Genomic DNA, 57349 nt, shown 5'->3' with positions numbered 1-57349 from the left:
CCCGCATCCATCACCGTCATGTAGTAGCTAGGCGCAAGGCCTGCGGCCTGAAACGCGTCATCCTGCACCTGGCGGCCGGTTGCGCCACTCTCGTAGCTGAGGATGGGGTACTGGCAGAGCTGCTCCAGGGTCGGCTTCTTCACCCTGGCCAGCGGATGATCCTGCGGTACCACCAGGGAGAGGGTCCAGAGGTAGGCCGGCAGGGCGATGAGCTCCTTGTCGAAGCCAATCTCGTGAGCCACGATGGAAAAATCCGAATACCCCTTGCTGATCTGCTCCTTGCTGGCCGACATCACGGGATGGAGGTGGAACGAGATCTTGGGGTACTTCTTGGTGAAATAGGTGACCGACTTGGGCAACAGGTAGCGGGCAATGGTGTGGGTGGTGTGAATATTGAGGGTGCCCACGGTCGGATCCAGATACTCCCGGGAGATCGCCTTGATCTTGCTCTCTATGTTGAGCATCGCCTCGGCACACTTGATGATCTCCTCCCCGACCGGGGTGATACGGTGCAGGTGCTTGCCACGGCGCTCGAAGATCCGCACGCCCAGCTCGCTCTCCAGCAGGCCGATCTGCTTGCTGACCCCGGGCTGGCTGGTATAGAGCGCATCCGACGCCACCGAGACATTGAGGTTATGGTCCCGAATCGCGATCAAGTACTTCAATTGCTGTAGTTTCAAGGCTTCACCCTCTCAGGCTGGCGCGGCGTTCAAGCCAGACAAACTGGCCGCCACAAAGGGCGGCCAGTGTATCATTCATGGCCGACATCGCAGCGCTTGATCCTTCATTTTGCTACAAAATCTAGCACTCCAAGGGGGTGGCTGACAAACCGGCCTCAGGCTTCGCCAGGCTGCACCGGCAAGATCCCCAGAAACTGCAACAACCACTGCATCATGGTGGCGGAATCCACTTCCCCCTCCAGCGAGGAGAGGCTGCGTTGATAGCGTTCATCGGGCAGCAAACCGCGCCGGCGCTCGATCAGCGCCCGGTTGTACTCCACCGAAAATTCCGGATGCCCCTGGATGGCGACGATATGATCACCCTGCAAAAACATGAAATTGGGACAAAAGTCGTTGCCCGCCAGCCGGGTGGCTCCGGGGGGCAGCAGCGCGACCTGATCCTGGTGGCTAGCCAGGATGCGGATCTGCTCGCGCGCCGGCGCCATCCAGGGCGCATCGGCCAGCATGGGATGGACCGAGACCCCCAGCCCCCACCCCTTGGTAGACTTCACCACTTCCCCCCCCAACGCCTGGGCGATCACCTGATGGCCGAAACAAACGCCGGCCAATTTGACGTCGGCGTCGTGAGCACGACGGATCCAGTCGCGTAGTGCCTGGATCCAGGGAACATCGCTGTAAGCATCGTGGCGGGATCCCGTGATGAGCCAGGCATCGCACTCGCGCAGATCCTCCGGCAATTCGCCGTCGAGGGCCGACCAGACCCGAAATTCCAGTTCAGGCGCCAGCGGCTGGAATCCTTTGATAAACATCTCGGAGTAAACGGGGCCAAAACGATCCACCAGATCGGGATCCAGCCGGTCACAATCAAGAATACCCAATCGCATCTGTTATTCCTTTACAAAGTTGCCCCCGCAGATCCATGACCTGCGGGGGCAAAGAGTGAGTCCATGGCCGTGGGGCAGAAAGTCACTTCATGGTCGGCATGGAGAATTCGGCGCCGCTGCGCAGACTCTGGGGCCAGCGTGCCGTCACCGTCTTCATCCGGGTATAGAAGCGCACCCCATCCGGTCCGTGCATGTTGAGCGGTCCGAAGATGGACCGCTTCCAGCCGCCAAAGCTGTGAAATGCCATGGGCACGGGGATGGGAACGTTCACCCCTACCATACCGACCTGCACCCGCGCCGTGAAGTCCCGCGCCGTATCGCCGTCACAAGTGAAGATGGCGGTGCCATTGCCGTACTCGTGCTCGTTGATGAGCTTGAGCGCCGTCTCGTAATCGGGAACCCGCACGATGGAGAGCACGGGGCCGAAAATCTCCTCCCGATAGATGCGCATCTCCGGGCTCACCCGATCGAACAGGCAGCCACCGATGAAGTAGCCCTCTTCATGTTGCAAGCCACGACCATCGACCCGCAGTTGAGCCCCTTCGGCCACCCCCTGATCCACATAACCGCGCACCTTGGCCAGATGCTCGCGGCTGATGAGGGGGCCCATTTCGTTCTCTTGTGCCTGCCCCAGCCCCGGGCCGACCCGCAGTTTCTCCACCAGCGGCGCGAGGCGTGCCACCAGCGCATCGGCGGTTTCATCCCCTACCACCACGGCTACCGAGATGGCCATACAGCGCTCCCCGGCCGCCCCGTAGGCTGCCCCCATCAGGGCGGAAACTGCCTGCTCGAGGTCTGCATCCGGCATCACCACCATGTGGTTCTTGGCGCCGCCCAGCGCCTGCACCCGCTTGCCGTGGGCCGAAGCGGTCGAGTAGATGTACTCGGCGATGGGGGTGGAGCCGACAAACGACACGGCGCCGACTCTCGGATCGGTCAGCAGCACGTCCACCACCTCCTTGTCGCCGTTCACCACGTTGACCACGCCATCCGGCAGGCCGGCCTCCTTGAGCAACTCGGCCATGCGCAGGGAGAGGGACGGATCCTTCTCGGACGGTTTGAGGATAAAGGTATTGCCGCAGGCAATGGCCACCGGGAACATCCACAGCGGCACCATGGCCGGGAAGTTGAACGGCGTGATGCCGGCGCACACCCCGACCGGTTGCATCATGGAGTAGCTGTCCACTCCGCGCCCCACGTTGAGGGAGTGCTCCCCCTTGAGCAGATGGGGAATGCCGCAGGCGAACTCCACTACCTCCAGTCCCCGGGTCAGCTCGCCCTGAGCATCGGAGAAGACCTTGCCGTGCTCGCGGCTGATGAGCTCCGCCAGCTCGTCCCTGTGTTGCTCCATCAGCTCCTTGAAGCGAAACAGCACCCGCGCCCGCACCAGCGGCGGGGTCTGCGACCAGTCAGAAAAGGCCTGCTGGGCCACAGCGATGGCCTCCTGGCACTCCGCCGCGTTCGACAGCCCCACGCTTCCCTGCTGCTTGCCACAGGCCGGATTGAAGATGGCCCCCTGGCGTTCGCTGCGACTCTCCTGACGTACGCCGTTGATAAAATTGCTGACCCTGTATGTCATGTATCCTCCGTGATGGGTAATGGCTGGGTGCACCCGACCTGCTCAAGGCCCCGCCGAAGCGGGGCCATTGGCTGGATCAGGGCTGGGCCTGCAGGACATCCTGCAGCAGGGTAAAGAGATCGTCGATCTGGCTGCGCTCTATGATGAGGGGCGGCGACAGGGCGATGATGTCGCCGGTGACCCGGATCAGGGCCCCCTTCTCGAAGCAGCGCACAAACACCTCGTAGGCACGCTTGCCCGGCGCATCGGGCATGGATTCGAGCTCGATACCCGCCACCAGACCATAGTTGCGCACATCCTTCACGTGCTTGCAGCCCTTGAGCGAATGAGCCGCCTCCTCCCAGTAGCCCGCCAGATCGGCGGCGCGGCTGAGCAGGTTTTCGTTGCGATAGATCTCGAGGGTCGCCAGGCCCGCGGCCGCAGCCACCGGATGACCCGAGTAGGTATAGCCGTGGAACAGCTCGATGGCCCCCTTGCCCGCCGCCATCATGTCGTCATAGATGTGGCTCTGTACCAGCACGGCCCCCATGGGGATGGCGCCGTTGGTGAGCCCCTTGGCACAGGTGATCATGTCGGGGATAACGTCGAACTCCTGGGCGGCAAACGGGGAGCCGAGACGACCGAAGCCAGTGATCACCTCGTCGAAGATCAGCAGGATGCCGTGTTTGGTGCAGATCTCCCGCAGCCGCTTGAGGTAGCCCTTGGGCGGCATGATGACCCCTGTACTGCCGGCGATGGGCTCGACGATCACCGCCGCTATATTGCTGGCGTCATGCAAAAAGACGATCTTCTCCAACTCGTCGGCCAAGGTGACATCCTCGTCAGGCAGTCCCTTGGTGAAGGCGTTTTGGGCGATGTTGAGGGTGTGGGGCAGATGATCCACCCCGGTCAGCAGGGAGCCGAACCATTTGCGGTTGCCGGGAATGCCGCCCACCGAGATGCCGCCAAAGCCGACGCCATGGTAGCCACGCTCGCGGCCGATGAGCCGGGTGCGGGTCCCCTGACCCCGGGCACGCTGCCAGGCCAGCGCGATTTTCAGCGCCGTATCGACGGATTCGGACCCCGAGTTGGTATAGAAGACGTGACCGAATCCCTTGGGGGCTATCTCCACCAGCCGGTTGGCCAGCTCGAACGGCAGGGGGTGGCCCATCTGGAACGTGGGAGCAAAATCGAGGTGGGAAATCTGCTGGGAGACCGCCTCGGCGATCTCGCGGCGACCATGACCCGCGTTGCAACACCAGAGCCCGGCCGTGCCATCCAGTATCTTGCGGCCATCCTCTGAGTGATAATACATCCCCTCTGCCGACTTCAGAATGCGCGGCGCCGCCTTGAACTGCTGGTTGGCGGTGAACGGCATCCAGAAGGCGGACATGTCGGAGGGGGTATTGATGTCGCTGATCGGTTTCATGGTCACCTCATCCTTAAGGTGTTTAGCAACTATCGGCTATCGCCTATTAAATTAAACACCTGAATTCCTAAAAAAGGGCTCATTATTGCCCTGTCCGGTGTCACCCCGGCTAGATGGCATGAGCAGGGTGGTATAAGATATTTAACACAAATTTAATAATAGTAAACAGCAAGGAGTGTCTATCGATGGATATCGGTCACCGTCTCAAGGCGGTTCGCACCAAGGCCGCCCTCTCCCAGCGGGAGCTGGCCAAACGTTCGGGCGTGACCAACGGCTTCATCTCCCAGATCGAGAAGAATCAGGTAAGTCCCTCCGTCGCCTCCCTGCGCAAGGTGCTGGAAGGCATTCCCATGTCCCTGGCCAGCTTCTTCACCGACGAGACAGAAATGGACTCCGAGGTGGTCTTTCGCGCCGATGAGATGCCGGATCTCGGCACTCATCCCATCAGCTACCGCCTGGTGGGCCACAGCCGTGCCAACCGCGCCATCGGCATGCTGCAGGAGATACTGCCGCCGGGCGCCGACACCGGTGACGACATGCTGAGCCACGAAGGGGAAGAGTGCGGCATCATCATCCGCGGCGAAGTCGAGGTCACGGTGGGCGAGCAGATCTACCTGCTGGCGGCCGGGGATGGCTACTACTTCGATAGCCGCACCCCGCACCGGTTTCGCAACGTGGGCGAACAGGAGTGCGTGCTGATCTCGGCCAACACCCCCGCCAGCTTCTAAACGACGGTACCCCCTCGGCAGGGAACAGTGTTTAAGGAATTGTTACAAGATTGATTTACAAGTGGCGGGTTGTTTAGCATATTGATACGCGGGAACTGACTTAAGACCGGTTCAAGGAGTGAACATGAGTGACCTGACCCTGGCCCAGTGGCAACACAAGGCCGCCCACCTGACCCTGCCCTCGCAAGCCTTCATCGACGGCAGCTACCGGGACGCCATCAATGGCGCCACCTTTGACTGCATCAATCCGGCCAACGGCCAGCTGCTGACCAAGGTTGCAGCCTGCGACGCCGCCGACGCCGAACTGGCGGTGCAGGCTGCCCGCACCGCCTTCAATGATAAGCGCTGGAGCGGCCTGTCACCGAAACAGCGCAAGCAGATCCTGCAGCGTTTCGCCGAGCTGATGCGCCTCAATCTGGTGGAACTGGCCCTGCTGGAGTCGCTGGACATGGGCAAGCCCATCGGTGATGCCATGGGTTACGACGCCCCTGCCGCCGCCAACTGCATCGCCTGGAACGCCGAGGCCATCGACAAGATCTACGATCAGGTCGCCCCGGTGGAGGAGTCCGCGCTGGCACTGGTGACCCGCGAGGCCCTCGGCGTCGTGGCCGCCATCGTGCCCTGGAACTTCCCGCTGGTGATGGCCTGCTGGAAGCTGGGTCCGGCGCTGGCTACCGGCAACTCGGTGATCCTGAAACCCTCCGAAAAATCCCCCCTCACCGCCCTGCGCATCGCGGGTATTGCCAAAGAGGCGGGCATTCCGGACGGGGTCTTCAACGTACTGCCGGGCTTTGGCCACACGGTAGGCGAGGCGCTGGCCATGCACATGGACGTGGACTGCATAACCTTCACCGGCTCCACCAAAATCGGCAAGCATCTGGTGGAGTGTTCCGGCAAGTCCAACCTCAAGCGCGCCTTTATGGAGTGCGGCGGCAAGAGCCCCAACATCATACTGGCGGACGCGCCGGATCTGGACGCCGCCGCCCGAAGCGCCGCCGGCGCCATCTTCTACAACCAGGGCGAGGTGTGCACCGCCGCCTCCCGCCTGCTGGTGCAAAACAGCATCAAGCCGCAATTCATGGAGCGACTGCTGGCCCACGCCCGGGAGTGGATCTCCGCCAACCCCCTCGACCCCACCACCCGCATCGGTGCCATGGTGGACGACATCCAGATGGCGCAGGTGCTGCGCTATATCGATATCGGCCAGCAAGAGGGGGCCAAACTACTGCTGGGAGGCAAGCGCACCAACGAGGAGAGCGGCGGCTTCTACATCGAGCCCACCATCTTCGACGAGGTGACCCCAGAGATGCGCATCTTCCGCGAGGAGATCTTCGGCCCTGTGCTGGCGGTGACCGGCTTCGATACCCTGGAGGAGGCGATCGCCCTTGGCAACGACACCGACTACGGCCTGGCCGCGGCGATCTGGACGGCGGATCTCAACAAGGCGGTCAAGGGCTCCCGCGCCCTGCGCGCAGGCACTGTGTTCGTCAACAACTGGGATGGCGGCGACATGACAATGCCGTTTGGCGGCTTCAAGCAGTCCGGCAACGGGCGCGACAAGTCATTGCATGCGCTGGAGAAATATACCGAGCTGAAAAGTACCTGGATCCAGCTGGAATAATCGCAGAAACAGCTTCCATCTTCGCAAAAGGGGGTTAAAACCCCCTTTTTCATTTTTCCCCTTTCATCGCACGTCTCAATCGATATAATTATCAAACAGGCAAGTCGTTAAATATTAAGATAAAAATGTTATTTTTTCTGGGAAGTGTACTGTTTCTGGTGATCGGCCTACCCCTGCTGTTTTTCGCACTGGGGCATGGTGAAGCCTACGTGACCTGGGGCCCCTGGATCTCGGCCATCGCCCTGATGCTGTGGCTGCTGCGGGACGTCGACAAGATCCGGCGCGGTGGCCGCTAGACGGTAAAACATATCGTCACCATCCATCTTTCCCCATTTATTCGCTTCTGTCCCTCCTAAAGGATCGCTACACTGGTTTTTTGCGATGCGTTCTCGCATCCGACTCTCCAGTGAAGGTTATCCGCATGCAGCAACAAATTCAGCGCCAAGGCGTCATCTACGCCTTGTGCGCCTACACCCTTTGGGGCCTGGCCCCCATCTACTTCAAGACGATTTCGGCCGTACCGGCCGCCGAGATCCTGACCCACCGCATGATCTGGTCCTGCGCCCTGCTGCTGGTGCTGACCCTGCTCGGCCGCCAGTGGCACAAGGTACAGGCAGTGCTGCGCCAGCCCAAAGTGTTGCTCACCCTGGCCTTCACCTCGGTGACCGTTGGCGGCAACTGGCTGCTGTTCATCTGGGCCATCAACAACGGCCACATGCTGGATGCCAGCCTCGGCTACTACATCAACCCCTTGTTCAACGTGCTGCTCGGCATGCTGTTCCTGAGCGAGAGGCTGCGTCGCCTGCAGTGGTGGGCGGTCGGGCTAGCGGCGATCGGCGTCGCCATCCAGATCATCGCGTTCGGCTCCCTGCCCTGGATCGCCCTGGTGCTGGCGGCGAGCTTCGCCATCTACGGCCTCATTCGCAAGAAACTGGCCCTCGACGCCCTCACCGGCCTCTTGATCGAGACCCTGATCATGCTGCCCCCGGCCGCCTTCTATCTGTGGGGTATTGCCGACAGCCCCACCAGCCATATGACCGAAAACAGCTGGCACCTGAATCTGCTGCTGATCGCCGCCGGCGTAGTCACCACGGCCCCCCTGCTCTGCTTCACCGCCGCCGCGACCCGGCTCAAGCTCTCCACCCTGGGCTTCTTCCAGTACATAGGGCCGAGCCTGATGTTCATCCTGGCGGTCACCCTGTACGGCGAGGCGCTGGCGCTGGACAAGATGGTCACCTTCGCCTTCATCTGGAGCGCCCTGGTGCTGTTCAGTCTGGACGGGCTGCGCAGCGGCAGCCGCCGGCCGGTGACACAGCAGGATTGACGGTATGGCTCGTCGCGCTGCAATAATCTACAAGCCTTGAGCCGGCTTTCAGGTTATCAATAGACGATGAGCACACCCCACTCCCGCATCCACTACTGGCAATCCCGGCTGCTGCCGGGGGTTGAACTCTCCCACTCCCACCACAGGGAGTTCAGCTATGGCCGCCATGTTCACCTCGACTATCACATCGGTCTGGTGCAGCAGGGCGGCCAGAAATTCATCCACAAGGGCAGCAGCCACAACCTGGTGCGCGGCGAGCTCTCCACCGTCAATCCGGACGAGATGCACGACGGCCTGAGCCTGCTGCCGGAAGGGTACGAGGTGCGGGTGTTCGCCATCGCCCCCGAACAACTGGCCATCTGGCTGCCGGACAGCCCTGAACCCTTCTTCGACAAGGGACTGCAGAGCCGCCCCGACCTCTATCTGGGTTTCGCCCGCCTGCACATGTATCTGGGCGAGGCTCCCGAACCTGACGGTCTGCTGGCGGAGAGCCAGCTGCTGGCCCTGCTCGGCGAGCTGCTGCATCTCGCCCCCGAACGCCACGCCCTGGCCGATACCCAGCTCAGATACCTGCGCGACCATCTGCTGGCCCAGCTCGACGAGCGCCACAGCCTGGAGGATCTGGCCGCCCTGTTCGGGCTGGATCGCTTCGCCTTCCTGCGCCAGTTCAAGAAGAAGACTGGCATGACCCCCTACGCCTGGCTCAAGCGACTGCGGCTGGAGCGAAGCAAGCGCCTGCTCGGCAGCGGCCTGCCGGTGAGCGAGGTGGCGCTCGCGGTCGGCTTCTTCGATCAGAGCCACTTTCACCACGGGTTCCGGCAGGCCTTCGGCCTCACCCCCGCCGAATATCGCCAGCAGATGCGCCCCGTCTCAGTCGTACCGGACTGATGACGGCCACTGGCACGGACTGATCCGCGGCGATCGGTGCAATCTTTTACAATCAAACCGGCCTCGCCTCCTTCATCCTGTGACCTCATCATGCCGTTGAGGTTATGCCCATGTTTACCAGCCTGTTTCTGACCATAGGTCTCATCCATCTCGTTGCCCTGGCGAGCCCGGGCCCCGACTTCGCGCTGATCCTGCGCACCAGCCTGCACAGGCCCACCGCCCTTGGCGCGGCGCTGGGCATCGCGCTCGCCATCTTGCTGCACGCCACCCTGAGCCTGACCGGCATCAGCTTGCTGATCGCCGAACATCACTGGTTGTTCATGGCAGTGAAGATGGTCGGCGCCCTCTATCTGGGTTGGCTCGGCTGGGGGGCGCTGATGGCCGCCTGGCAAGGGTCAGGTGAGCAGGCTTTCAAGGCCGGTGGCGAGCGCGCCGGCTGGCGCAAGGGGGTGCAGAGCGGCCTGGCCACCAACTTGCTCAATCCCAAGGCGCTGTTGTTCTTCATGGGGCTACTGGCGGCCATGGTGACGCCCCAGGTGGATGGCCTGACCCGGGGACTGCTGGTGCTGGAGCTGTTCCTGCTCTCCCTGGTCTGGTTTGGGGTGCTGGCCTGGAGCCTCTCCACCGAGCGGGCCCAGCGCCTGCTCGGCCGGGTTCAGCGCCCCCTCAACCTGGTGACCGGCCTGCTGTTTGGCGCCGTCAGCCTCTCCATCCTGGGTGGCATGCTGGGCGAACTCTCCCGCGCCTTCTCCTGATCAGTGAAGCGTCGCCCCCTGTCGTGCTGGCCCCTGTTGTGCACCATGTCGGCAGACTAGCCCCACTCTGCTGTTCACCCTGTGAGCAAGCCGCACAGTAAATTGATCTGGATGGGGTTTTCATTTCACTTTCGACGCGAAGAGCCAATCAGAGCTGGTCCCGTTTGTCGTGGAGGAATAGGATGCTCGGCTATCTTCCATGACACACAGGAAACAACATCATGAATCGAAAATGGTCGCTCCCCATCGTGGCAATCGCGGGGGGAGCGTTACTCTGGCTAGGCAACACCTTTGGTATGAAATGGGCTCTGATGGCCCTGATTGGATTCGGTTTCGGCTTTACTCTCTCCTTCAGCCGCTTCGGCATCGTCTTCGGTTGGCGTGAAATGCTGACCAAACGCAACAGCTACTATGTGCGGGTTCACCTGCTCACCATCGCCATCGAAATTCTGCTGTTCACCTGCTTCCTCTCCTTTAGTCACGCCCTGTTTGGCGATGCCATGGTGGGCAACGTGATGGCCATCGGCATTCCCTTCATCGTCGGCGCCTTCCTGTTCGGCATCGGCATGCAGCTGGCGGGCGTCTGCGCCACCGGCACCCTTTACTGCTGCGGCGAGGGGCAACCCCGCTTCTGGCTGGTGCTGCTCTGCTACGGCATCGGCACCCTCATCAGCAACCAGTTCCGCCCCGAGCTGGAGGCCACCTTCTCCAGTCAGGTCGTGTTGGCCAAGGATCTGACCGGCAACCTCTGGAGCGGCATGCTGCTCAACCTGGCGCTGGTCGCCGTGCTGTTCCTGCTGTTTCGCAAGAGCGAGCAGAAGCACACCGGCGAGATCAAGCCCATCTTCAGCGGCGGCAACCTGTTCTGGCGTGACGGTCGTTTCACCGTGCTGACCGGCGGCATCCTCATCGCCCTGCTCAACTCCAGCGTGGTCGCCCTGCATGGCTCGGCCTGGACCATCACCGGTGCCGTCTATGACATGGCGCTGCGCGGCGCCTCCCTGTTCGGCCTGTTCGAGGGGAACCCGAAACTGGCCCAGCCGCTGTTTCTCAACCCCATGGTCGGCATGTTCTGGCTCGGGATCCTGGGGGCCATGTTGGCGCGCTGCATCAGCGGTGGCGGCAACTTCGCCCCGATCCGCCTCGGCAACAGCATGGCGGCCATTCTCGGCGGCCTGCTGATGGGCATGGGGGCCATGTACAGCGCCTGCAACCTGGGCGGCTTCTTCGATGGCACCGCCTCCGGCAGCCTGCACGGCTGGGTCTGGATGCTGATGGCCCTCGCCGGCAGCCTGATCGGCATCCGCCTGCGGCCGCTGTTCGGGCTCTGATCTGCCACACGAAACACCATAAAAAAACGGGAGGCCAGGCCTCCCGTTGTCATCTCTGCGGCGGTTACTGTGCCGGCTGGGAGACCCCTTCCAGATGGATTTCTACCCGGCGATCCGGCGCCAGACAGGCGATCAGCTGCTGCCGGGACTGGCTGGCACAGCTGTCACCGGTCACCGGATTGGCCTTGCCACGCCCCTCGACCCGCACCTTGTCGGCATACAGACCCTTGCTGACCAGATAGTTGGCCACGCTTCTTGCGCGCTGTTCGGAGAGAGAGAGGTTGTAGGTGTCGGAACCGATGCGATCCGTATAGCCCACCACGGTGGCCTCCCCGTCTTTGGGATTGGCCGCCACTATCTGGCTGAACAGGTTGTCCAGTGCCTGGTTGGCTTCCGGCTTCAGGGTTGCCTTGTTGAACTCGAACAATACGTCAGAGCTCAGGCTGAAGGTCTTGGGCGCCACCACGGGCACGGGTTCGGCAACCACGGGGGCCGGTGCCGGCGCGGCGACCGTATCGCCGACCTGACCGAAGCGATAGAGCATGCCGACGGAGAGCAGGCCGTTGTCCAGCTCGATGCCGGACTCATCCAGCGAGGTCTTGCCAAGCGGCGTGGTGTACTGGTACTCGAGGCGGGCGGCCCAATCCTTGTCGATGGCGTATTCGATACCCAGCGCCCCGACAAAGGCGGCACCGTGATACTTGTTACCCTTGCTCGAACCGGAAACTGAATTGCTCCCATCGCTGATCCAGGCATCGAGTGAACTCTCGGTCCAGGCATAGGCGCCCCCCAGACGGCCATAGATATCCAGCGCCGAGGTGGCCGGGAAGCCAATCTTCATGGTGGCCTGCAGCATCTGGGCCTTGGCTTCACCTTCCAGTCCGGCATTGATGCCATTGCCAGAGTAGTGCTGATCCACCTTGTACTTGCCAAGCCAGTCGTAGCCAAATTCGAACGCCACATTCTGGTTCAGCTGATAGCCGGCAAAGGCGCCAAGGCCAAGTTCGTTCCCCTTCTCGTTGGCATCCACCGCATCCAGTACATCCTTGACCTGCTGGTCATAATCCACACCATAGAAATTGGACCAACCGGCCTTGCCACCGACATACCAGGTGTTGTCCTGAGCGGCAGCCTGTACCGCCCCCGTTGCCAGCAAACCACTGACCAGAACGGCAAGCATCGATTTTTTCATTTTTAGCCTCTGCAATAAGTCGTTATGGGCGCCTGAGTGCGCACTCTCCCTGTGTGAAGCCGTCAGGCGGCCTCGCCGCCACTCAGGGTATCCCATCCCGAAGAAGCCTCAAATGACCAGCAAGTCAGGAGTGTGAACTTGGCTGCATTATCGCCGCATCGTCAACCAAAATGGCCTGTGCCAGCGCACGAGCCTGCTCCAGCGCCGGCGGCTGCTGATAGCTGTGCGCCATCACTATGGCCCCCTCCAGCAGCAGGCAAAGCCCGGTGGCCTGCGCCAGATTGCAGTCGAGCCGGTGCATCACCCAGTTCAGCAGCGCCTGCTTGTGGGCCACCACCAGCTTGCGCACCGGATGGCGCGGGTCGGCAAACTCGGCGCTGGCGTTGATGAAGTTGCAGCCATAGAAATCGCTGCGGCCGAACCACTCCCCGAAGCCGTCGAACAGCGCCTGCAAGCGAGCCTCGCGCCCCGTTAGCCCGGCCAGCCTCTGGTCGAGCAGGGCGAAGAACTCCCGGTCACGGGAGATCAGCACCTCCTCGATCAGCGCGTCCTTGGTGGGAAAGTGGCGATAGAGGGTGCGCTTGGTGCTGCCTGCTTCGGCCCAGATGCGATCCACACCGGTGGCATGAAAGCCATGGCGGTTGAACAGGCGATAGGCCGTCTCCACCAGTTGCTGACGCTTTTCACTCATGATTGCCTCTTGAAGTACACCGATCTGTCTACCTAATGTGCCTAATCACGACTGACAAACCAAGAGGGAACTGCAATGACAAGATGGTATGGCTCGCTATGGGCGGGAAGCGGGGCGGCGTTGGCGATCGGCCTGTTGGGCTGGATGAACCTCAGCTGGCATGCGGCGCTGGTGATGGCGCCTTTCGGGGCAAGCTGCGTGCTGCTGTTTTCACTGCCCCACAGCCCTCTCGCTCGCCCGAAGAACGTGCTGGGTGGCCACCTGCTGGCGGCTTGTGTCGGCCTGGCCGTCTCCTGGCTGCCGTTGCCGGTGGAGCTGCAGATGGCATTGGGGGTGGGGCTGGCCATCGCCCTGATGCAACAACTGGATATCATCCACCCTCCGGCGGGCGCCAACCCCCTGCTGATCCTGATGACGGGACTGGACCTGCCCTTCCTGTGGCAGACTGTGCTGCCCGGCACCCTGCTGCTGATGGCGCTGGCCTACGGTTTTCAGTGGCTCAGGCGGCCTGGCCCGCAAACATCCTGAATGAAAAAGGGAGGCTGACGCCTCCCTCTGTTTTGCTCTGCCGTCAGCTAGCCAGAAACAGCCGGTAGGCGGGGTCGTCGCTCACCTCTTTCCAGCCGTAGCCAATCTCGTGCAGATAGTCGTGGAAAGACGCCACGTCCTCGTCCGGCAGCTCGAAGGCACAGAGCACCCGGCCGTAGTCGGCGCCGTGGTTGCGGTAGTGGAACAGGCTGATGTTCCAGCGACAGCCGAGGGTCTCGAGAAAGCGCATCAGGGCGCCCGGCTGCTCCGGAAACTTGAAGCTGTAGAGACGTTCACCGAGGGGCCGGGCCGGGCGGCCACCAATCATGTAGCGCACGTGGTTCTTGGCCAGCTCGCTCTCGGTCATGTTGACCACCGGATAGCCGTTACCGCCGAGCTGATCGATGATCTGCCCCAGCTCCTCATCTCCGCCGCTGAGGCGCACCGAGACGAACAGCGAGGCCTGCTCCGCATCGGCGTAGCGGTAGTTGAACTCGGTCACCATGCGGGGCCCAAGCTGACGGCAGAAGTCGAGGAAGGCCCCCTTGCGCTCGGGGATGGTCACCGCCAGCATGCCCTCGCGCTTCTCGCCAATCTCGCAGCGCTCGGAGACATAGCGCAGGCTATGGAAGTTGACGTTGGCGCCGGACAGAATGGCCGCCATCCGGCCACCCTTCACCTGCTCTCGCTCGCTGTAGGCCTTGAGGCCCGCCAGCGACAGGGCCCCCGACGGCTCGGCGATGGCGCGGCAGTCGTCGAAGATGTCTTTCAGCGCGGCGCAGATCTGGTCGTTGGAGACGGTCACCACCTCGTCCAGATACTGGTTGCACAGGCGAAAGGTCTCCTCGCCGATGCGCTTGACCGCCACCCCGTCGGCAAACAGCGAGACCCGCTCCAGATTGACCGGCTCGCCGGCCGCCAGCGCGGCCTTGAGGCAGGCGGAACCCTCCGCCTCCACTCCGATCACCTTCACATCCGGCAGCAACTGCTTGATGTAAACCGCCACCCCGGCGGCCAGCCCGCCGCCGCCCACCGGCACGAAGACGTGGGTGAGATGGGTATCCTGCTCCAGCAGCTCCTTGCCGATGGTGCCCTGCCCGGCTATCACCTCGACGTCGTCAAACGGCGGGATCAGGGTGTAGCCCTCAAGCTCGGCCAGGCGACGGCTCTCGCCGTAGGCCTCGTCGAAGCTGTTGCCAAACAGCATGACGTTGCCGCCCTGACGGCGCACCGCGTCGATCTTGATGTCCGGCGTGGTCTTGGGCATCACGATGATCGCCTTGATGCCGAGCCTGGCGGCCGACAGGGCCACCCCCTGGGCGTGGTTGCCGGCAGAGGCGGCGATGACGCCGCGCTCCTTCTGCTCCTGGGTCAGGGTGGCAATCTTGTGGTAGGCGCCGCGCAGTTTGAAGGAGTGGACCGGTTGCAGGTCCTCCCGCTTCAGACTGACGTGATTGCCGAGCCGCTCGGAGAGTTTCTTCAGGGTTTGCAAAGGGGTAACCCGCGCCGCCTCGTAGACGGGGGAAAGCAACACCTTGCGTAGATAATCCGCCGCAGAGACCATGACTTATTCCCCCAGCATCGAGCGATTGCGCCACATCAACCCCTTGTCGGCGCAAAGACCGACCAGCCGGGTCGACTGCTCATAATTCATATTGGAATTCATCTTTATTCCCCCAACAGGGTGCGATCACGCACCGCGCCTTTATCTGCGCTGGTGGCGAACATGGCGTAGGCGCGCAGGGCAAAGGAGACCTGACGCTGCCGATCGAGCGGCTTCCAGCCGCGCGCCTCGACGGCGACGCGGCGGGCGGCCAGCACGCTGTCGGCCACTTCCAGCACCATGCTGCGAGCCGGGATGTCGATGTTGATGATGTCGCCATCCTCCACCAGACCTATGGTGCCGCCGGAGGCCGCCTCCGGCGAAACATGGCCGATGGAGAGACCCGAGGTGCCGCCGGAGAAGCGGCCGTCGGTGATAAGCGCACACGCCTTGCCCAGGCCCATGGATTTCAGATAGGTGGTGGGGTAGAGCATCTCCTGCATGCCGGGGCCCCCTTTCGGGCCCTCGTAGCGGATCACCACCACTTCACCCGCTTTCACTGTGCCGTCCAGAATGCCGGCGACCGCCGTGTCCTGGCTCTCGAATACCCGGGCCGGGCCACGGAAGGTGAGGTTCTCCTCGTCCACCCCGGCGGTCTTGACGATGGCACCGTTCAGCGCCAGGTTGCCGGCCAGCACGGCCAGACCGCCCTCCAGGCTGTAGGCGTTGTCCAGCGAGCGGATGCAGCCCTCGGCGCGGTCCAGATCCAGCTCCGGCCAGCGGCAATCCTGGCTGAACGCCTTGGTGGTACGGATGCCGGCCGGGCCGGCGCGATAGAAGTCCACCACCTCCTGACTCGGCTGGCGGCTGACGTCATACTCGGCCAGCAGCTCCACCAGCGAGGTGCCCAGCACGTTGCGGGCGTCGCCGTGCACCAGACCCGCTTTTTCCAGCTGGCCCAGGATGGCGATGACGCCGCCGGCGCGGTGCACGTCTTCCATGTGGTATTTCTGGGTGGAGGGCGCCACCTTGCACAGCTGCGGCACCTTGCGCGACATGCGGTCGATGTCGGCCATGGTGAAGTCGACACCCGCCTCCTGGGCCGCCGCCAGCAGGTGCAGCACAGTATTGGTGGAGCCGCCCATGGCGATGTCGAGCGCCATGGCATTCTCGAACGCCGCCTTGGTGGCGATGTTGCGCGGCAGGGCACTCGCATCATCTTGTTCATACCAGCGCTTGGCCAGAGTGACGATGCGCTGGCCCGCCAGCTTGAACAACTGCTCACGGTCTGCGTGGGTCGCCAGCAGCGAGCCGTTGCCCGGCTGGGAGAGGCCCAGCGCCTCGGTCAGGCAGTTCATGGAGTTGGCGGTGAACATGCCGGAGCAGGAACCGCAGGTGGGGCAGGCACTGCGCTCCACCTGCTCGCTCTGGGCATCGGAGACCTTGGGGTCGGCGCCCTGTATCATGGCGTCCACCAGATCCAGCTTGATGATCTGATCGGAGAGCTTGGTCTTGCCCGCTTCCATCGGGCCGCCGGAGACGAAGATCACCGGGATGTTGATGCGCAGGGCGGCCATCAGCATCCCCGGGGTGATCTTGTCGCAGTTGGAGATGCAGACCATGGCATCGGCACAGTGGGCGTTGACCATGTACTCCACCGAGTCGGCGATAAGCTCGCGCGACGGCAGGGAGTAGAGCATGCCGCCGTGGCCCATGGCGATGCCGTCATCCACGGCGATGGTGTTGAACTCCTTGGCAACGCCGCCGGCGGCTTCGATCTCACGGGCCACCAGCTGACCCAGATCCTTGAGGTGAACGTGGCCCGGTACGAACTGGGTAAAGGAGTTGACCACGGCGATGATGGGCTTGCCGAAATCCTGATCGGTCATGCCGGTGGCACGCCAGAGGGCGCGGGCCCCGGCCATGTTACGTCCGTGGGTGGTGGTGGCGGATCTCAACTTCGGCATTGTCTCTACTCCCTGAATGCCCAGCGGGCTCATTATCTTTGGAAATGAAAAAGTGACTCTCGGATCGGGAATCGATCCTGGTGAGGGCACAGCGCAGTGCCCTGACCGGAAGCGACTCGGGGAGGCGTATCGCCTCCCCGCGCTCGTCAGTCAGCCACCGGGGTCAACCAGCCCCACTTGTCTTCGGTCTTGCCGTTGAACAGGCCGAAGAAGGCGTTCTGCAGCTGCTCGGTCACCGGGCCGCGGCAACCGGCGCCCACCTTCATGCGATCGACGGAGCGCACCGGGGTCACCTCGGCCGCCGTGCCGGTCATGAAGATCTCGTCTGCGACGTAGAGCGCCTCGCGAGGCAGCGCCTGCTCGCGCACCTCGTAACCCAGATCCCGCGCCAGCGTCATGATGGTGTCACGGGTGATGCCGGGCAGGATGGCGGCGGTGGCGGGCGGGGTAAACAGCACGCCGTTCTTCACCAGGAACAGGTTCTCCCCCGCCCCTTCGCTCAGGTAACCGTTCACGTCCAGCGCCAACCCTTCGGCAAAGCCGTTCCGCTTGGCCTCGCGACTGATCAGCTGGGAGGACAAATAGTTGCCACCCGCCTTGGCACCGGTGGGAATAGTGTTGGGGGCGAGCCGGTTCCAGGAGGTGACGCACACATCCACCCCGTTCTTCAGCCCCTCTTCACCGAGATAGGCGCCCCAGGGCAGGGCGGCCACGATCAGCTCGGCCTTGGCATCCAGCGGCGGATGCAACCCCAGGCCCACGTTACCGATGAAAGCCAGCGGGCGCAGATAGCCGCTCTTGAGATCGTTCTCGCGCACCACGGTGCGGCAGGCTTCATTCACTTCGGCCTCGCTGTAGGGCAGATCCATCCAGTAGATCTTGGCGGAGTCGAACAGGCGGCGGGTGTGCTCCTGCAGGCGGAAGATGCAGGTGCCTCTCGGGGTATCGTAGGCTCGTACTCCTTCGAAGACCGAGGAACCATAGTGCAGGGCATGGCTCATGACGTGCACCTGGGCATCTTGCCAGGGGATCATTTTGCCGTTGAACCAGATATATTGCGGCTGGGATTGGGAAGGCTGTGACATTGGCTTGGCTCCTTAAGCGCTGATCCGGGGTTGCTGTTCCAGTGCATCGACCCGGGAAACGTCCACCAGCTTGACCAACTGGCTCCATAACTGCTGGATGGGACGCACCGACTCGACAGTAACCGTGATCCGCAGCTGTTGGCAATCCTGCTCCATGTTAAGGGCGCAGAGGTTGAAACCGCGGTGGCGCACCACCCGCAGCACCCGCTCCATCACTTCGGGTCTGGGCTGGGCGTGGATGTGCAGAGTGTGCTGGTTGTGCTGGTTCATGGGCGTTGCTCCATCATCTTGTGGTTGGCGACTCCTGGCGGTACCAGGGGCCAGACATTTTCTTCCTCTGAAATGGCCACATGCAGCAGATAGGCGGTGTCGCTCGCCAGCAGGCGGTCCAGTGCCGGGGCTATCTCCTCCTTGCATGTGATGGTCTCGCCCGGAATGCCAAAGGCGGCGGCCAGGGCGACGAAGTCGGGGTTGTCGGAGAGGATGGTCTCGCTGTAACGGCCGTCGAAGAACAGCTCCTGCCACTGGCGCACCATGCCGAGGCGCTGGTTGTCCAGCAGCACCATCTTCACCTTGAGCTGGGCGCGGCGGATGGTGCCGAGCTCCTGCACGTTCATCATGAAGGAGCCGTCGCCGCTCACCAGCACCACCTCGTCCTCGGGGCGCGACATCTTGGCGCCGATGGCGGCGGGCAGGCCGAAGCCCATGGTGCCGAGACCGGCGCTGGAGAGGTGGTTGCGCGGGCTGGTGAAGCGCATGTGCTGGGCCACCCACATCTGGTGCTGGCCCACGTCGCAGGCGACCACGCTGCTCTCCGGCAACTTGGCAGAGAGCTGCTTGAGCAGGGCCGGAGCATAGATGGCCTGACCCGGATGGTCGTAACGAAACGCATATTCGCGGGCCATGGCGGCGCAGTGGGCACGCCAGGGCTCGATGCTGAGTGATTGCCCAAGCGCCGGCAGCACCCGCTTGAGATCCGCAGTGATGCCCACCTCGGCGGCGCGGCGCTTGCCAAACTCGGCGGCGTCTACGTCCAGATGGATCACCTTGGCCTCGGGGGCGAACTCCTCCAGCTTGCCGGTCACCCGATCATCGAAACGGGCACCCACCACCAGCAGCAGGTCGCACTGCTGCACCGCATAGTTGGCGGCCTTGGTGCCGTGCATGCCGAGCATGCCGAGATAAACGGGGCTGTCGGGGTCGAGCGCACCTATCCCCTTGAGGGTGGTGACCGCAGGCATGCCGGTGGCGGCGGCAAAGTCGCGCATCTGCTGCTCGGCATTGGCCATCCCCACCCCGCCGCCGACGTAGAGCACCGGGCGCTCGGCGGCGGCCAGCAGGGTGCGAGCGGCCGTCAGCTCGGCCGGATTGAGATGCTCGGGCTCCGCCACCGCAAACAGCGGACTCTGGGCCGGCACCTCGGCCAGTTGCACGTCCTTGGGCAGGTCGATCAGTACGGGGCCGGGGCGCCCCTCGCTGGCGATGGCGAAGGCCTCAGCGATGACCTGAGGCAAATCCGCCACGTCCGTCACCATAAAGGAGTGCTTGGTGCAGGAGAGGGACATTCCGAGCACGTCCACTTCCTGAAACGCATCTGTGCCTACAGCGGCGCAGGGCACCTGACCGCTGATGGCCACCAGCGGTACCGAGTCGAGTAGTGCCTCGGCCAGACCGGTCACCAGGTTGGTGGCGCCGGGGCCGGAGGTGGCGATGCAGACCCCCACCTGACCAGAGGCTCGAGCGTAACCCACCGCCGCCATGGCGGCACCCTGCTCGTGGCGGCAGAGCTGGTGCGCCAGACCGCCGTCATACAGGGCATCGTAGACCGGCATGATGGCCCCGCCTGGGTAACCAAACACCTGGGTCACACCCTGTTTCTTGAGAGCCTGTACCAAAAACTGCGCGCCGTTCATCTGGAAAATCCTGTCCTTTGGTCGAAAAAAAACCCCCGGGCCGTGAGGCTCGGGGGTCGCTTGTTTCGTTCTGTCCGGTGGTGGGTCTATCCCTTGTTCCGTGCAGCTAAACGAGCCCCGAGCGGTGAGATAATAATCACCACTAGGACCACAATAATGCTGACGAAACGGGAGGCCATGTTCATAGTTACAACCGGAAATCCTGTGAAATTGGGGCGGTTTATGCCGCGAATGGCTATTAGAACTAGCACGGTGATTTTTATTGGGCAAGCGTTTTTTTAGATGACAACCCTCTGATTTTGGCTATTTAGCAGCCGACGAATTGGGATAAAAAACCATCAAATAGCAGTTAACCAGAACATATACCAACTCAAGGACGAGATTTATGTCATTAGCTGTGGTTTATAGCCGTGCCAGCTTAGGTGTCGCGGCCCCGCAAGTCACGGTGGAGGTACACCTCTCCAACGGCCTGCCCGCCTTCAACATGGTGGGATTGCCGGAAACCTCGGTGAAGGAGTCGCGGGATCGGGTGCGCAGCGCCCTGCTCAACGGCAATTTCGAGTTTCCGTCCAAGCACATCACGGTCAATCTGGCTCCCGCCGATCTGCCCAAGGAGGGGGGCCGTTTCGATCTGGCTATCGCCATCGGCATTCTCGCGGCTTCCAAGCAGATACCAGCAAAATACCTGCTTGATCACGAATTTTTAGGCGAATTGGCCCTGACCGGCGAGATCCGCCCCGTGCTCGGGGTGCTGCCCGCCGTACTCGCCTGCCGGGATGCCGGACGCACCCTGCTGGTTCCGCGGGAGAACGGCCCCGAGGCCTCGCTGATCCAGGACGCCGAGGTGCGCACCGCCCACCAGCTGCTGGCCGTCACCGCCTGGCTGGCGGGCCAGTACGAGCTGCCGCTGCCGGATCCCCAGAGCACGGAGAGCCTGCCCGACGTGCCGGACCTGCAGGACGTGATCGGCCAGTCCCAGGCCAAGCGGGCGCTGGAGATCGCTGCCGCCGGCAGCCACAACCTGCTGTTCATTGGCCCGCCCGGTACCGGCAAGAGCATGCTGGCCAGCCGCCTGCCCGGCATTCTGCCGCCGCTGAGCGAGCAGGAGGCGCAGCAGACCGCCGCCATCCACTCCATCGGCGGCCTCACCCCGCGCGCCGGCCACTGGCACCACAGGCCCTATCGAACGCCCCACCACAGCGCCTCGGCGGTGGCACTGGTGGGCGGTGGCAGTCACCCGCGTCCCGGCGAAATATCCCTGGCCCACAACGGGGTGCTGTTCCTCGACGAGCTGCCTGAGTTCGAACGCAAGGTGCTCGATTCCCTGCGCGAGCCGCTGGAGACGGGCCACATCACCATCAGCCGGGCCGCCCGTCAGGTGGACTTTCCCGCCCGTTTCCAGCTGGTCGGCGCCATGAACCCCAGCCCCTGTGGCCACTATGGCGACGGTCAGACCCGCTCCAGCCCGGATCAGATCCTGCGCTATCTGGGCAAGCTCTCCGGCCCCTTCCTCGACCGCTTCGACCTGACGGTGGAGGTGCCGCTCTTGCCCAAGGGGAGCCTGACCGGCAAGGCGGAGCGGGGGGAGTCGAGCCAGCAGATCCGCGAGCGGGTGCTGGCGGCGCGCGAGCGCATGCTGAGTCGCAATGGCAAGCTCAACAACCTGCTTGATAGCCGTGAAATCGAAGACATTTGCCGATTATCGCCACAGGATGCCGAATTTTTGGAGAACGCCATCCAGAAGCTCGGGCTCAGCATCCGGGCCTGGCACCGCATCCTGCGGGTGTCGCGCACCATCGCCGATCTGGCGGGGCAGCCCGTCATCGGCAAGGAGCACCTGATCGAGGCGCTCGGCTATCGTGCCATGGACCGCCTGCTCTCCAGGCTGCGCAGCGGCTGAGCTGAGCTGAGCTGAGGAAGCGTCTCACCAAAGGCCTGTCCGTGGTCTTGGGAAGCGTCGGCTGATATTATGGCCACAGATCTGACCACTTGATGCGTCGCTACAGACTGCAAGACGGACCCGAATCATGCCCAACAAGCTGATAGAGCGACTGCGCGGCAGCCTCTCCACCCTGCTCTACTTTTTCAATACCCTGTTCTGGTTTATCCCCGTGCTCTCCCTGGGTCTGCTCAAGCTGTTGCTGCCCGTCAGGGGCTGGCGAACCTTCTGCAACTGGTTGCTGGATGGCTGTGCCGGCTGCTGGATCGGTTTCAACAACCTGATCCAGAAAACCATCATCAAAACCCCTTTCGATGTGGTCGGAGTGGACAAAGGGCGCCGGAATGAGTGGTATATGGTGATTGCCAACCATCAATCCTGGGTCGACATACTGGTACTGCAGCGGGTTTTTAATCAAAAAATCCCCTTCCTGAAGTTCTTCCTCAAGAAAGAGCTGATTTGGGTACCTTTTCTCGGTCTGGCCTGGTGGGCACTCGATTTCCCCTTCATGCGGCGATATTCCAGAAAATTTCTGGAAAAGAACCCCCATTTGAAGGGAAAAGACATTGAAACGACGCGTAAAGCCTGTGCCAGATTCCGCCACATTCCGGTGAGTGTGATGAATTTTGTCGAAGGCACCCGTTTCACCCCGACCAAGCATCAGAAGCAGGAGTCACCCTACCGGCACCTGCTCCATCCAAGGGCGGGTGGCATCGCCTTTACCCTGGCAGCCATGGGTGATCAGTTGCATCAACTGGTGGATGTGACCATCGCCTATCCGGACGGCATTCCCAGCTACTGGGATTTCATGTGCGGTCGGGTCGGGGAGATCAAGGTCCAGATCCGCTATTTGCCGATCGACCGCAAGCTGGTGGGGGACTACTTCAATGACCCCGACTTCCAACAAGAGTTTCAACAGTGGCTGAACGGGATCTGGCGCGAGAAAGACCAGACCCTTAACCAGCTGCTGGCAACCAAGGCGCAGTAAACACCCATGTTATCCCTGCTTCCCGGCCCGCTGGTGCTGCTCATCAGCGCCGGCCTGACCATTCTTTTTACTGCCTTGTGCGCCAGCCTGATCCTGCTGGTTTCGCTGGCCAAACTGCTGCTGCCCGTGCCGGCCTTTGGCCGCGCCTGCAGCCGGCTCAACAACCGCTTCATGCGCCTGTGGCTCGGCTGCAACGCCCTGGTGATCCGCCTCACCACCCGCATCGACTGGCAGGTCGAGGATGACACCCGGCTGCGCAAGGATGGCTGGTATCTCATCATCAGTAACCACATGAGCTGGGCCGACATCGTGGTGCTGGGCCATCTGTTCCGGGACAGGCTGCCGGTACCCAAGTTCTTCATGAAGCACGAGCTCATCTACATCCCGCTGCTGGGGCTCGCTTGCTGGGGGCTGGATATGCCCTTTATGCGCCGCTACTCACGGGAGTTCTTGCTGCGCAACCCGCATCTGCGGGGCAAGGATATCGAGACCACCCGCAACGCCTGCGAGCAGTTTCGCCACATCCCCACCACCGTCATCAACTTCGTGGAGGGGACCCGCTTCACCGAGGCGAAGCGCGATGCCTCCCGCTCCCGATACCAGCATCTGATGCCGCCCAAGGCGGCAGGGCTGGCCTTCACCCTGGCGGCCATGGGGGAGCAGTTCGACAGCCTGATCAACGTCACCATCAGCTATCCGGACAACGTCGAAACTCCCTTCAAGGACTTTCTGATGGGGCGGATGAAGCGGATCCGGGTGCGGATCGAGGAGCAGCCGATCGATGAGGCACTGATCGGCGATTACTTCAACGACAAGCAGTTCAAGCGCGGCTTCCAGGAGTGGCTGAACCAGCGCTGGCAGGAGAAGGACGCCGTGCTGGCTCAGTGGCAGGAAGATGATATGACAACCGGGTCCCGTCAGGTTGCCGACAAGGCGAGCGCCGAGGCCAGCTCAGACAGCTGAGCCTCGCTGAACACGGCGATGCCGTGGCGGCGCAACAGGGCAGTGGTCATGCCCTCGCCCGCCACGGATTGCCCCTCGAAGCGGCCGTTGTAGATGCGGCCGCTGCCGCAGGAGGGGCTCCCCTCCTTGAGCAGGGCGAAGCGAATCCCCTGCTGCTGACAAGTCTCCAGCGCCAGCACGGCGCCGCGCGCAAACTCCGCCGTCACATCCAGCCCGCTTTCGGTCACCACAAGCTCCCCCTGCCGCTCGGCAGGTGGGCGCGGGGTCGGCAGGCCGCCCGCCACCTCGGGACAGAAGGCCAGCACCCGCCCCTCGGCCCCCAGCGTCTGCAGCCAGTCGCTGACGATCCCCTTGCTCTGGCCGTCGTAACGCACTGGCTGACCCAGCAAGCAAGCGCTCACCAGTACCTTGTGCACGCCTGCGCCGCTCATGCTTCCGCTCCGTGCATCACCTGATCGAACATGACGCAGCAGGGACTCTCCAGCCGGTAGAGGATGGCCGGACGCTGCTTGCCGGTCCGTTTGCGGCCGGTGTCCGTCAGTATCTCGGCGCGATGGATCCGCTTGCGAAACGCCGCCGTGTTCATGGGGGTCTGCAGGATGATCTCGAAGGCGCGCTGCACCTCGGAGAGGGTGAATTCCGTCCCCAGCAGTTGCAGCGGCAGTGTGCTGTAGCGGCTCTTGATCCGCAGCCGCTCCAGCCCTCTGGCGATGAGTTGGGGATGATCGAAGGCGAGGCTGAGGCCGGGCAGGGCCGAGAGCGGGTGCCAGCAGCCGCGTGTCACTTCGACATCGGGCTCGGCCAGACAGAGATAAACGAGCGTGGTGGACCAGCCACGGGGATCCCGCTCCAGATTGCCGAGGGTGCAGACCTGCTCGCTGTAGCAATGGCCCAGCCCCCATTCAGCCAGCAGACGGCACAGGGCGGCGTCCAGATCCCGGTCCCGCGTCTCGTCGATGCGCAGGGCAGGCAGTTGCCAGCAGTGGGCGAAGGGGGGGCGATCGCGGGTCTCCAGCAGCAGTTCCAGCCGCTCGTCACGCAGTCGCAACACCACCATATCCAGACTCATTCTCAACATGTCGATCGCCCTGCTCGCCTTCCATTAATGTTTGGTAGATAATATCACACGAATAATATGTACAGGAGCCACTCATGGGAATCATCGCCAGCCTGGATATTGATGCGCAGAAGGGTTTCACTCCCCTCTGCCCGAATGAACTGCCCGTCGCAGGGGGGGATGATATTGTGGCTGCGCTCAACGCCCAGGCCGCTCTCGCCTCGCTACGCATCGGCAGCAAGGACGCCCACCCCGCCAATGCAGACTGGGCGGTCTCCGATCCCGCTGGCATGCTGCTGCCACTGGATTTGCCCAACGCCGACCTCACCTGGCCGGTGCACTGCGTGCCGGGCACCCGCGGCTTCGAGCTGCTCGACGGCCTGCCGGCCCCGGTCAATTATGACTTCTTCGTCTGGAAGGGGGTCGAGCCGGATCTGCATCCCTATGGCACCTGTTTTCACGATTTGGCGGAGCGGCGCAGCACAGGGCTCATCGAATTCCTGCAAGCCCGCGGGGTCGAGACCCTGCTGGTCGGCGGCCTGGCCACCGACTACTGCGTCAAGACCAGCGTGCTGCAACTGCGCCGCGCCGGTTTCCGGGTGATCGTCCACCTCGATGCCTGCCGTGGCATCGCCGCCGGGACGGTTGCCAGCGCCTGCACCCAGATGATCGAGGCTGGCGCCGAACTGGCCCAGACCTTGACCGATGTACAACGCCTGCTGGACGCCTGATATGTCCCCGACCCTCATGGGTCTGCCCGACAGCGGCGTCTGCAAACTACCTATGCAGCAGGGGTGGGCCATGTGGCTCACCGGCCTGCGGGGATACTGATATGCTGCCCATACTCAACAGCCTGCTCGACACCGATGCCTACAAGCTGCATATGCAGCAGGCGGTGTTCCATCGCTATCCGGATGCCGAGGTGGTGGCCGAATTCCACAGCCGCAACGAAGAAGACCTGTTGCCCATGATGGGCCAGATCGAGGAGCAGCTGCGCCTGGCCGGCTCCCTGCGGCTGACCCGACCCGAGCTCGACTTCCTGGCCGAGCGCCCCTTCTTCACCACCGATTATCTCGATCACCTGCGCCGCAAGCCGCTGGATGCCTCCCTGCTCAAGGTGTTCGAGCAGGATGGCCGCATCAATGTGCGGGTCGAAGGCACCTGGCAGGACGTGATCCTGTGGGAGATCCCGGTGCTCGCCATCATCAGCGAGATGCGCAACCGCTTCCGCTATCCCCAGTTTGGTGTCAGCCAGGCGCTGGAGCGGCTCGACCAGAAGATCGACAAGCTGGAGCGGGATCTCAGCCCGGAAGAGATGAAGGAGTTCAACCTCATCGACTTCGGCACCCGTCGCCGCTTCTCCCACGCGGTACAGGATGCCGTGGTGGGCCGCCTCAAGGAGCGCCTGCCGGCGTTTCGCGGCACCAGCAACTACCAGCTGGCCCAGAAATACCGGCTACCGGCGGTGGGCACCCAGGCCCACGAGTGGTTCCAGGCCCACCAGCAGCTCGGCTTCCCGCTTGAGCACAGCCAGCGCGCCGCCCTCACCAGCTGGCTGGACGAGTTTACCGACCATCTGGGGATCGCCCTGACCGACTGCATCACCATGGATGCCTTCCTGCGCGACTTCGACTTCGAGCTGGCCAGCCGCTATCAGGGGCTGCGCCACGACTCCGGCGACCCCGTGGTGTGGGGCGAGAAGGCCATCAGCCACTACCAGCGGCTCGGCATCGACCCGACCGAGAAGACCCTGGTCTTCTCCGACGGTCTCAATCTCGACAAGGCGGTGCAGCTGATGCGCCACTTCCGCGGTCGTATCAACACCAGCTTCGGCATCGGCACCAAGCTCACCTGCGATCTGCCCGGGGTCACCCCGATGAACATCGTCTTCAAGCTGATGGAGTGCAACGGTGGCCCGGTCGCCAAGATCTCCGACAGTCCGGGCAAGACTCTGTGCCGGGATGCGGACTTCATCCGCAACCTCAAGCAGGCCTTCCACGTCGGGGTGTAGCCCCTATTTTTGCGGGGAGCATCTTGCGCCCGGGGCCACAGGCCCCCTACCATGACCCCCCCTGATAAGGTCCGACTCGTGTCGGGCCTTTCTATTACTCGAACGACAGACCACAAAGGAATGCACCATGACCCGTAAATGGATACTCGCCCTCACCACCTTGTTCGCCAGCCTGAGCGCCGTCGCCGCCGAGCCGCTGCGGGTCTCCGCCATCCCGGACGAAGCCCCCACCGAGCTGCAGCGCAAGTTTGCTCCGCTGGGTGACTACCTGGCCGAGAAGACGGGCCGTGAAGTAGTGTTCGTGCCGGTCAACGACTACGCCGCCGTGGTCGAGGCGCTGGCCGCCGGCAAGCTGGACATGGCCTGGCTCGGTGGCTTCACCTATGTGCAGGCCCACCGCCGTGCCGACAAGGTGGTGCCCCTGGTGCAGCGCCAGGAAGATGCCCAGTTCACCTCCAAGTTCATCGCCAATGCCGACAGCGGCATCAAGACCCTGGCCGACACCAAGGGCAAAGATTTCGCGTTCGGCTCCCCCTCCTCCACCTCGGGTCACCTGATGCCGCGCCACTTCCTGGCCGAACAGGGCATCAACCCGGAGCGTGACTTCGCCCACGTCGCCTTCTCCGGCGCCCACGACGCCACCGTCGCCTGGGTCGCTTCCGGCAAGGTGCCGGCTGGCGCGCTCAACGCTTCCGTGTGGGAGAAACTGGTGGAAGAGGGCAAGGTCGACACCGCCAAGGTCAAGGTGATCTGGACCACCCCCACCTACTTTGACTACAACTGGACCGTGCGCGGCGATCTGGATCCGGCCCTGCAAGAGAAGATCAAGCAGGCCTTCCTCAGCCTGGATCCGGCGGTACCCGCCCAGGCCGAGATCCTCAAGCTGCAACGCGCCAGCCGCTTCATCGAGACCAAGCCCGAGAACTACCTGGGCATCGAAGCCGCCGCAACCCAGGCCGGCCTGCTGAAGTGATCGCCGTCGCGCTGGACGGGGAAGGATTGCGGCTCGGCCAGAGCCGCATCCTGCAGCCGTTTCGCCTGCAGATAGCGGCGGGCGAGTGCGTGGCCGTCATAGGGCCAAGCGGCGCGGGCAAGACCAGCCTGCTGCGGCTGATCGGCACCGAGCTGCGCGGCGAAGGCAGGCTCGCCCTCTGGGAGCAGGATCCCTGGACCCTCTCTACCCGGGACCGCCAGCGGCTGCGCAGCAGGATCGGCATGGTCTGGCAGCAGCCTCCGCTGCCTGCTTCCCAGAAGGTAGTGACCGCAGTGCTGGCCGGTCGGCTCGGCCAGTGGTCCCTCGGCCGTTCCTTACTATCCCTGTTGCGTCCCTGCGACCCCGAAGGCGCGCGGACCGAGCTGGCCCGTCTCGGCCTTGCCGACAAGTGGCGGCAACGCTGCGGCGAGCTCTCCGGTGGCCAGTTACAGCGGGTCGGCATCGCCCGGGTGCTCTATCAACAGCCGGATCTGGTCCTGGCGGACGAACCCGTCTCCGCCCTCGATCCCGTGCTCGCCCAGAGCAGCCTGGATGCCCTGCTGGCCCAGGCTCGTGCCCGGGGCAGCACCCTTGTCGCCAACCTGCATGCGGTCGAGCTGGCGCTCGGCCGTTTCCCACGCATCATCGGCCTGCGCGAGGGACGGGTGCAGTTCGATTGCCCGGCGGCAGCCGTCACTCCGGCCATGCTGACCGACCTCTACGCCGGTGATAACGAGGCGGCGGCGTGTTCAATTTGACTAGCCGCTGGCGCCATCCCCTGCCCTGGCTGTTGCTGCTGATTGGCTACAGCCTGTGGCAACAGGCCGACGGTTGGCTCGGCCTGTTCGACGGCCAGAGCTGGCGGCAGATGGGCAACTTCCTCGCCACCAGCTGGCCACCCCGCGTCGATCGGGACTTTCTCGCCCTGACCCTGACCGCGACCCTGGAGAGCCTGGCCGTCGCGACCCTGGGGCTGGCGGGTGCCCTGCTGCTCGGCGTGCCGTTCGCCCTGCTCGGCTCCCGCGCCCTGTCGCTGGCCGAACTGGGCCCGGTTCCCAGCCCGCTGCGCGGCGCCTTGCGGGCCCTCTCGCGCCTTGTCGCCATCGTGCTGCGCAGCCTGCCCGAGCTCATCTGGGCGCTGCTGTTCGTGCGCCTGTCGGGGCTCGGGCCGCTCGCCGCCATCCTGGCCATCGCCGTCAGCTACGGCGGCATGCTGGCCAAGGTCTACAACGAGATCATGGAGAGCGGTGCCCTGCAACCGGCCCGCGCCCTGCTGCTCGGCGGCAGCGGCCGGCTGCAGGCACTCTGCTATGGCGTGCTGCCTGCGGTGCGCCAGGAGCTGCTCTCCTACACCGTCTATCGCTGGGAGTGCGCCCTGCGCGCCTCCGTCATCATGGGCTTCGTCGGCGCCGGCGGGCTCGGTCAGCAGCTCGAGCTCTCCTTGCGCATGTTTGCCGGTGGCGAGGTGGTGACCCTGCTACTGGCCTTCATCCTGCTGGTGACCCTGGCGGATGGCCTCAGCGCCTGGCTGCGCCATAGCCGCTCCCCCGGCCTGCTATTGCTGATCTGCCTGGGGCTGGCCGCTGCCCTCGCCCTGTACCAGCTCGACTGGCGCATGCTGAGCTTCTCCCTGAGCGGGCTGGGTTCCTTCGTGGGGGAGTTTTTGCGACCGGACTGGTCATGGCCCTTCCTCAAGACTGTGGCCAGCGGCCTGCTCGATACGGTGCAGATGGCGCTGTTGAGTACCCTCTTCAGCGCCCTGCTGGCCCTGCCGCTTGCCTGTCTCGCCCGCCACTGCTGGCCGCTGCGCCTGCTGTTCAACCTGCTGCGCTCCGTACCCGAGCTCATCTTCGCCAGCCTGCTGGTGATCGCGGTCGGACTGGGCCCGGTGGCGGGCATACTGGCGCTGACCCTGCACACCACGGGGGTGCTGGCGCGGCTGTTCGTGGAGACCCTGGAGAACGCGGATCCCGCCCCCCGCCTCGCCCTGCAGCTGAGCGGGGCCGGGCCCATTGCCAGCTTCTGGTATGGGCTGTTTCCGCTGGTGACGCGCCAGTGGCTGGCTTACAGCCTTTATCGCGGCGAGATGAACCTGAGGGCCGCCACCATACTCGGCGTAGTCGGTGCCGGCGGCCTGGGGCAGCAGCTCTATGTATCGTTGAGCCTGTTTCGCTACGATCAGACCGCCACCCTGCTGCTGGCCATACTGTTGCTGGTCTGGCTGGCGGAGGCCATCAGCCGCCGCACCCGCTTGCCGCGCCCGGCCCCCACCCAGCGGGATTGCCAGATCTGACGCAGGCTCCTGATAAACAAAAAGCCCGCCGGTTTGCACCGGCGGGCTTTTTTCATCGGGTCACTCTGGATCAGTCTTTCTTGGCCAACAGGAATTTCACCAGCTGGTTGAACTGCTCCTGGGAAGTAATGGATTCGATTTTCACCATGTACTTGCCGTTGACCAGGAAGGCCGGCACACCGCGAATGTTGTAGCTCTCGGTGTTGCGGTCAAACTGGGAAACCATGCCGGAGACGGCGAAGCTGTCGACGGCACCGTCAAACTCTTCGGCCGGCACGCCGTTGTCCACGAAGATCTGTTTCACGTCATCGCGGCTCATCGGCGGTTTGCGCTGGGTATGGATCTTGTTGAAGATGGCCGGAGTCAGCTTGCCTTCAACGTTCAGCAGGGTCGCCAGCGCGTAGGCACGCTGCATCTCCGGGCCCATTTCACGGCCCAGGAAGGCAACCGGGTTCTTCTTGAGGGGAACGCCCTGTGGCAGATCCTGCTTCAGCTGTTCCACGATCGGTTCGAAGGTCGAGCAGTGCGGGCAGTAGTAGGAGAAGAACTCCAACACTTCCGGCTGGGCGGTGCCAGTCTGCTTGACCACGTCATAGTTAACGCCTTCCTTGAATTCGGGGGCGGCGTGAACCATGGGCATCATCAGCATGGCAGCGAGGAAAAATAGGATTTTTTTCATGATGTTTCCTGTTAAGGGATCACTGTGAGGCACGCCCGGCGAACCGAAGCAGTGCCAAGCCTATTGCGTCCCCCCTTCGCCGTCAATGGCAAAGAAGTGACCAGGGATCCCTCCTCCCGCGCTCGTCACCAGCCGGGTTGCGCCCCGATCACCAACCCGGCGTCAGAGTCAGGGGCGGCGCCTTGAGCGCCTCCAGCTGGTCGTGCAGGGTTGCGATCTGCTGACGCCAGTAGTGCTCGGTATTGAACCAGGGGAAGTGGCGGGGGAAGGCGGGGTCCTCCCAGCGCCGCGCCAGCCAGGCCATGTAGTGGACGATGCGCATGGCCCGCAGCGGTTCGATGAGCGTCAGCTCGCGCGGATCAAACTCCATGAACTCCTCGTAACCCGCCAGCAGGGTATCGAGCTGGACCAGCTGCTCGTGGCGCTCGCCGCTCAGCATCATCCAGAGATCCTGGATGGCGGGACCGGTGCGGCAATCATCGAGATCGACGAACAGGGGGCCATCGCGCCACAGGATGTTACCCGGGTGGCAGTCGCCGTGCAGGGAGATGTGGGAGACATCCAGGCTCATGGCATCGCCCACATGCTTGATCAGCTCGTCGAGCACGCCGAAGAACTGTTTGGCCAGCCCGCTCGGCAACCACTCGCCGGCCGCCAGCAGCTGCCGCGGCTCGTGCAACATGCTCTCCACATCCAGCCGGACGCGATGGTGAAACGGCTTGCTGGCACCAATCTGGTGGATGCGGCCAAGGTAGCGCCCCACCCACTCCAGCTGATCCAGGTTGTCCACCTCGAACTGGCGGCCACCAACGCTCTGCCAGATGGCGAAGGGGTAGCCCTGATGCTCCAGCAGGGTCTCCCCCGCGAAGGAGAGAGGCGCGGCGACCGGGATCTCCGCCTCGGCCAGACGGGCGGCGAACTCGTGCTCCTCCAGGATCTGGGCCCGGCTCCAGCGGCCGGGGCGGTAGAACTTCACCACATAGCGACGACGATCCTCGTCCTGAAACTGATAGACCCGGTTCTCGTAGCTGTTGAGTTCGATAAGGCCGGAGTCGAGCCGCAGACCGCTGAGATCCAGCGCATCCATGATGAGGTCGGGTGTGAGATCGGAATAGTTGAAACGCATGTCATCCACCATGAGAAAGGGGCGCCGTAGCGCCCCATTCTATCACCACTCGTTGAGATGGATGCCTGAACCGGGCAACCACTTTGATGAGTGCTGACTGCCGCCCCTGCCGTTATAGCCGGCTGATAAACTTGCTGGCCTGACGCAGGGTGCCCTTGCTGTCATCGTCGGCGGCACCTTCGCGTTTGAGCACGAACTGGATGTCCAGCGCCGGCCGCTTCAGGTTGTAGGGGTCGACCGCCAGACTCACCGGCAGGGTATAGATCTCGCCCGCCTTCAGGGTCACCTCGCGCGGGCCGAACCATTCGTGCTCCGGCAGCCCCTCCACGTCCAGCTGATAGGTCTGGGATTGCAGGGTCTTGTTGAGGATCTTGAGGGTATAGGTGTTCTCGATGAGCCCTTCGCTGTTCTCGCGGAACAGCTGGTTGCGATCCCGCAGGATATCGAGCCCCATCGGCATGATGGACATGGCGTTGTAGACGAACACCCCCAACATGATGGCCATCACCAGGCCGTAACCAATCAGCTTGGGCCGCGCCACATGGGTGGAGTCGTTGGCCAGCTTATGCTCGGTGGTGTAGCTGATGAGCCCCTTCGGATAGCCCATCCGCTCCATGGTCTGATCGCAGGCGTCGACGCAGGCGCCACAGTTGATGCACTCGTACTGCAGGCCGTCACGAATGTCGATGCCGGTCGGACAGACCTGCACGCACAGATCGCAATCGATGCAGTCCCCCAGCCCCAGCGCCTTGTGATCCGCCTTGCGGGCACGGGCACCGCGGGTCTCGCCGCGCTTGGTGTCATAGCCGACGATGAAGGTGTCCTTGTCGAACATGGCGGACTGGAAGCGGGCATAGGGGCACATGTGGATACACATGATGGCGCGCATCCAGCCAGCGTTGCCGTAGGTGCAGATGGTGAAGAAGATCACCCAGAACATCACCCAGCCCCCCGCCTGCAGGGTCAGAACATCGGGAACCAGCTTGGTCACATCCTGGAAGTAGGCGACGAAGGTAAGGCCGGTCGCCAGCGAGATGAGCAGCCAGGCCAGGTGCTTGGCCCCCTTGCGGGCCAGCTTCTCGCCGCTCCAGGGCGCCGCATCCAGCTTGCGCCGCTTGTTGGCAGGCCCCTCCAGCTTCTCTTCAAACCAGATGAACATGAAGGTCCAGACCGTCTGCGGGCAGAGATAACCACACCAGACCCGGCCGAGGAAGGTAGTCACGAAGAAGAGCGCGAAGGCCGCGATCATGAAGATCCAGGCGAGCAGGGTCAGGTCCTGCGGCCAGATGGTGGCACCGAAGATGTGGAACTGCTGGTGAGCGAGATCGAACAGTATCGCCTGGCGCCCCTCGTAACGCAGCCAGGGCAGCAGCACGAACAGGGCGACGAAGAACCACCCCATTCCCTTGCGCACCCGCTGCCAGTACCCGGTCTGGGCCCGGACATAGATGCGGTTGCCGGGGTTGAATCTGTCGTCGCTGGCTTTGAACGTGTTGGGGTTGAAAGTCCCGGTTACGCTCTTGTCGGTGACATCCTTGATATCGATTTTTTCATGATCGGCCATTGCAAGACATCGCTCCCTTATTTGTTATGGAGCGGATTATATCTTAAACAACCTGCTAATTGTGTGGATTAGATGTATCTAATATTGGCGATCGATCGCAAATTTCGGTAACAAAAAAGGCGTTTCGCCCATTGACGAAACGCCTTCAAAGAGATTCCACTGAAACCAGGCCAGGTGTCCAGCACACCGCCCGGGGTCACTTGATGCCGCGTGCCTTGAGCAGGGCTTCCTTGAAATCCGGCACATGATCCTTGGCCAGACCGGGGATCATCGCCTGCTTGTCGGATTCCCGCATCTTGAGGTGATAGATCAGCATGTCGTCGGTCAGCTCGGACAAGGGACCTTCAAATCCCGCTTCTTTGGCCAGTTTGGCAACAAACTGCACCAGGCTGAGATCCTGTTCCTTGATCCAGGCAGGCTGCAACAACTCCAGCAGCTCTTCGATACGATGACATTGCATAGACAACCTCTTCAATCTGTCACGTTAAACTCAGGCAACCTTACCCATCAAGGCCACTTCGATTCGATCCCGCCCATTATGCTTGGCCTGATAGAGGGCCGCATCCGCTTTTTGGATCAAATCGGCGATTTTCATGCTGTTGTCCGGGATCAGGGTAGCCACGCCAAAGCTGCAGGTGACCCGGCTCGAGACCAGGGATTTCTGGTGGGGAATGCCTAATTCCTTGAGTGCGGTGCGTATCCTGTCCGCCACCTGCAGTGCCCCCTGCATGCCGGTACAGGGCAGCAGCAGGGCAAACTCTTCGCCCCCATAACGGGCCGCCAGATCATCTTCCCGCCGCTCGACCCCGGCCAGCAGTCTGCCAACCTGCTGCAGGCAGTCATCGCCCAGCTGGTGACCATAGAAGTCATTGAACTGTTTGAAATAATCCACATCCAGCAGGACCAGCGAGAGCGGCGCCCTGGCACGATGACAGCGGCGCCACGCCCGCTCGAGACAGTCATCGAGATGGGCACGATTGGCAATACCGGTCAGCCCGTCTAGGCGGGAGGTGAGGCGCAGATGCTCCGATACCGCCTTCAATTCGGCCACCAGATCGGCGTTGGAGAAACGGTGATAGAGGGAGGCGACCTGATCCCGGCGCAGGCGGCGCAGCAGTGTCGGCAGAAAGACGAACAGGTAGCCGGCCAGCATGGTGGAGACAATCCGCTCCTGCTCGTTGCCGACTCCAAGCTCGAACAGCATGGCAAGCCCCAGCGGCAGCACGGCGCCATAAACGATGCGGCGAGAGCCAAACAGCATGATGGCACTGCCGGTGAGGATCAGGCTGGTCAGCATCATCATGGCGGCACGATAGGTATCCGGCAGCTTGTCCATGTAGAGCAGCACGCCAAGGGCCCAGATGATGGAGGTGACGGTCACCCCGATGAACATCTCCCGCTCCAGGACAGGCACCGCAGTCTGCTGCAACGCGGGCTGGCGCCAGCGCAGATGCCAATAGCGGAACAGCAGCAACAGGAACACAGCAGCCAACCAGCCCAGCGCCTCACTGACGGGCAGATAGTCATGAAACAGCAGACTCCAGCCAAACGCCAGCAGGCCCAGACAGGGAAGACTGAACAAGGCGTGAGTATAAAGCTGAACCATGATGGCCTGCTTCACCTGGTGTGTCACACTCTGGGTCAACTGAGTACTCCTGTACAAGAGCCGAACAGTCTACCACCCCCTCCAGTGAGCAACAATAAAGCGCCTTTTATTAAGAAGTTAGTCAACTTTGCCGCAGCCGGATGCCGACCCAAAAGAGGGAGGCAAGCCGTTCACAAACGACCTGCCTCCCTCTTTTTTCCATCATGACGCCGGCGTCTGCCGGGCCGGATTTCAGCCTTTTTCCAGCTCGTCAAGAATCGGGCATTCGGGATTTTCATCCCCGTGACAGCAACCGACCAGCCCCTCGAGGGAGCTGAGCATGGCCTGCAGACCGGCAATGCGGGCACGCAGATCGACGATCTTCTCCTGGGCCAGCTTCTTCACCTGGGCACTGGATCTGTGCTCATCCCGATAGAGCGCCAGCAGCTCCTGACACTCTTCCAGATTGAACCCGGTCTCCCGTGCCCGCTTGACGAAACGCAGCTCCCGCAGCGATCCCTCGGTATAGCTGCGATAGCCGTTGTCGCTGCGGATCGGCGCCGAAATCAGGCCGATGCTTTCGTAGTAACGGATGGTCTTGGCGGTCAGCCCAGTGGCTTTGGCTACCTTGCTGATGTTCATGGATGACTCCTTACATGTCTGTTCGAGTGCCAGCATGGTTGCCCGCCTTGGGCTGCCAGCGTTTCAATAACAGGGAATTGCTCAATACCGTGATGCTGCTCAGGGCCATGGCCGCCCCCGCCAGCTCGGGGCTGAGGTAGCCCAGCGCCGCCAGCGGAATACCGATGATGTTGAACACGAAGGCCCAGAACAGATTCTGCTGTATGGTGCGCCAGGTGGCCGCCGAGATGTCGATGGCATCGGCTACCAGCCGCGGGTCAGATCGCATGAGAGTAATGGCGGCGGTCTCCATCGCCACGTCGGAGCCGGAGCCCATGGCGATCCCCACATCGGCGGCGGCCAGTGCGGGGGCATCGTTCACCCCGTCCCCCACCATGGCCACCAGCCCGCGGGTTTGCGCCCGCAACGCCTCTACCTTATCCACCTTGCCGGCCGGCAGCACGGAGTCGAACGCCCCGTCCAGCCCCAGCTTGGCTGCGATATGAGCCACCGGCGCCGGCGCATCGCCGCTCACCAGCCAGCTGGCGATGCCGCGCTGGCGCAAGGTGGCGATGGCGGCCGGGCTCTCCGGTCGCAGGGTATCGGCCAGGGCGGCGATGCCCACCGCCACTCCATCGATGGCGACCCAGACCCGGGTTGCCCCGTCAGCGGGCTGTTCATCCTGCTGCGGCTGTGCAATGCCAAGCTGGGTCAACAGGCTGGTGTTGCCAATGGCGACCGTATGGCCCGTCACCTGACCCATGATGCCAGCGCCAACCCGCACCTCCACCGCTTCCGGTTGGGGCAACACGGCGTCCTGACCGACCGCCTCGCGCATGGCTTGCGCCAGCGGGTGCTCGCTCGCCTGCTGCAGGGCGGCGGCCAGGCGCAGTTGCTCGTCGCTGCCACTCCAGCTCGCCAGCACAGGTCGGCCCTGAGTGAGAGTGCCGGTCTTGTCGAAGATGAGCGCCTTGATGGCGTGTGCCTTTTGCAGGGTGTCCACATCTTTTATCAGAATGCCGTGGCGCGCTGCCACCCCGGTGCCGGTCACGATGGCCGCCGGCGTGGCCAGGCCCAGGGCGCAGGGGCAGGCAATCACCAACACGGCCACCGCGGCCAGCAGCGCCTGACCGAAGTCACCGCTGTAGGCATACCAGGCCAGCAGGGTAAACAGGGCGATGGCCATCACTACCGGCACGAACACGGCGGAAACCTTGTCCACCAGTTGTTGCAGCGGCGCCTTGCCCATCTGGGCGTTTTCCACCAGGGCGATAATCTTGCTGAGGCTGGAGTCCTCCCCCACGGTCGTGGCTTCGATCTCCAGCACCCCTGAGCGGTTGATGGCCCCACCCAGCACGCTCTCTCCCAAGCCCCGCGGCACCGGCAGGCTCTCGCCAGTGAGGATCGACTCATCCAGCTCGCTCTCGCCGCTCAGGATCCTGCCGTCCACCGGTACCCGCTCACCCACCAGCACCCGCAGCCGATCGCCGCGCAGCACCTCGTCGATGGCCACGCTCTGCCAGCTCTCGCCACGCCAGACGGTGGCGGTTTCCGGCCGCAGCGCCATCAGTTCGCGAATGGCGGACTGGGTACTGCGTCTGGCCCGGGCCTCCAGCAACTTGCCGAGGGAGATCAGGGTGATGATGATGGCGCTCGCCTCGAAATAGAGCTGGCCGCTGGCGGTCATCCCCAGGGTCAGCAGCAGATAGAGGCTGTAGAAGTAGGCCGCGCTGGTACCAGTCGCCACCAGCACGTCCATGTTGGCGGAGCGGTTCTTGATGGCGAGCCAGGCGCCACGATAGAAGCGTCTGCCTACCCAGAACTGCACCGGGGTGGCGAGCACCAGCTCCAGCCAGGCGGGCAGATGCCAGGGCAGCAGACCGGCCATTGAGAACATACCCACCAACAGCGGCAGGGTCAGCAGCGCCGAGACGATGACCCGGGTCTGCGCCTGACGGGCACTGGCGGCCTCCTGCGCTTCCCGCTCCAGCAACTGCTGGCGGCGGCCACTGGCGGAGCCCTGCGCCAGCTGGGCACCAAAGCCGAGGGCTTCGATCTGCTCGCGCAATGCGGCGGGGGTCTGCATCCCGGGCACCAGGGTGATGCGGGCCTGTTCGATGGAGAAATTGACCTCGGCCGAGAGTACGCCGGGCAGGGCCGTCAGCATCCGTTCGAGGCGGGCCGAACAGCCGGCACAGGTCATGCCGCTGATCTGGAAGGTGAAGGATTCACTGCCGTAGTCGTAACCCTGCCCCTTGATGCTCTCCAGTACCGCAGGCAGCCGGCCCGGCTCGTCCAGCTCGATGGCAGCCTGCTCCAGCGCAAAGTTGACGGAAGCCGTCACCCCTTCAAGCTGATTAAGGGCGGCGGAGATGCGGCTGGCACAATTGGCACAGCTCATGCCTGTGATTGGCAGCTGCAGATGGATGGGTAATTGAATATGAGTGGTCATCTTGTTCCTCCCCGGAACCAATCGGCCAAAATGGCGCCGATGACCAAACCCTAACCTTTACTGTAAGGGTAAACTCAAGTCACATGCTCCACTTTTTGCAGATGAAAAAACGGCGCCCGTTTGCTACCCAGGAGCAAACGGGCGCCACATTCAGCTATTGCGCGGGATGAACGGCAGCTCAGATGCCGTACTGGGCGCGATAGGCTTTCATGGCAGTCAGTTGCGTAGCCAGCTCCGGCTGCTCTACCTGCTTCTCTTCCAGCTTTTCTTCCAAATAAGCGATCAGATCGCTCATCTGGATGATGGCGATGATGTGGGCACCGTAGTCACGCTCCACCTCCTGAATGGCGGAGAGCTCGCCCTTGCCCTTCTCCTGACGGTCCAGCGCGATCAGCACGCCAGCCAGGGAGGCACCGTTAGCCTGGATCAGGTCCATGGATTCGCGAATGGCGGTACCGGCGGTGATGACGTCATCCACCAGCATGATGCGCCCCTTGAGCGGGCAGCCCACCAGATTGCCGCCCTCGCCGTGATCCTTGGCCTCCTTGCGGTTGAAGCACCAGGGCACGTCCACGTCGTGCTGCTCCACCAGCTGCACCGCAGTGGCGGAGGCGATGGGGATCCCCTTGTAGGCCGGGCCAAACAGCACATCGAACTCGATGCCCGCATCCATCAGGGCGGCGGCGTAGAAGCGGCCGAGGCGGGCCAGATCGCGGCCACTGTTGAACAGGCCTGCGTTGAAGAAGTAGGGGCTCTTGCGACCGGATTTCAGGGTAAATTCACCGAATTTGAGGACCTGTTTCTCCAGGGCGAACTCGATAAATTGACGCTGGTAGGCTTTCATTCTGGCTCCTTGCTTGGCTTGCGTATGTGGGGGTAAGTCTCGGGTATAAAAAACGCGGCCAATGCCGCGTTTTTCAAAACAAAAATCAGGAGAGCGACTGCTTCTGCAGCGCGATAATCTCTTCGATGCCGCCCTTGGCGAGCGCCAGCATGGCCAGCAACTCCTCATGGGTGAATGGCTCGGCCTCCGCAGTGCCCTGCACCTCGATGATGCGACCATCCTCGGTCATTACCACGTTCATGTCGGTCTCGGCGGCGGAATCTTCGATGTACTCCAGATCGCAGATGGCTTCCCCTTCGAACATGCCGACGGAGACGGCGGCGATCATCTGTTTGAGCGGGCTCTGCTTGATCAGCCCCTTCTCCACCATCCAGTTCAGGGCATCCACCAGCGCCACGCAGGCACCGGTAATGGCAGCAGTGCGGGTGCCGCCATCGGCCTGCAGCACGTCACAGTCCACCGTGATGGTGTGCTCGCCGAGCGCGGTCAGATCCACGGCGGCGCGCAGGGAGCGGGCGATCAGACGGGAGATCTCCAGGGTGCGGCCACTCTGCTTGCCGGAGGCGGCTTCGCGGTTCATCCGGGAGTGGGTGGAGCGCGGCAGCATACCGTACTCGGCGGTCACCCAGCCCTGGCCCTTGCCCTTCAGGAAGCGCGGCACGCTGGTGTCGACGCTGGCGGTGCAGAGCACGCGGGTATTACCGAACTCCACCAGCACCGAGCCTTCCGCATGCTTGGTGAAATGACGGGTGATGGTAACCGGGCGAACTTGCGCGGCGGTGCGATCGCTGGGACGTGGCATGGGACGGACCTCTGGGCTGGCTGAATTGGCGCAGGAGTATAAGTGATCCTGCCCCAAATATCAGCCGCTAAAACCAAGGCAGCGGCTGACGGCACCAGCCTGGCTGGGTATACTGCCCCCACACTTCATCAAGCCCGGAACAATCAATGATTCACAGCATGACCGCCTACGCCCGCAAGGAATTCAAGGGCGACTGGGGCACAGCCGTTTGGGAAATTCGTTCGGTCAACCAGCGCTATCTGGAAACCTACATTCGCCTGCCGGAACAACTGCGCAGCCTGGAGCCGGTACTGCGTGAGCGTTTCCGCGCCAAGCTGCAGCGTGGCAAAGTGGAGTGCAACCTGCGTTTCGAGGCCGCTCAGGCCGCCGCCAGCCAGCTTCATATCAATGAAGAGCTGGCCAAACTCATCATCGACAGCGCCAGCTGGGTCATGAAAGAAGCGGGTCAGGGCCAGCTCAACCCGGTCGACGTGCTGCGCTGGCCGGGCGTGATGGCCGCCGCCGAGCAGGACATGGATGCGGTCGCCACCGAACTGATGGGCGGTTTCGACCTGACCCTGGACGACTTCCTCGCCTCCCGCGCCAGTGAAGGGGCCAACCTCAAGGCACTGATCGAGCAGCGTCTGGCCGGCATCCAGGTGGAAGTGACCAAGGTGCGCGCCCACCTGCCGCAGATCATCGAGTGGCAGCGCCAAAAGCTCACCGACCGGCTGGCCGAAGCCAAAGTCGAGCTGGATCCGGCCCGCATCGAGCAGGAGATCGTGCTGCTGGCCCAGAAGATCGACGTGGCCGAAGAGCTGGATCGTCTGGAGATGCACATCAGCGAGACCAACAAGATCATGAAGAAGGGTGGCGCCTGTGGCCGTCGTCTCGACTTCATGATGCAGGAGTTCAACCGCGAATCGAACACCCTCGGCTCCAAGTCCATCAACGCCGAAGTGACCCAGTCCGCCGTCGAGCTGAAGGTCCTCATCGAGCAGATGCGCGAGCAGATCCAGAACATCGAGTGATGCTTCGCAAGGCGAGCCTGTCGCCGCAGTAATCGATTGAAAGAGCCCTTGAATTTCAAGGGCTTTTTATTTGTCCGGCCAGCGCGGCCCAAGAGCAAGCTCCTGGCGGCCTCCCCCTAGCCTATCGGCCGGGTCAGGGCCGGTTGCTGGGGGGCGCCGAGCCGCTCGGCCAGATAGTCCACCAGCAGCCGCACCTTGGGCGAGAGGTGGCGGTTGTGGGGATAGAGGGCCCAGATCCCCTCCGCCGGCGCCCGCAGCTCGGGCAGCAGCTCGATAAGCTCGCCGCAGGTCAGATGGTCACTGACGTAGTAGTCCGGCAGCTGAATGATGCCGATCCCCTTGAGCGCCGCATCGAGCAGGGCGTGGCCGCTGTTGCACTGCAGCAGGCCGTGCACCCGCACACTGTGGGAACGGCCATCCAGAGTGAAGTACCACTCGTCGCTGTTGCCCACCAGACAGGTGTGACGGGCAAGCTCCGAGAGACTGTTGGGCATGCCGTGGCGGGCGGTGTAGGCGGGCGAGGCACAGACATAGGGCACCCGCTGCGCCAGCTTGCGCGCCACCAGGCTGGAGTCCTTGAGGTGGCCGAGCCGCAGTGCCAGATCGTAACCCTCGTGCACCAGGTCCAGCAGCTGGTTGGTTAGGTTGAGGGTCACCTCCAGCTGGGGGTAGCGCACCATGAAGTCGTTCACCAGGGGGGCGACCCGGCTCTCGCCGTAGGAGACGGGGGCCGTGATGCGCAGGGAACCCTGTGGCACAGCCTGATGGCGCCCCACCGCCAGCTCCGCCTCGTAGAGGTTGTCGAGCAGCTGGCGACAGTGACGGTAGTAGATCTCGCCGAGCTCGGTGAGTCGCACCTGACGGGTGGTGCGCAGCAGCAGCTTGGCCTGCAGCCTATCTTCCAGCTGCGCCACCTGGCGGCTGACCTGAGCCACCGACACCCCTAGCTTGCGAGCGGCCGGGGTAAAGCCCCCCTGCTCCGCCACGCTGACAAATTCACAGATCCCTTCCCAGCCGAACATTATTACCTATGTGTAAAAGTGATTTGATATTTCGCCTTATTATCACCAAATCGGCGGAAAACTACACTGGATGTCCGAACCCAATTCCGTTCACCCTGCTCAACCATAAGGACATCATTCATGGCACAGGTTCAAAGCATCAAGTGTAAGGCCGCCATCGCCTGGGGCCCGGGCCAGCCCCTCTCCATCGAAGAAGTCGAGGTCATGCCGCCCCAGGCTGGCGAGGTACGGGTGCGCATTGTAGCTACCGGCGTCTGCCACACCGACGCCTTCACCCTCTCAGGTGAAGATCCGGAAGGGGTCTTCCCCTGCATCCTAGGTCACGAGGGGGGCGGCATCGTCGAGTCGGTCGGTGAGGGCGTCACCAGCGTCAAGGTGGGGGATCACGTGATCCCGCTCTACACCCCCGAGTGCGGCGAGTGCAAGTTCTGCAAATCCGGCAAAACCAACCTGTGCCAGAAGATCCGCGCCACCCAGGGCAAGGGGCTGATGCCGGACGGCACCACCCGCTTCTCCAAGGATGGCCAGCCCATCTATCACTACATGGGCACCTCCACCTTCAGCGAATACACTGTGCTGCCCGAGATCTCCATCGCCAAGGTGGACCCGGCCGCCCCGCTGGAAGAGGTCTGCCTGCTCGGCTGCGGCGTCACCACCGGCATCGGCGCCGTGATGAACACCGCCAAGGTCAAGGAAGGCGAGAGCGTCGCCATCTTCGGGCTGGGCGGCATCGGCCTCTCCGCCGTGATCGGCGCCCGCCTGGCCAAGGCCGGCCGCATCATCGCCATCGATATCAACGAGAGCAAGTTCGAGCTGGCCCGCAAGCTGGGGGCCACCGACTGCATCAACCCGAACGACTTCGACAAGCCGATTCAGGAAGTGATCGTCGAGATGACCGACGGTGGCGTCGACTTCTCGTTCGAGTGCATCGGCAACGTCAAGGTGATGCGCGCGGCGCTGGAGTGCTGCCACAAGGGTTGGGGCGAATCCGTCATCATCGGCGTGGCCGGTGCGGGCCAGGAGATCAGCACCCGTCCGTTCCAGCTGGTCACCGGCCGGGTCTGGCGCGGCAGCGCCTTCGGCGGCGTGCGCGGTCGCAGCGAACTGCCGAGCTACGTGCAGCGCTACATGCAGGGTGAGTTCAAGCTGGACGACTTCATCACCCACACCATGGGGCTTGAGCAGATCAACGAGGCGTTCGATCTGATGCACGAAGGCAAGAGCATCCGCACCGTCATCCACTACTGATCCCATGAGAGCCCCGCCCATCGATGCATGGGCGGGGCGAGGAGTCCTTCGATGAATCTGGACATTATCAGCAGCAACAAGAGCTTCGATGGCTGGCACAAGCGCTACCGCCACAGCTCCACCGTGCTCGGCTGCGACATGCAGTTTGCCATCTATCTGCCACCCCAGGCCCTCACCGGCCAGAAGGTGCCCGTGCTCTACTGGCTCTCCGGCCTCACCTGCACCGATGAAAACTTTATGCAGAAGGCGGGCGCTCAGCGCATCGCCGCCGAGCTCGGCATCGCCCTGGTGGCCCCGGATACCAGCCCCCGCGGCGAAGGGGTAGCGGACGATCCCGGTTATGACCTCGGCATGGGTGCCGGTTTCTACGTCAATGCCAGCCAGACCCCCTGGCGCGATCACTACCAGATGTACGACTACGTCACCCGCGAGCTGCCCGAGCTCATCGAGACCCACTTCCCGGTCTCGACCCGGCGCGCCATCAGCGGCCACTCCATGGGCGGCCACGGGGCGCTCATCGCCGCCCTGCGCGAGCCTGGCCGCTACCACTCTGTATCGGCCTTCAGCCCCATCAGCCATCCGAGCCGCTGCCCCTGGGGCCAGAAGGCGCTCGGCGCCTACCTCGGCAACAACCCCCTGCTGTGGCAGGAGTGGGATACCTGCCTGCTGCTGCGCAATGAGCCGGTCAAGCCACTGCCGACCCGGGTCGATGTCGGACTGGACGATCCCTTCCTGGCCGAGCAGCTGCATATCGATGCCCTGGCCGATGCCGCCGCCGGCAAGGGGTGGCCGCTGGAGCTGAACCGCCACCCCGGCTACGACCACAGCTACTACTTCGTGGCGAGCTTTATCGAGGCGCACCTGCGCTTCCATGCCCGCCATCTGGGTGAACCGGCCCAGGAGTGACGACTCGCCCCGCCGTGATTCGGCGGCACTGATACACAAGGAACGAGAAACAAGGATGCATCTCTTCACCACATTGCTGGCCATGCCGGATCAATTTGAGCAGCTGCTGGCACAAGTTCCAGCCGACCATCTGGACTGGGAGCCTGCCAACTGGGCTGGCATCCCCTCCGAGCGCTTCAGCGCCCGGGGCCACCTCTGCCACCTGCTGGACATCGAAACCCTGGGCTATCAGATACGCTTTCGCCGCACTTTGGAGGAGAGCCTGCCCGAGCTGGCTTCACTGGATGGCTATCAACTGGCACAAGACAACCAGTACCGGCAGCAGGATCCCGCCGTGCAACTGGCACGCTTTCGCACCGCCCGCAGCGAGACGGTCGACTGGCTTAAGGCCCTGCCCTCCCCGGCCTGGCAGCGGCGCGCCCGGTATGGCGGCTATGGCGAGGTAACCCTGGATGGCCTGGTTCGCCTGCTCGTCAGCCATGACCACCAGCATCTCGCCGGCATGCAGTGGCTGCTGATGCGCCTGAATGCGGATCTGCGTCTCGCAATCCCGCTCGCTTGAGGCTGCAGACCCCGGCAACCCGACATGACAAAAGGCCCCGCAGGGGCCTTTTGTCATCTGTCATCACACCGGGCAACTGCCCTGCCGACTCACGGCGCCGGAACCCACGAGGCTGACGACCCGTGCAAGTTTTTGGTTGCCGCGCCGGTCTGTTGAGCCAATAGTGATACTTTGTGCCCACAGAGCTCGCCAGCGCGGTAATGGATTTACCACCGCCTTGTCAGTCTTCACTGCCAACAAGGAGTCAAAGCGTGACCCAAGCCAGCCCCCTGTTTTCCACCGATGTCGATCTGCCCGCGCCAACCCGTACTCCGCTGCTGACCGGCAGCGATCCCGAGCACAAGCGCCGCGAGCTGCTCGCCTACTTCTGCCAGACCTTCGATCTCTACGACTCCCTGTTCGACTGCCTAGCCGACGAGCGCGCCTGGTTCAACAAGGCGATCCCTCTGCGCCACCCGCTCATCTTCTACTACGGCCACACCGCCGCCTTCTTCATCAACAAGCTGCTGGCGGCCCGTCTCATCGAGAGCAGGCTCGACGCCCGCATCGAGGCCATGGTCGCCATCGGGGTGGACGAGATGAGCTGGGACGATCTCGACGAGACCCACTACGACTGGCCCGCCATCAGCGAGCTGCGCACCTATCGCGCCCGCGTGCGGGCCCTGGTGGTCGACTTTATCGAGAAGATGCCGCTCGAACTGCCCATCGACTGGCAGAGCCCGGCCTGGGTCATCCTGATGGGGATAGAACACGAGCGCATCCACCTCGAGACCTCCAGCGTGCTGATCCGCCAGCTGCCGCTAGCCTGGGTGCGCAGCCAGCCCCAGTGGCCGGTCTGCGCCGAGGCGCGCCATCGGCGTAACGAGGTGCCCGCCAACACCCTGCTGTCGGTGGCCGGCGGTCAGGTGAAACTCGGCAAGCAAGATGCCACCTACGGCTGGGACAACGAATATGGCGAGCGCCACATCGAGCTGGCCCCCTTCCAGGCCAGCCGCATGCTGGTGAGCAACGCAGAATATTTCGACTTCGTGCAGGCGGGGGGTTATGACACGCAAACCTGGTGGGATGAGGAGGGTTGGGGCTGGTGCCAGTATGCCAGGGCCCGCATGCCCACCTTCTGGGTCGGCAACCCGGCCAACCCCGGCCAACTGCAACTGCGGTTGATGACCGAGCTGGTCGCCATGCCGTGGGACTGGCCGGTGGAGGTCAACCAGCTGGAGGCCGCCGCCTTCTGCCGCTGGAAAGCGGCTCAGACCGGGCTGCCCATCCAGCTACCGAGCGAGGCGGAGTGGATGCTGCTGCGCGAGCGGGTACCTGAGGATCAGCCGGACTGGGTGGAGGCCCCCGGCAATATCAATCTCGCCCGCTTCGCTTCCTCCTGTCCGGTGGATGCCTGCCCGCAGGGCAACTTTTTCGATCTGGTGGGCAACGTCTGGCAGTGGACCGGCACCGCCATCGACGGCTTCGAGGGGTTCAAGGTGCACCCCCTCTACGACGACTTCTCCACCCCCACCTTCGATGGCAAGCACACCCTGATCAAGGGCGGCAGCTGGATCAGCACCGGCAACGAGGCACTCAAGTCATCCCGCTACGCCTTTCGTCGCCACTTCTTCCAGCATGCGGGCTTCCGCTATCTGGCCTCCCGTTATCAGGAACCCGTCATCGTGAACCCTTACGAAACAGACACCCTCGTCGCGCAATACCTCGACTTCCAGTACGGGCCGACCCGTTTCGGAGTAGCCAACTACGCCAAGACTCTGGCCGATCTGGCCAGTGACCTATGCAGCAACCACCAACGGGCGCTCGATATCGGCTGCGCCACCGGCCGCGCCAGCTTCGAGCTGGCCCGCCACTTCCAGCATGTAGACGGGGTGGACTACTCGGCCCGCTTCATCGACGTGGCACTGGCGCTCGCCAGCCAGGACAGCTTCCGCTACGCCATGCCGCTGGAGGGGGATCTGGTGGAGTATTGCGAGGCGCGGCTCTCCAGCCACGATCTGGGCCGCGAGCAGGTGGAACGCATCCACTTCAGCCAGGGGGATGCCTGCAACCTCAAGCCCAAATATGACCACTACGATCTGGTGCTCGCCTCCAACCTGATCGACCGGCTGCGGGAACCCGCCCGTTTCCTGCGGGATATTGCTCCCAGGCTGCGCAGTGGCGGCCTGCTGGTGCTCACCAGCCCCTACACCTGGTTGACGGAGTACACCCCCAAGGCCAACTGGCTCGGCGGCATCCGCGAAAACGGCGAGGCGCTCACCACTTATCAGGCGCTGCAGCGCCTGTTGACGGTGGAGTTCGAGGAGCATATTCCGCCGCAGGAGGTGCCCTTCGTCATCCGCGAGACCGCCCGCAAGCACCAGCACACGGTGGCCCAGCTCACCGTCTGGCGCAAACGCTGACGCGGCGACAAACGAAAAGGGAGGCCAACTGGCCTCCCTCTCTTTTGCACTGCCAGAATGGCTTATCCCGCCTGATGTGAGACCCGGGACTCGGCGCCCTGCTCGTGGTAGCGACGGGCCAGCACGGCACAGACCATCAGCTGGATCTGGTGGAAGATCATCAGCGGCAGCACCATGATCCCGACGCTGGCAGCCGGGAACATGACGTTGGCCATGGGCACCCCATTAGCCAGGCTCTTCTTGGAACCGCAGAAGACAATGGTAATCTCGTCCGCCTTGTTGAAACCGAGGCGGCGGCTGATCCAGACGTTCCAGCCCAGCACCAACGCCAGCAGCACACAGCTCAGCAGCACGATACTGGCCAGATCGTACCAACCTACTTGATGCCATATCCCCTGCACCACCGCCTCGCTGAAGGCCACATAAACCACCAGCAGGATGGAGCTCTGGTCCAGCTTGCCGATGAGCGGCCGGTGGCTGTCGACCCAGCGACCGATGAGCGGGCGCGACAGGTGGCCCACCACGAACGGCAGCATCAGCTGCACCATGATGGCCTGGATCGAGTGCCAGGTGTCGATCCCCTCCCCCTGAACCTGGATCATCAGCCCCACCAGCACGGGGGAGAGGAAGATGCCGAGGATGCTGGAGGCCGAGGCGCTGCACACCGCCGCCGCCACATTGCCGCCGGCCATGGAGGTGAAGGCGATGGCCGATTGCACGGTGGCGGGCAGGGCGCAAAGGTAAAGGAAGCCGAGGTAGATGGCCGGGCTCAGCCAGTGGGGCACCAGCGGCGTGAGCAGCAGTCCCAGCAGCGGGAACAGCAGGAAGGTGCTGAGCATCACCACCAGGTGCAGCCGCCAGTGACCCAGCCCCGCCAGCAGATTCTGGCGCGACAGCTTGGCGCCATGCATGAAAAAGAGCAGCGCCACCGCCAGCTTGGTCAGCCAACCAAACCAGACGGCCACCTGCCCCTCGCAGGGGAAGAAGGAGGCCAGGGCGACCACCAGGATCAGCACAGAGGTAAAGGGATCCAGACGCACGAACCGTCTCCGGCAAAGAGGCAAACCGTCACCATAGGGTGAGCGGGCGCCAGGGTGGCAAAAAACACAGCAGGAGGTGTTTGACACCTCCTGCTGCAACGAGTCCCCAGCTTACCCCGATCACTTGCCGGCGCAAAGCCGCACCGTGACCGGCCTTGTCAGGGGTTATCCCCTCGCACGGGCATGGTTCAAGGTTGGCGGGCCAGATTGACGCCGTCAGCGGACTTGCCGGCCGCCAGTTTGCTCGCCTGGCGCTTCTCGAAGCGGGAGATCCACCAATAGGCCAGCGCCGAGAAGACAGCCGTCATGAAGACGTTGATGAAGAAGGCGCGCACCAGATCCACCCCGGTCGGGAAGGCGGAGGCACTCATGCTCACCACGAAGATGGCGATCAGCACCGACACCACCGCCATGCCGAACTTGCGCGATCCCATGCGGAACTCGCGGGGAGTGTCGTCATGTTTCCAGCGGAACACGAAGTAGGCCACCATGATGAAAATCGGCGGCAGCATGGCGGTACCGGCGGTGAGATTGATGGCGGTGTTCATCATCTGCTGCACCGATTCGGAGCCGAAGCCGTTGACCACCAGCATCGCGAACACGAAGACGAACTGCCACCAAGCGGCGCGCACCGGCACCCCGTGCTGGTTGAGCTCGGTGGTCTTCTCGCCATAGACCCCCTTGGGGATCTCGGAGAAGTGGATCTTCACCGGGGCCGAGGTCCACATCATCATGGAACCGAACATGGCGATGAACAGCACGACACCGACGAAGCGGCCCACCAGGGTCTCGGAGATCTGGAAGTACTGGGCCATGCCGGTGAAGATCTCCACCATGCCGCCGGCATAGGTGAGGCTCTCGCGCGGCACGAACACGTTCACCAAAAGGGAACCGAGGGCATACATGGCACCGATCACGATACCTGCGCTGATGATCACCTTGATGAAGGACTTCTGGCCGCCCTTCACGTCATTGAGATAGGCCGCCGCCGTCTCGGCGCCACCGGCCGCCTGGAAGATCCAGCACATGATACCGAGGGTTGCCCAGTTGACGGTGGGGGTCATGGCCTCCAGGGTGATGGGCTGGGCCGGCACATGGTCACCGCCGAGCGCCATCAGGGCCCCCAGCACATAGATAGCGAACAGGGCAAACACGCCGTAGGCCACTATCTCGGCAATCTTACCGAGCCAGCTCGCCCCCTTGGTGGAGATGTGGGTCGCCGCCGCAAACAGTACGATGGAGATGACTGAGGTGACCATGGGGGAGAAGCTGTACTCGTACCCCAGCATGGCGTAGGAGGCGTAGGCGATGACGTTGGGCAGCAAGGAGACGAACCAGAACAGGTTCACGAACCAGTAGAGAAACGAGCCCAGATAGGCCATCCGGGTACCGAGCGGCTTTTTCAACCAGTCATACATCCCCGACTCGGAGTTTTTGTTGGCCGAGACGAACTCGGCGATGATGAAAACAAACGGGATGAAGTAGACGATGGTCGCCAGCAGGAAGATGGGGGCGGAGCTCAACCCCAACTCGATGTTGTTGTTGACGATGTTGCGCACGTTGAACACGGCGGCAAAGGTCATCGACAACAGGGCAAACTTGCCTATGGTACCGCGTACGGATTCAGACATGATGTCCTCCAATGGAATCGCGCCTCCTCTGTGAGGCGCTGATGACTCTGAATGTGTTCGGCAAGGGTCTGTCGGCCCCGCCCTTTACTCTCTTGTTATGGTCAAACTGGCCGTCTGTGGCTGCCTTGCGGCAAGCCGGCGCGCAGTGGTCGCGCCGGCGCCGTCAATCACTCACACAATCGGGGTACCCGGCGCCATCGGCACCCGGGGCTGCAGCAGCACGCTCTGGCTCTCGTCCGGCGTCTCGGCGCAGAGCAACATGCATTCGGAGCGCTCTCCGCGCATCTTGGTGGGCTTGAGGTTGGTCAGCACCACCACCTGGCTGCCCAGCAGCTCAGCTTCGCTGTAGTAGGGCACCAGGCTGGTGACGGTCTGCAGGGGGCGCTCGCCACCGACATCGATCTGGACGATATAGAGTTTGTCGGCGCCTGGGTGGCGCACCACCTCCAGCACCTTGCCCACCTTCATCTCGACTCGCTTGAATTCGGCAAACTCGATCACCTCGCTCATTGTGTTCCTCCTTTTCTTGTTGGGTTTAACGGGGTACGGGTGGCCATCGGCCACCCGCTTTGCTTGTGTTGGCCCCTCGGGCCTGTCTGTTCAGGGACGCGGCTCATGACGCCTGGAGCGACACCTGCGCGGTCGGCTGGGCCTCTTTGGCGCGCGCTTCATCGCTCAGGGAGGCTTCGTATTTGTTGTATTTCCACCAGGCAAAGCCGAGGAAAATCACAATCCCGCCGACGTTGTAGAAGATGATGGTCATGATGTCGGCGCCGGTCGGGAAAGTGGAGGCCAGGAAGCCCACCGAGAAGATGGCGATCAGCACGGAGACCACGGCGATGCCGGTGGTGCGCGAGCCCATCTTGAAGTCCCGCGGCAGGTGATCCAGCTTGAGGCGCAGATTCAGGTAGGCCAGCATGATGAACAGGGGCGGCAGCATGGAAGCGGCGGCGGTCATGTTGATCACGGTATTCATCAGATCTTGCGCGGTGTTGGAGCCCAGAGTCGGGATCACCATCAGCGGCAGTACGATGAGGTACTGGATCCAGGCCGCACGAGCCGGCACGCCGTTCTCGTTCAGCTCGACCGTCTTCTTGCCGAAGATGCCGGCCGGGATCTCGGAGAAGAAGATCTTCACCGGAGTGGCAGTCCACATCAGCAGGGAGCCGAACATGGCGGTGAAGGAGACCAGACCCACGAAGCGGTTCACCAGGATTTCAGGCAGACCGAAGTAGGAGGCCAGCCCCTCGAACACCTGCACCGAGCCGCCGGTGTATTTCAGGGTATCGCTCGGGACAAACACGTTGATCAGCAGGGAGGCGATGGAGTAGAGCACGCCGATGAAGATGCCGGCGACGATGATCACCTTCACAAAGGATTTGGAGCCGCCCTTGACGTCGTTGACGTAGACCGCCACCGACTCGGCGCCACCGGCCGCCATAAAGATCCAGGTAGTAATACCCAGGAAGGCCCAGCTGAAATCGGGAACCATGGCTTCCACCGTGATGGGGTCGGCCGGCTGCACGCCGCCGATCAGGGCCGCGCCCGCCAGCAGAATGTAGGAGAGTGTCAGCAGCAGCATCAGGGACGAGGTCACCGAGGTGATGGGGCCCAGCATCTTGGCGCCGTTGGTAGAGACATAGGTGGCAAAGGCGAACAGGATCATGCTCAGGCCCGTGGTGGCCAGCGGAGTGAGGATGTACTCGTAACCCAGGAAGGCGTAAGAGGCGTAGGCGATGACCCGCGGCAGCAAGGATGTGAAGAAGAAGAGGTTCACGAACCAGTAGGTGTAGGCGGAGATGAAGGCCCAGCGACCGCCGAGGGAACTCTTCACCCAGGCATAAACCCCCGCTTCGGAGTTCTTATTCAGTGACACAAATTCCGCAATGATCAGGCAAAACGGAATGAAGTAAAAAATGGTGGCCAGAAAGAACATCGGGGCTGACGCCAGACCGATCTCGATGTTGTTGTTGATGACGTTGTTGAAACTGAATACCGCCGCAAAGGTGAGCGACAGCAAACCGAACTTGCCTATCGTATTCCGTTTGGAATCAGACATGGTGCATCTCCAGACCTGTAGTAGTTGTCTGCGAAAGGGCGGGGCCTGAGCTGTAGGGTGAGCCCCGCGCCTTCCGGCTTTTTATCAGTACAAAATCAGCGGCTTGTTATTTGTTTTTGAAGTAGCCGCCTTCGACGGTGACCTTGATGATCACCTTGCGCACCGGGCCGTCGCCTGCGAAGCGGTAGGCCTCATCGTTCTCGAAGATCACCACCTGGCCGTTGCCCACCTTCTGGCGCTCGCGCACCTCGCCGGCCAGCCACTCGCGGTCTGTGGTGTCGTCGTAAGCCTGTTCGACCCGCAGCTCATTCTTGGCAGCCCACTCCACCGTCTCTTCCCCTTCCAGGTAGTAGTGGACGTCGAAGTAACGACGTTGCCCCTCGAACAATGAGGTGGCCGGGCTGGCCCCCTCCTGCAAGCGGTAGGTGAGGGAGTCACCGATGGAGTGGCAGATCCCCGGCTTGAGGTTGCCAACGTTGTTGATGGCCTCCACGCAGCGGCCCCACTTCTTGCCCTCCCGGTAGATGTTTTTGAACAGGGTCAGGTTGTCCAGGGTGATCATGCGAGGTTCCTCCCGCCGTTGATGGTGAGATCGAGCCCGGCCAGCGCAGCCGGATTGAGGTTGCCACGGGCGATGGGCAGCAGGGTCAGGCCGAAGCTGAACGGCTCGAAGCGTACCCGCCAGGAGTCCAGCACCTCGGAGCCCCAGGAGTTGGAGCCGAGCCCAAGTACCTTGTGATCCAGATTGAGGGTGAGATAGCCACTCGGTTCCAGCTCATTGATGTGCTGCGCCGCGTGGATATGCTCCCAGCTGTAGGGCCAGACGCTCAGGTTGATGGGGGCATCGGGCCGCACGTAGAGACCGGCACCGTGACGGTTGGTCAGGGTTGCCCAGCGCACCTGCTGACGGTTGCCGTTGTCCTGCGGGAAGGGGTAGTGCTCCCACATCTCGCCCACCGTGCTCTGGAAGCAGTCGATCCAGTTGCTCTGGCGGCTGTCCAGATAGTTCTCGCCCGGGCCCATGCCGTAGTAGTGCACCCGGTCGAGATCCTGACGAATACCCAGCTCGAAACCGATCTTGGGAATAATGTCGTCATAACCGCCGTAGGGCTGGCCGGAAAGGGCCACGTGCAGCTGGCCGTTCGGGCTCAGGGTGTAGACGTAGCGGCAACGCATGCCGAAGTCGAACACCGGCGGCGCGATCAGGCTCTCCACCGTCACCTCGACCGCGTCACCGAGCTGGCGCCAACTCAAGCCACGGAAGTGCTCCTGCATGATCTGCAGGTGGTTCGGGTGCCACAGGCTCTCGTACTCCTGCTTGTGGTTGTCGATCATCGGTTTGAAGAAGGTGAGGCGCGGCGCCCGCTCGATGAGCTCGATGCCATCCTGCTGCCAGCTCACCAGCTTGCCGTCGAGGCGCGAGAAGCGCAGGGCAAAGCCGCTACCGTTCAAGGTCAGCGCGAGCCGCTCGTCGGCGATCTGCAACGGTGTGGCGTTAGGGTTGGCAAAAGGCTGCAGTTGGCGAGTCGACTCTTTGAGCTGGAACTGGTACTGGCCCAGCTCGTGCTCCGCCGCACTGTAGTGAGTGGCGGTGGCCTTGATGACTCGCAGTTGGACGAAGGTTTCCCGCCCATCGAGGGTCGGCAGCGCCAGTTGCAACTCTGTGGTGGCGCCGGGGGCAATACCTTCCACCCGCAGCTGCTGGCTCGCCAGCAGTTCGCCTTCCGCCTTCACCTCGACCAGCAGGCGGATGTCGTCCAGATTGGAGAACCAGTAGCGGTTTTCCAGCTCAAGCTTGCCGCTCGCCAGATCCTGCGCTCGCACCTTGACCGGGCAGAGCACCTGCTTGTATTCGCGCAGGCCAGGCCCCGGGGTCTGATCCGGGTAGATGAGACCATCCATGCAGAAGTTGTAGTTGTTGGGATAGTCGCCGTAGTCTCCGCCGTACTTGTAGACGGGGCGCCCCTGCTCGTCCTGATCCAGGATGCCGTGATCGCACCACTCCCAGATGTAATGGCCCTGAATATGGGGGTGGCGGTCGAACACCTGCTGATATTCGCTGAGGCCACCCGGGCCGTTGCCCATGGCGTGGGCGTATTCGCAGAGGATGCGCGGCTTGGTCATAGGGAACTCGCCGAAGCAGTTCATCTGGGAGACGCGCGAATACATGGTGCTTACCACATCCACCACCTCGGCGTCGCGATCCTCTTCGTAGTGAACCAAACGGGTCTGGTCGATCGCCTTGCAGCGCTGGTACATGGCCCTGATGTTGCAGCCGTAGCCGGACTCGTTGCCGAGCGACCAGATGATGATGGAGGGGTGGTTCTTCTGGGCGTGAACGTGGCGTTCGATGCGATCCACGAACACAGGCTCCCAGAAAGGATCGTCGGTGATGCGGCTGAGATCGCCGACGTTGGCAAAGCCGTGAGTCTCCACGTCAGTCTCCGCCATCACGAACAGACCGTACTGGTCGCACAGCTCGTAGAAGCGCGGATCGTTCGGGTAGTGGGCGGTGCGCACCGAGTTGAGGTTGTGCTGCTTCATCAGCACGATATCGCGCTCCACCCGGTCCATGCCGACCGCGCGGCTCTTGAGGTGGTCGTTGTCGTGACGGTTCACCCCGTGCAGCTTGAGATAACGACCGTTGACGTAGAAGAGGCCATCCTTGATCTTGATCTCACGCACCCCGACCCGCTGCGGGATCACCTCCAGCAGCTCCCCCTGACCGTTGTAGAGGGAGAGCATCAGCTGATAGAGGTAGGGATCTTCGGCGCTCCACAGATGGGGGTTGGCCATATCCAGCGTGAAACGGCAATCACACTTGCCGTCGATGGCGAGATGGTCGAGAGAGCCGCTGGCGATCTCGCTGCCCTGATCCAGCAGTGACCAGACCAGACGGTGATCCTTGGCCGACTCGCCCAGGTTTTCGAGCTGGATATCACAGCTCAGGGTGGCGCTCTGGTTGTCGTCAGCCAGCGCAGTCTGGATGAAGAAGTCCTGCACATGGACCGCCGGTTTGCCCACCAGGTAGACGTCGCGGAAGATACCCGCCATCCACCACATGTCCTGATCTTCGATGTAGGTGGAGTCGGCCCACTGCATCACCCGCACCGAGAGCAGGTTCTCGCCGGTTTTGGCATAGGCGCTGATGTCGAATTCGGCGGTGAGGCGGCTCCCCTTGCTGAAGCCAACGTAGTGGCCGTTTACATAGACCTCAAAGTAGGTCTCCACCCCGTCAAACTTGATGATCACCTGCTCGCCGTCCCAGGCCGGGCTCAGCACGAAGCTGCGCTGATAGGCGCCGGTGGGGTTGTTGGTCGGCACGAAGGGCACGTCGATGGGGAAGGGAAAACCTTCGTCGGTGTACTGCAGCTGGCCATGCCTTTCCATCTGCCACATGTTGGGCACGGTGATCTGGCCCCACTCGCTCATGAGGCTGTGATAGAAGGCCTCCGGCACCTGCAGGGGGTGGTCGAAGTAGTGGAACTGCCACTGGCCGCTCAAGGAGAGGAAACGGCGGCTCAGCTCGCGCTGCATGGTGGCCGCCAGCGCGTGGTCGGCATAAGAGAAGAAGTAGGCGCGCGGGGCCAGCCTGTTTTCACCAACGAAGTGGACGTTTTCCCAGTTATTCACATGTCCTCCCGGAACAAGACAACATAGACTGGGTAAACTTTAGATAAACATTTACTAAATATCAGTTTGAGATCGGTAAAGTTTTAACCCGATCACACAGAAGAGTCTGTTTTGTGAGCGAGATCAGATGTGGCGGAGAAAGGATGAACTAGTCCATCCGAATGGCATGGATGTTGATATGAAAATCAAGGGAATGAACTATATCTCTATAAAACAGAGATATGAATCATCCTTAAATGGAGAAAGATCTGAAGGGATCGATGTTGTCGCGCCATAAGGGTATGACGCGACTAAAACAAAAATATATTTTACTAAAATTAGCGTGTTGTACCACGCAGGGTCAACCGGCTCGGCACCAACACCCGCAATGGAATATCCCGCTCGTCACGCAGCCGCTCAACCAGCAGGTTGACCCCCTGGGACCCCATCAGCTCGGAGTGAATGCGCACCGTGGAGAGGGGTGGGAAGGTGAACTTGGCGGTCGGGATATCGTTGACGCTGATAAGCTCGATCTGCTGGGGAATGGCCAACCCCTTCTCGTGAATGGCCCGCAACACGCCGATGGCAATGGAGTCGGAGGCCACGAACAGCGCTTTGGGCCAATCCCCGGCCAGCATCTCCTTCGCCAGCCGATAGCCGGAGGCACTGGAGAAATCCCCACGATGGAGATCGCCCTCTTGCACGACCCCCAACCGCTGACCGTAATCGAGAAAGGCGAGCTCGCGCAGATCCGGGCTATCGTCCTGGCCCCCGATATAGCCGATGCGCTTGTGCCCCTGCGCGATGAAGTAGTCAACGACCTGCTGGCTGATCAGGGCCAGATCCACGTCGACCGAGTCAAACTCCCCTTGGGAGCGACAATCGATGAAGACCAGTTGGCTTGAGCACTGCTGCAACTGAGCCAGGCGCTCGGGAGTGAGACTTCCCACTACAAGGATGCCATCTACAGCGGTCAGATCGCGTCCTGCAGCACAGTTGTAGAGATGGGTCAGCTCGATGTTAAGGCGGGCACTCTGGGTCTCGATGCCGTAGCGTATGGCCAGATAATAGGGGTCGTTGACTTCTGTACTCTGGGGATAGGCATAGACCACCAGGAAGTGCAGCTTGCTCTTGTGGACGCCCTTGCGGGCGCTGCTGGTCTTGTACTCCAGCCGCTCGGCAATCTCGAAGATCCGCTGCTTGGTCTCTTCCTTGACGCTCAGGCTGGGATCCTCGTTCAATACCCGGGATACCGTAGCGAGAGAGACTCCCGCCTCCTGTGCAATTTCCTTCAACGTGGCCATCAATACCTCTCTGGCAGCATCAACTGTTAATCGACAACGGCTAAAGAGTAACGAGCAATTCTTTGATAGCCCAGCATTTTTACTAAAATGTTGGTGGCGGATTGTGATTTTTGCGAACCGGAAATGCAAAAAGGCCTCCCGAATGGGAGGCCTCTTCTGAATAGGTGCCTGACAGTGTCCTACTCTCGCATGGCGAATGCCACACTACCATCGGCGCTACCGCGTTTCACTTCTGAGTTCGGCATGGGATCAGGTGGTTCCACGGCGCTATTGCCGTCAGGCAAAAGCTTTTAAAACTAACTTGAAAATGGTGCTGATACCCAGAATCGAACTGGGGACCTCATCCTTACCAAGGATGCGCTCTACCGACTGAGCCATATCAGCACACTAACCGGTAAAGACCACGCTCACCGCGTAATCTAAAATTGGGTGCCTGGCAGTGTCCTACTCTCGCATGGCGAATGCCACACTACCATCGGCGCTACCGCGTTTCACTTCTGAGTTCGGCATGGGTTCAGGTGGTTCCACGGCGCTATGGC

General features: G+C 62.5%; 51 protein-coding genes, 1 tRNA gene and 2 rRNA genes (1 of these 54 cut by a window edge). 21 read left to right on the top strand and 33 right to left on the bottom strand.

What is annotated here, in order from left to right; genetic code table 11:
- The 4 genes from ACB034_RS15245 to ACB034_RS15230 all read right to left on the bottom strand — a co-directional run.
- Window positions 1-680 carry the 5' portion of a LysR substrate-binding domain-containing protein gene (locus ACB034_RS15245; RefSeq protein WP_124239420.1) on the bottom strand. It extends 292 nt beyond the left edge of the window, so the window shows 680 of its 972 coding nt (coding positions 1-680); the start codon lies at window positions 678-680; the stop codon falls past the left edge of the window.
- A gap of 155 nt (window positions 681-835) precedes the next feature.
- Complete coding sequence (locus tag ACB034_RS15240; RefSeq protein WP_042072560.1) at window positions 836-1564, bottom strand: glutamine amidotransferase; 729 nt, start codon at window positions 1562-1564, stop codon at window positions 836-838.
- Window positions 1565-1646: 82 nt separating this feature from the next.
- Window positions 1647-3143 (bottom strand): CoA-acylating methylmalonate-semialdehyde dehydrogenase, encoded by a 1497-nt coding sequence (locus ACB034_RS15235; protein ID WP_268856103.1) that lies wholly within the window; start codon window positions 3141-3143, stop codon window positions 1647-1649.
- 76 nt (window positions 3144-3219) lie between these two features.
- Complete coding sequence (locus ACB034_RS15230) at window positions 3220-4551, bottom strand: aspartate aminotransferase family protein (protein ID WP_371173180.1); 1332 nt, start codon at window positions 4549-4551, stop codon at window positions 3220-3222.
- A 185-nt stretch (window positions 4552-4736) separates the two neighbouring features.
- On the opposite strand from ACB034_RS15230, the gene ACB034_RS15225 reads away from it, so the two are divergent.
- The 7 genes from ACB034_RS15225 to ACB034_RS15195 all read left to right on the top strand — a co-directional run bounded on the left by ACB034_RS15225 (window position 4737) and on the right by ACB034_RS15195 (window position 11198).
- On the top strand, window positions 4737-5279 hold the full coding sequence (locus ACB034_RS15225; RefSeq protein ID WP_026456339.1) for a cupin domain-containing protein: 543 nt from the start codon (window positions 4737-4739) through the stop codon (window positions 5277-5279).
- A 124-nt stretch (window positions 5280-5403) separates the two neighbouring features.
- The gene (locus ACB034_RS15220; RefSeq protein WP_042027124.1) at window positions 5404-6900 is read left to right on the top strand and encodes an aldehyde dehydrogenase; all 1497 of its coding nucleotides are present in this window, start codon (window positions 5404-5406) and stop codon (window positions 6898-6900) included.
- A gap of 125 nt (window positions 6901-7025) precedes the next feature.
- Entirely contained in the window at window positions 7026-7196 is a 171-nt protein-coding gene (locus ACB034_RS15215) for a hypothetical protein (RefSeq protein ID WP_167335337.1), read from the top strand.
- Window positions 7197-7321: 125 nt separating this feature from the next.
- A complete protein-coding gene (rarD, locus tag ACB034_RS15210; RefSeq protein ID WP_042027126.1) occupies window positions 7322-8224 on the top strand; it encodes an EamA family transporter RarD in 903 nt (300 codons plus the stop codon).
- 66 nt (window positions 8225-8290) lie between these two features.
- Complete coding sequence (locus tag ACB034_RS15205; protein ID WP_371173179.1) at window positions 8291-9112, top strand: helix-turn-helix domain-containing protein; 822 nt, start codon at window positions 8291-8293, stop codon at window positions 9110-9112.
- Between the two features lie 110 nt (window positions 9113-9222).
- A complete protein-coding gene (locus ACB034_RS15200) occupies window positions 9223-9867 on the top strand; it encodes a LysE family translocator (RefSeq protein ID WP_371173178.1) in 645 nt (214 codons plus the stop codon).
- 221 nt (window positions 9868-10088) lie between these two features.
- Window positions 10089-11198, top strand: coding sequence for a YeeE/YedE thiosulfate transporter family protein (locus ACB034_RS15195; RefSeq protein WP_371173177.1), 1110 nt, complete (start codon window positions 10089-10091; stop codon window positions 11196-11198).
- Between the two features lie 64 nt (window positions 11199-11262).
- Here the strand turns inward: ACB034_RS15195 and ompA are convergent, their stop codons facing one another.
- Entirely contained in the window at window positions 11263-12390 is a 1128-nt protein-coding gene (ompA, locus tag ACB034_RS15190; RefSeq protein WP_371173176.1) for a porin OmpA, read from the bottom strand.
- 124 nt (window positions 12391-12514) lie between these two features.
- The gene (locus ACB034_RS15185) at window positions 12515-13081 is read right to left on the bottom strand and encodes a TetR/AcrR family transcriptional regulator (RefSeq protein ID WP_042027134.1); all 567 of its coding nucleotides are present in this window, start codon (window positions 13079-13081) and stop codon (window positions 12515-12517) included.
- 75 nt (window positions 13082-13156) lie between these two features.
- Between ACB034_RS15185 and ACB034_RS15180 the strand changes: the two genes are divergently transcribed.
- Window positions 13157-13609: an HPP family protein gene (locus ACB034_RS15180; protein ID WP_042027135.1), complete on the top strand. Its 453-nt coding sequence runs from the start codon at window positions 13157-13159 to the stop codon at window positions 13607-13609.
- A gap of 43 nt (window positions 13610-13652) precedes the next feature.
- Here ACB034_RS15180 and ilvA read toward each other — a convergent pair whose 3' ends face one another.
- The 5 genes from ilvA to ilvG all read right to left on the bottom strand — a co-directional run bounded on the left by ilvA (window position 13653) and on the right by ilvG (window position 20117).
- On the bottom strand, window positions 13653-15173 hold the full coding sequence (ilvA, locus tag ACB034_RS15175; RefSeq protein WP_201900101.1) for a threonine ammonia-lyase, biosynthetic: 1521 nt from the start codon (window positions 15171-15173) through the stop codon (window positions 13653-13655).
- 104 nt (window positions 15174-15277) lie between these two features.
- Window positions 15278-17119 (bottom strand): dihydroxy-acid dehydratase, encoded by a 1842-nt coding sequence (ilvD, locus tag ACB034_RS15170; protein WP_010635713.1) that lies wholly within the window; start codon window positions 17117-17119, stop codon window positions 15278-15280.
- Between the two features lie 146 nt (window positions 17120-17265).
- Window positions 17266-18204 carry a branched-chain amino acid transaminase gene (locus ACB034_RS15165; protein ID WP_342010970.1) on the bottom strand — a complete coding sequence of 313 codons (939 nt, stop codon included), beginning with the start codon at window positions 18202-18204 and terminating at the stop codon, window positions 17266-17268.
- A 12-nt stretch (window positions 18205-18216) separates the two neighbouring features.
- Window positions 18217-18474 (bottom strand): acetolactate synthase 2 small subunit, encoded by a 258-nt coding sequence (gene ilvM, locus ACB034_RS15160; RefSeq protein WP_216983817.1) that lies wholly within the window; start codon window positions 18472-18474, stop codon window positions 18217-18219.
- Window positions 18471-20117: an acetolactate synthase 2 catalytic subunit gene (ilvG, locus tag ACB034_RS15155; RefSeq protein WP_371173175.1), complete on the bottom strand. Its 1647-nt coding sequence runs from the start codon at window positions 20115-20117 to the stop codon at window positions 18471-18473. The genes ilvM and ilvG overlap by 4 nt, the downstream gene beginning before the upstream one ends.
- Window positions 20118-20502: 385 nt before the next feature.
- On the opposite strand from ilvG, the gene ACB034_RS15150 reads away from it, so the two are divergent.
- The 3 genes from ACB034_RS15150 to ACB034_RS15140 all read left to right on the top strand — a co-directional run bounded on the left by ACB034_RS15150 (window position 20503) and on the right by ACB034_RS15140 (window position 24007).
- Window positions 20503-22017, top strand: a complete 1515-nt coding sequence (locus tag ACB034_RS15150) for a YifB family Mg chelatase-like AAA ATPase (protein WP_371173174.1) — start codon at window positions 20503-20505, stop codon at window positions 22015-22017.
- A gap of 127 nt (window positions 22018-22144) precedes the next feature.
- Window positions 22145-23044 (top strand): acyltransferase, encoded by a 900-nt coding sequence (locus ACB034_RS15145; RefSeq protein WP_371173173.1) that lies wholly within the window; start codon window positions 22145-22147, stop codon window positions 23042-23044.
- Window positions 23045-23050: 6 nt separating this feature from the next.
- Window positions 23051-24007 (top strand): acyltransferase, encoded by a 957-nt coding sequence (locus ACB034_RS15140; RefSeq protein ID WP_371173172.1) that lies wholly within the window; start codon window positions 23051-23053, stop codon window positions 24005-24007.
- On the opposite strand, the gene ACB034_RS15135 is transcribed toward ACB034_RS15140, so the two are convergent.
- Window positions 23962-24438, bottom strand: coding sequence for a DUF523 domain-containing protein (locus ACB034_RS15135; protein ID WP_371173171.1), 477 nt, complete (start codon window positions 24436-24438; stop codon window positions 23962-23964). The genes ACB034_RS15140 and ACB034_RS15135 overlap by 46 nt on opposite strands.
- Window positions 24435-25085: a DNA mismatch repair protein MutT gene (locus ACB034_RS15130; RefSeq protein WP_371173170.1), complete on the bottom strand. Its 651-nt coding sequence runs from the start codon at window positions 25083-25085 to the stop codon at window positions 24435-24437. Before ACB034_RS15130 ends, ACB034_RS15135 begins: the two co-directional genes overlap by 4 nt.
- 74 nt (window positions 25086-25159) lie before the next feature.
- Here ACB034_RS15130 and ACB034_RS15125 point away from each other — a divergent pair, with 74 nt between their 5' ends.
- The 5 genes from ACB034_RS15125 (at window position 25160) to phnE (ending at window position 30341) form a co-directional block, all read left to right on the top strand.
- A complete protein-coding gene (locus tag ACB034_RS15125) occupies window positions 25160-25795 on the top strand; it encodes a nicotinamidase (protein ID WP_338611584.1) in 636 nt (211 codons plus the stop codon).
- A 101-nt stretch (window positions 25796-25896) separates the two neighbouring features.
- Window positions 25897-27075, top strand: a complete 1179-nt coding sequence (gene pncB / locus ACB034_RS15120) for a nicotinate phosphoribosyltransferase (RefSeq protein WP_371173169.1) — start codon at window positions 25897-25899, stop codon at window positions 27073-27075.
- Between the two features lie 127 nt (window positions 27076-27202).
- On the top strand, window positions 27203-28048 hold the full coding sequence (locus tag ACB034_RS15115) for a putative selenate ABC transporter substrate-binding protein (protein WP_061476843.1): 846 nt from the start codon (window positions 27203-27205) through the stop codon (window positions 28046-28048).
- Complete coding sequence (locus tag ACB034_RS15110) at window positions 28045-28806, top strand: phosphonate ABC transporter ATP-binding protein (RefSeq protein ID WP_201942303.1); 762 nt, start codon at window positions 28045-28047, stop codon at window positions 28804-28806. Before ACB034_RS15115 ends, ACB034_RS15110 begins: the two co-directional genes overlap by 4 nt.
- On the top strand, window positions 28794-30341 hold the full coding sequence (gene phnE / locus ACB034_RS15105; protein WP_371173168.1) for a phosphonate ABC transporter, permease protein PhnE: 1548 nt from the start codon (window positions 28794-28796) through the stop codon (window positions 30339-30341). Before ACB034_RS15110 ends, phnE begins: the two co-directional genes overlap by 13 nt.
- Before the next feature lie 70 nt (window positions 30342-30411).
- Here the strand turns inward: phnE and ACB034_RS15100 are convergent, their stop codons facing one another.
- From ACB034_RS15100 to rph, 9 genes are all read right to left on the bottom strand, one after another.
- Window positions 30412-31020, bottom strand: a complete 609-nt coding sequence (locus ACB034_RS15100; RefSeq protein ID WP_042027154.1) for a thiol:disulfide interchange protein DsbA/DsbL — start codon at window positions 31018-31020, stop codon at window positions 30412-30414.
- 148 nt (window positions 31021-31168) lie between these two features.
- On the bottom strand, window positions 31169-32158 hold the full coding sequence (locus tag ACB034_RS15095) for a serine/threonine protein kinase (protein ID WP_371173167.1): 990 nt from the start codon (window positions 32156-32158) through the stop codon (window positions 31169-31171).
- Between the two features lie 100 nt (window positions 32159-32258).
- Window positions 32259-33710 carry a cytochrome c oxidase accessory protein CcoG gene (ccoG, locus tag ACB034_RS15090; protein WP_201981759.1) on the bottom strand — a complete coding sequence of 484 codons (1452 nt, stop codon included), beginning with the start codon at window positions 33708-33710 and terminating at the stop codon, window positions 32259-32261.
- 196 nt (window positions 33711-33906) lie between these two features.
- The gene (locus ACB034_RS15085) at window positions 33907-34170 is read right to left on the bottom strand and encodes a YihD family protein (protein ID WP_026457260.1); all 264 of its coding nucleotides are present in this window, start codon (window positions 34168-34170) and stop codon (window positions 33907-33909) included.
- 30 nt (window positions 34171-34200) lie between these two features.
- Complete coding sequence (locus ACB034_RS15080; RefSeq protein ID WP_042027158.1) at window positions 34201-35355, bottom strand: GGDEF domain-containing protein; 1155 nt, start codon at window positions 35353-35355, stop codon at window positions 34201-34203.
- Between the two features lie 192 nt (window positions 35356-35547).
- Window positions 35548-35937, bottom strand: coding sequence for a Cu(I)-responsive transcriptional regulator (gene cueR / locus ACB034_RS15075; protein ID WP_026457258.1), 390 nt, complete (start codon window positions 35935-35937; stop codon window positions 35548-35550).
- Window positions 35938-35947: 10 nt separating this feature from the next.
- Window positions 35948-38368 (bottom strand): heavy metal translocating P-type ATPase, encoded by a 2421-nt coding sequence (locus ACB034_RS15070; RefSeq protein ID WP_371173166.1) that lies wholly within the window; start codon window positions 38366-38368, stop codon window positions 35948-35950.
- A gap of 178 nt (window positions 38369-38546) precedes the next feature.
- Complete coding sequence (gene pyrE / locus ACB034_RS15065; RefSeq protein WP_371173164.1) at window positions 38547-39212, bottom strand: orotate phosphoribosyltransferase; 666 nt, start codon at window positions 39210-39212, stop codon at window positions 38547-38549.
- 85 nt (window positions 39213-39297) lie between these two features.
- Entirely contained in the window at window positions 39298-40014 is a 717-nt protein-coding gene (rph, locus tag ACB034_RS15060) for a ribonuclease PH (RefSeq protein WP_223379667.1), read from the bottom strand.
- Window positions 40015-40160: 146 nt separating this feature from the next.
- Here rph and ACB034_RS15055 point away from each other — a divergent pair, with 146 nt between their 5' ends.
- On the top strand, window positions 40161-41024 hold the full coding sequence (locus ACB034_RS15055; protein ID WP_026457168.1) for a YicC/YloC family endoribonuclease: 864 nt from the start codon (window positions 40161-40163) through the stop codon (window positions 41022-41024).
- Window positions 41025-41140: 116 nt separating this feature from the next.
- On the opposite strand, the gene ACB034_RS15050 is transcribed toward ACB034_RS15055, so the two are convergent.
- A complete protein-coding gene (locus tag ACB034_RS15050; protein WP_371173163.1) occupies window positions 41141-42046 on the bottom strand; it encodes a LysR substrate-binding domain-containing protein in 906 nt (301 codons plus the stop codon).
- 120 nt (window positions 42047-42166) lie between these two features.
- On the opposite strand from ACB034_RS15050, the gene ACB034_RS15045 reads away from it, so the two are divergent.
- The 4 genes from ACB034_RS15045 (at window position 42167) to ovoA (ending at window position 47164) form a co-directional block, all read left to right on the top strand.
- Window positions 42167-43294: an S-(hydroxymethyl)glutathione dehydrogenase/class III alcohol dehydrogenase gene (locus tag ACB034_RS15045; RefSeq protein WP_216993280.1), complete on the top strand. Its 1128-nt coding sequence runs from the start codon at window positions 42167-42169 to the stop codon at window positions 43292-43294.
- 51 nt (window positions 43295-43345) lie between these two features.
- Window positions 43346-44200 carry an S-formylglutathione hydrolase gene (gene fghA, locus ACB034_RS15040; protein WP_371173162.1) on the top strand — a complete coding sequence of 285 codons (855 nt, stop codon included), beginning with the start codon at window positions 43346-43348 and terminating at the stop codon, window positions 44198-44200.
- Window positions 44201-44255: 55 nt separating this feature from the next.
- Window positions 44256-44762 carry a DinB family protein gene (locus ACB034_RS15035; RefSeq protein WP_371173161.1) on the top strand — a complete coding sequence of 169 codons (507 nt, stop codon included), beginning with the start codon at window positions 44256-44258 and terminating at the stop codon, window positions 44760-44762.
- A 251-nt stretch (window positions 44763-45013) separates the two neighbouring features.
- Complete coding sequence (ovoA, locus tag ACB034_RS15030) at window positions 45014-47164, top strand: 5-histidylcysteine sulfoxide synthase (protein WP_371173160.1); 2151 nt, start codon at window positions 45014-45016, stop codon at window positions 47162-47164.
- Between the two features lie 62 nt (window positions 47165-47226).
- On the opposite strand, the gene ACB034_RS15025 is transcribed toward ovoA, so the two are convergent.
- The 10 genes from ACB034_RS15025 to rrf (ACB034_RS14980) form a co-directional block, all read right to left on the bottom strand.
- The gene (locus ACB034_RS15025) at window positions 47227-48204 is read right to left on the bottom strand and encodes a bile acid:sodium symporter family protein (protein ID WP_268856077.1); all 978 of its coding nucleotides are present in this window, start codon (window positions 48202-48204) and stop codon (window positions 47227-47229) included.
- 188 nt (window positions 48205-48392) lie between these two features.
- Window positions 48393-49835: an amino acid permease gene (locus tag ACB034_RS15020; RefSeq protein ID WP_371173159.1), complete on the bottom strand. Its 1443-nt coding sequence runs from the start codon at window positions 49833-49835 to the stop codon at window positions 48393-48395.
- Between the two features lie 171 nt (window positions 49836-50006).
- The gene (locus ACB034_RS15015) at window positions 50007-50345 is read right to left on the bottom strand and encodes a tRNA-binding protein (protein ID WP_042072611.1); all 339 of its coding nucleotides are present in this window, start codon (window positions 50343-50345) and stop codon (window positions 50007-50009) included.
- A gap of 103 nt (window positions 50346-50448) precedes the next feature.
- Window positions 50449-51894, bottom strand: a complete 1446-nt coding sequence (locus tag ACB034_RS15010; protein WP_371173158.1) for an amino acid permease — start codon at window positions 51892-51894, stop codon at window positions 50449-50451.
- A 106-nt stretch (window positions 51895-52000) separates the two neighbouring features.
- Entirely contained in the window at window positions 52001-52456 is a 456-nt protein-coding gene (locus ACB034_RS15005; protein ID WP_026458447.1) for a beta-galactosidase subunit beta, read from the bottom strand.
- The gene (gene ebgA / locus ACB034_RS15000; RefSeq protein ID WP_371173157.1) at window positions 52453-55527 is read right to left on the bottom strand and encodes a beta-galactosidase subunit alpha; all 3075 of its coding nucleotides are present in this window, start codon (window positions 55525-55527) and stop codon (window positions 52453-52455) included. Before ebgA ends, ACB034_RS15005 begins: the two co-directional genes overlap by 4 nt.
- 317 nt (window positions 55528-55844) lie before the next feature.
- Complete coding sequence (gene ebgR / locus ACB034_RS14995; protein WP_371173156.1) at window positions 55845-56810, bottom strand: transcriptional regulator EbgR; 966 nt, start codon at window positions 56808-56810, stop codon at window positions 55845-55847.
- 166 nt (window positions 56811-56976) lie between these two features.
- A 5S ribosomal RNA gene (gene rrf, locus ACB034_RS14990) occupies window positions 56977-57091 on the bottom strand.
- 27 nt (window positions 57092-57118) lie between these two features.
- A tRNA-Thr gene (locus ACB034_RS14985) sits at window positions 57119-57194 on the bottom strand.
- A 47-nt stretch (window positions 57195-57241) separates the two neighbouring features.
- Window positions 57242-57349 (bottom strand): 5S ribosomal RNA (rrf, locus tag ACB034_RS14980); the annotation flags it as partial.

The sequence above is a fragment of the Aeromonas sp. S18(2024) genome, assembly GCF_041402525.1.
Lineage (GTDB): Bacteria > Pseudomonadota > Gammaproteobacteria > Enterobacterales > Aeromonadaceae > Aeromonas > Aeromonas enteropelogenes.
This window is presented reverse-complemented; position numbering and strand designations above follow the sequence as displayed.

What these genes read in the sequence shown, in the direction of transcription:
- ACB034_RS15240 (WP_042072560.1), bottom strand. Translation starts at nt 1,564, where the DNA reads ATGCGATTGGGTATTCTTGATTGTGACCGGCTGGATCCCGATCTGGTG.
- ACB034_RS15235 (WP_268856103.1), bottom strand. Translation starts at nt 3,143, where the DNA reads ATGACATACAGGGTCAGCAATTTTATCAACGGCGTACGTCAGGAGAGT.
- ACB034_RS15230 (WP_371173180.1), bottom strand. Translation starts at nt 4,551, where the DNA reads ATGAAACCGATCAGCGACATCAATACCCCCTCCGACATGTCCGCCTTC.
- ACB034_RS15225 (WP_026456339.1), top strand. Translation starts at nt 4,737, where the DNA reads ATGGATATCGGTCACCGTCTCAAGGCGGTTCGCACCAAGGCCGCCCTC.
- ACB034_RS15220 (WP_042027124.1), top strand. Translation starts at nt 5,404, where the DNA reads ATGAGTGACCTGACCCTGGCCCAGTGGCAACACAAGGCCGCCCACCTG.
- ACB034_RS15215 (WP_167335337.1), top strand. Translation starts at nt 7,026, where the DNA reads ATGTTATTTTTTCTGGGAAGTGTACTGTTTCTGGTGATCGGCCTACCC.
- rarD (WP_042027126.1), top strand. Translation starts at nt 7,322, where the DNA reads ATGCAGCAACAAATTCAGCGCCAAGGCGTCATCTACGCCTTGTGCGCC.
- ACB034_RS15205 (WP_371173179.1), top strand. Translation starts at nt 8,291, where the DNA reads ATGAGCACACCCCACTCCCGCATCCACTACTGGCAATCCCGGCTGCTG.
- ACB034_RS15200 (WP_371173178.1), top strand. Translation starts at nt 9,223, where the DNA reads ATGTTTACCAGCCTGTTTCTGACCATAGGTCTCATCCATCTCGTTGCC.
- ACB034_RS15195 (WP_371173177.1), top strand. Translation starts at nt 10,089, where the DNA reads ATGAATCGAAAATGGTCGCTCCCCATCGTGGCAATCGCGGGGGGAGCG.
- ompA (WP_371173176.1), bottom strand. Translation starts at nt 12,390, where the DNA reads ATGAAAAAATCGATGCTTGCCGTTCTGGTCAGTGGTTTGCTGGCAACG.
- ACB034_RS15185 (WP_042027134.1), bottom strand. Translation starts at nt 13,081, where the DNA reads ATGAGTGAAAAGCGTCAGCAACTGGTGGAGACGGCCTATCGCCTGTTC.
- ACB034_RS15180 (WP_042027135.1), top strand. Translation starts at nt 13,157, where the DNA reads ATGACAAGATGGTATGGCTCGCTATGGGCGGGAAGCGGGGCGGCGTTG.
- ilvA (WP_201900101.1), bottom strand. Translation starts at nt 15,173, where the DNA reads ATGGTCTCTGCGGCGGATTATCTACGCAAGGTGTTGCTTTCCCCCGTC.
- ilvD (WP_010635713.1), bottom strand. Translation starts at nt 17,119, where the DNA reads ATGCCGAAGTTGAGATCCGCCACCACCACCCACGGACGTAACATGGCC.
- ACB034_RS15165 (WP_342010970.1), bottom strand. Translation starts at nt 18,204, where the DNA reads ATGTCACAGCCTTCCCAATCCCAGCCGCAATATATCTGGTTCAACGGC.
- ilvM (WP_216983817.1), bottom strand. Translation starts at nt 18,474, where the DNA reads ATGAACCAGCACAACCAGCACACTCTGCACATCCACGCCCAGCCCAGA.
- ilvG (WP_371173175.1), bottom strand. Translation starts at nt 20,117, where the DNA reads ATGAACGGCGCGCAGTTTTTGGTACAGGCTCTCAAGAAACAGGGTGTG.
- ACB034_RS15150 (WP_371173174.1), top strand. Translation starts at nt 20,503, where the DNA reads ATGTCATTAGCTGTGGTTTATAGCCGTGCCAGCTTAGGTGTCGCGGCC.
- ACB034_RS15145 (WP_371173173.1), top strand. Translation starts at nt 22,145, where the DNA reads ATGCCCAACAAGCTGATAGAGCGACTGCGCGGCAGCCTCTCCACCCTG.
- ACB034_RS15140 (WP_371173172.1), top strand. Translation starts at nt 23,051, where the DNA reads ATGTTATCCCTGCTTCCCGGCCCGCTGGTGCTGCTCATCAGCGCCGGC.
- ACB034_RS15135 (WP_371173171.1), bottom strand. Translation starts at nt 24,438, where the DNA reads ATGAGCGGCGCAGGCGTGCACAAGGTACTGGTGAGCGCTTGCTTGCTG.
- ACB034_RS15130 (WP_371173170.1), bottom strand. Translation starts at nt 25,085, where the DNA reads ATGTTGAGAATGAGTCTGGATATGGTGGTGTTGCGACTGCGTGACGAG.
- ACB034_RS15125 (WP_338611584.1), top strand. Translation starts at nt 25,160, where the DNA reads ATGGGAATCATCGCCAGCCTGGATATTGATGCGCAGAAGGGTTTCACT.
- pncB (WP_371173169.1), top strand. Translation starts at nt 25,897, where the DNA reads ATGCTGCCCATACTCAACAGCCTGCTCGACACCGATGCCTACAAGCTG.
- ACB034_RS15115 (WP_061476843.1), top strand. Translation starts at nt 27,203, where the DNA reads ATGACCCGTAAATGGATACTCGCCCTCACCACCTTGTTCGCCAGCCTG.
- ACB034_RS15100 (WP_042027154.1), bottom strand. Translation starts at nt 31,020, where the DNA reads ATGAAAAAAATCCTATTTTTCCTCGCTGCCATGCTGATGATGCCCATG.
- ACB034_RS15095 (WP_371173167.1), bottom strand. Translation starts at nt 32,158, where the DNA reads ATGGTGGATGACATGCGTTTCAACTATTCCGATCTCACACCCGACCTC.
- ccoG (WP_201981759.1), bottom strand. Translation starts at nt 33,710, where the DNA reads ATGGCCGATCATGAAAAAATCGATATCAAGGATGTCACCGACAAGAGC.
- ACB034_RS15085 (WP_026457260.1), bottom strand. Translation starts at nt 34,170, where the DNA reads ATGCAATGTCATCGTATCGAAGAGCTGCTGGAGTTGTTGCAGCCTGCC.
- cueR (WP_026457258.1), bottom strand. Translation starts at nt 35,937, where the DNA reads ATGAACATCAGCAAGGTAGCCAAAGCCACTGGGCTGACCGCCAAGACC.
- ACB034_RS15070 (WP_371173166.1), bottom strand. Translation starts at nt 38,368, where the DNA reads ATGACCACTCATATTCAATTACCCATCCATCTGCAGCTGCCAATCACA.
- pyrE (WP_371173164.1), bottom strand. Translation starts at nt 39,212, where the DNA reads ATGAAAGCCTACCAGCGTCAATTTATCGAGTTCGCCCTGGAGAAACAG.
- rph (WP_223379667.1), bottom strand. Translation starts at nt 40,014, where the DNA reads ATGCCACGTCCCAGCGATCGCACCGCCGCGCAAGTTCGCCCGGTTACC.
- ACB034_RS15055 (WP_026457168.1), top strand. Translation starts at nt 40,161, where the DNA reads ATGATTCACAGCATGACCGCCTACGCCCGCAAGGAATTCAAGGGCGAC.
- ACB034_RS15050 (WP_371173163.1), bottom strand. Translation starts at nt 42,046, where the DNA reads ATGTTCGGCTGGGAAGGGATCTGTGAATTTGTCAGCGTGGCGGAGCAG.
- ACB034_RS15045 (WP_216993280.1), top strand. Translation starts at nt 42,167, where the DNA reads ATGGCACAGGTTCAAAGCATCAAGTGTAAGGCCGCCATCGCCTGGGGC.
- fghA (WP_371173162.1), top strand. Translation starts at nt 43,346, where the DNA reads ATGAATCTGGACATTATCAGCAGCAACAAGAGCTTCGATGGCTGGCAC.
- ACB034_RS15035 (WP_371173161.1), top strand. Translation starts at nt 44,256, where the DNA reads ATGCATCTCTTCACCACATTGCTGGCCATGCCGGATCAATTTGAGCAG.
- ACB034_RS15020 (WP_371173159.1), bottom strand. Translation starts at nt 49,835, where the DNA reads ATGTCTGAATCCGTACGCGGTACCATAGGCAAGTTTGCCCTGTTGTCG.
- ACB034_RS15015 (WP_042072611.1), bottom strand. Translation starts at nt 50,345, where the DNA reads ATGAGCGAGGTGATCGAGTTTGCCGAATTCAAGCGAGTCGAGATGAAG.
- ACB034_RS15010 (WP_371173158.1), bottom strand. Translation starts at nt 51,894, where the DNA reads ATGTCTGATTCCAAACGGAATACGATAGGCAAGTTCGGTTTGCTGTCG.
- ACB034_RS15005 (WP_026458447.1), bottom strand. Translation starts at nt 52,456, where the DNA reads ATGATCACCCTGGACAACCTGACCCTGTTCAAAAACATCTACCGGGAG.
- ebgR (WP_371173156.1), bottom strand. Translation starts at nt 56,810, where the DNA reads ATGGCCACGTTGAAGGAAATTGCACAGGAGGCGGGAGTCTCTCTCGCT.